The following is a 55,753-nucleotide window of genomic DNA, read 5'->3' as shown; positions in this document are numbered from 1 at the left end:
GAACAAGCGGCGGAAACGATTCGGAATTTTATCATCCGTCATACAGAAGATTTAATCACGGGTTGATCCAAAAAGCGCCGTTGATCCAACGGCGCTTAAGAATGGGAAAAGGTTGTTTGATTGGGCTTTTCATCGAGGAAGCGGGCTTACTACTTCGTCCAACCCGCAATTTTAAGGAGGGGGTATATCCTATATAAGTATATTCTAATAATCCTTTATTTCCTTAGCCAATACTTCTCCTGTATAAGGATCAAGGGTCAAATTATATGCTTTTGAGTGTTTGTCATCGAAAATAACCGTATCCCACACCTCTTTATCACCTCCATAATAATCCATTCCATGTATAGAAATATCCGTATAATCAAAGTCGCTTTCGTCTTTAAACGCTTCCTTTACGATGTTCATAATTCCAGTACTATCTACCTTCCACTTGTCAATATGAATGATTCCCGGTTCAATTTTAGAATCACTGGGCTGTTCGGTGATTGCAAGGATTTTATTCTTGCGGGTATCAATGGATACGGTTAGGATATTAGCAACTTCCCCTGTTCGCTTGCCTCGATCATCCTTATACCATATTTTTACTTCGCCCTCGTGATTTTTGTCTAACTCCATGGTTATTTTTCCAACATAATATTTTCGATCCTCCCAATAATCATCCACATAAGGCTTAGCAAGCTGAACTAATTCCTTAGCGCTGTTTTGTTCATCTGGAATTTGGACATTAAGAGTTTTGCCTCCACTCAACAGATAATAAGTGATTAACGAGGCCAAAATGCCAAAAATCACAACTGAAATAATCAACTCTTTTTTTTTCAAAGTCCATCCCAACCTTTATCATTTGAAAATCGTTATTTGAGAATTTCTTTAAGTGGATCGCGATATTCATAAACATAATCCGAGTACTTCTTTTGTTTGGCAGGGTCCTCGGCGTTATACTTACCAACAACTTTCTTCTGCTGCTCCTTGGTTAGATCAGAAAAATCCCTATGATACTCTTTTCCAGCATAATAATTTAAAACAACACCAATGGTTTGTATATTAAATTCGGGGTCATTTGCTAATTTCGACTGCATTTCATGCGGAAACTGTCGATGAAAATGGAACAGTATGAGAAAAAACCTATTTTCTACGTCACTTACGATACATATGAAACCTATGTGAAAGGCCATTTCAAGGAATATGATCTCTGGATTAGGGATATTTATAAACATCCAAACCTGGAAAACCGCAGCTGGTTGATCTGGCAATACAGTAACAGAGGAAGAATCAATGAAATAGATGGTTATGTAGACATAAACGCATTCCGGGGAAATCGGGAAGCTTTTAAACGGAAGTTTCTCGGTGATTAAGGACGTGTCATTTGGAAAAAATTTCGGATATAGGTCTGTTGATTATCCAGAAACTAGATAGTGAAAAGGGAGTCGTGTTCGGCCAAAGCGACTTTTGCTATCCTACCCATCCAAAATAACTACAACCCCCGCTCCCATCCGGAAGCGGGGTTGCAAACACGTATTCCTTATCTCTGGCCGCCTTTACCACGACACATTTCTCAAGCGATCAATCCAGCATTCCTGTTACAAAAGGATTGCTCGCTTGTTCGCGGTCGATAGTGGTGACGGGACCGTGGCCGGAGTAGACGACGGTCTCTTCCGGCAGTTCCATCATGTAGTCGTGGATGATTCGCATCAGGGTGGCATGATCCCCTCCGGGGAGATCGGTGCGACCGATGGAACCGGCAAACAAAACATCCCCGCTGAAGACCATGGAATCCAAGGCGTAAGAGACACTCCCCGGGGAGTGGCCGGGAGTATGGGTAACGCGGAACGTTTGTCCCAAAAAGGAAAGTATCTCCCCTCCTTCCAGCAGATGTTCCGCCCTGCCGCACCGGACGGGATCCAGGCCCGGAAAGAGTCCGGAACCGTTCAAGTCCGGACTCTCCAGCCAGTCGGCCTCTTCCCGGTGTACGTATACCGGCGCTCCCGTCTTCTCCCGGACGGATTCCAGTCCGCCGATGTGGTCGAAATGAGCGTGGGTGAGGAGAATGGCCTGAACATTCAATTCCAGTTCTTTGAGCCGATCCAGCACTTCTTCGGGACCGGTGCCCGGGTCCACCACCAGGGCCTCCCGGGTTTCTCCGTGATAGATCAGGTAACAATTGGTCATCACCGGGCCCAAGGTAAAACTCTCCACTTGCAACAAAGAAAGACGCCCCCTCTAATCGTGTTTTTCTCCTCCATTCTACACAAAGAAACCGCCCCGACCCAAGAAAATCCCCGTTCCACCGTTTGATCAACCATTTATACCTATTCATGGGAAAAGGTACTCGCATCCCATGCACCGCAGGCTTCATTCCTTCACCGGGAATACATGCTTTCTTTTCCTTCCGGTTACACTACGCTTAACCACCAACCTGGAAAGGAAGGAAGGCCATGATTCGCATTTTGACACTCATTTGTGCGGTTGGTCTCCTGTTCGGCTGTCAACCGGCCAACAAGCCTCCTGCCAACGAATCGGCGCCCCCGAAGAATCAGGATGTTCCCCGTACGGAACGGGTGAAGCAGACGGCCCCCAACCGGAAACAACCCGATAATCCCCCGGCGGTCGCCGACCGCCTGGTTAAAATCGCCACCGACATGCCTCAGGTGGAAAGAGCCACCGCTGTCACAGCCGGTGGATATACGGTTGTAGGAATCGATGTGGACCCCACTCTGGACCGCGGCCGTGTCGGAACAGTCAAGTACTCCGTGGCTCAGGCACTTAAGGAAGATCCCCAGGGGGCCAACGCTCTGGTGACTGCTGATGTCGATACGGTCCAACGGCTGCGTGAAATGGCGGATGATATCCGAAACGGTCAACCGATCGGGGGAGTGACGGATGAATTGGCCAATATCGCTTCCCGGATTGTTCCCCAGCCCTCCAAAGAAGTCCCGAAACAAGAAGAACCGCCTTCTCGCGTCGAGCAGGAAAAACAAAACCAAACGCGCAACCCCAAACCAGCGCGTTAAAATCCGGTATCCAAAAAAGGCGGCTGTGGTACAGCCGCCTTTACGAATGGTTTTTTCTAGATAGGAAAACGGTTAATGTCCCCCGTGGCCCTCTCCGTCCTTTGAGGTGATTTCCAGTAGTTGATCCACCTCTCCTTGGACCTTATCGGTAATCTGTTCGTCGGAGCCGATCAGATATGCATGGTTATAGGGACCGACTGTAGGGTCATCTTTGAATGTCGGCCGTAGACTCATCAAATATGTGTGAAGAGCGTCCGACAGAGACTCGTCTTCCATTAAAAGCATTGGAGCGTGCTTCCCCAGATGGGCGAAAGGGGCGCTGGCGATGGCCGATTCGGTATGGGATACCCGGTTTAAAGTGATTCCGTGCCCCGGTTCCGTCACCCCCCACCCGAAGGAAGTGTCCTCATCCTTATATTTCGCGAAAGCGATGGCGTTTTCTTCAGGGGTTGGCCCACTGATCCGCTTAACTTCACCGTACTGTTCCAAATCCTTTTCCACGGAAGCGGAAACCGATGATTCCGGCCCCAGGATATAGATATTGGCTTTGTTTTTCCGTTTTTTCAGCGCATCCGCTGTTTCTTCCGGTACCTCGTCTTTCTTCAGATATAGAAGAGGCTCCGGCATGTGGGCAATCCAGTTGGCGGCGGGAAGGGTAAATGCGGGAGATTCCACGGATCCAACGATGACACTTTGCGGGATCTCTCCGCTGGCTTCTGCATAATACGCATCCAATTTTTCAGCCATATCCGCAGGGTTGTCGCCTTTGACCGTATCCACTTTCAACCCTTTATCTTTCAACTGTTGCTCGACCGAATCCGAAAAACGACCAGTCAGGATCACCTGTACTCCATGGTTGGATCGGCTTCCTGTCGGTTTCAGACGTTGAATCTCCTCCATGGTTTCTTCGGGAATCCGATCTTTTTCGGCATAGAGCAAAGGACCGTTATTCGGATGATGGATCAGAGTAGCAGCCGCCAAATGGGTTTCCCAATCCCCCTTCACACCGAGGAGAACCGTTCCCGGACGATTTCCCTTGTGAGAGGAGGGCCAGACGGTTTGGGACGTTTCCACAGCGACTCGGATCGGGTCATCCTGTTCAATGCGGGTTACGTTTTTAGTGTCCGTCGTAAGCCGAGTGCCCTCGTTCTTCACCTCCGTACTCCCGGAGTTACTGCCGGCGAAACAGCTGGTTAAAAACGAAACAAACAGCAATGTCATCCCGGTTACCGTAAGGAAGGTCTTTTTCACTTGCATCGCCTCTCCATCTTTTTATGCCCCTTCAACTGGATTTCCTGATGGGGCATTCGATTAATCTCCAGGCTACCCTTCACTTATGAAGAAACGATGAAGAAATGAAACCATGCTACGAGCCAAAAGGCATTCCGTGTGGAACCCAACCCTTCCTCACAACGCTTCTAAACCTTTCTCATTTTACAGGAAGGTCGATATTTATCTCAGTTCCTTTTTCTTTGTCACTCTGGATACGAGTGACTCCACCGTGAGACTCGACGAGTTTCTTCACAATGGTGAGTCCGATCCCGCTTCCTCCCTGTTTCCGGTTTCGTGAAGGATCTACACGATAAAATCGTTCAAAGACACGGGAGGTTTCTTCTTCGGTCATCCCTTCTCCGGTATCCGCTACCTTTAGGATAGCTGTGCCGTTTTCCTGTTTCGTTTGAAGGGTGACCTGTCCGCCTGGAGGAGTAAATTTCAACGCGTTAGAAAGGAGATTAACCAGAATCTGGGTGATCCGATGCCGGTCGACCCAGACAATCACCGTTTGGTTCGCCTCGACACATAAGTCCACCCCTTTTTGCATGAAGGCGGAATCCACACTCTGAGCCCCTTGCCGGGCAATCTCGGACAAATCCTCTTCCTTCCGTTGCAATTCAAAATCCGGGGATTCCACAAGGGTCAACTGCTCCAGATCATCCACCAGTCCGATCAGACGTTCGATCTCCCCGGCAACGGATTGAAGCCGTTCCGGAGTGGGCTCCCAAATCCCGTCTTCAAAGGCTTCCATATGGCTTTTCAAGGTGGCCAACGGGGTTCGCAGCTCATGAGCGATATCAGAGGTCATTTTTTTGCGCAGATCTTCCTGCTGTTGCAGCTCATGTGTCAAGTGATTGAGAGCATCCCCCAATTGCGCCAGTTCATCCTGTCCCCGCACTGGAACGCGGACGCCGAAGGATCCGGCGGCAATCTTCTCTGCCGCTTTTTTCATGGTTTCCAGCGGTGACGTAATCCGACGGGCCACCGCCCAGCTGAGAAACCCCGCCAGCAACACCGCACCTAAGGCCGTCCAGAGCAACGACTGGATTAACGCCTGCTCAAAATGATCATCCAGGCCGGATTGGTTTCCACCCTCCGATTTCTCCGCCTGATACATGGAAAAATGGTAATGGGTTTCTGCAATCGAAACCATGCTGGCCAAGAGAACGATACCGACAGCAACACCGACAAAAGCGAAAGTCAGACGCCGGCGCAGTGTTTTTTTCATGATTTTTCTCCGTCAAACCGATATCCGAAGCCGAAGACGGTTTTAAGATAAACCGGATGTTTCGGATCGGCTTCAATCTTGTTGCGCAGGTTTTTCATATGTTGATCAATGGTTCGGGCTTCCCCTTCATAATCAAAACCGAAGACTTTTTCGATCAGATCTTCCCGGGAAAAAGAATACCCCGGATGACGGGCCAACATTTGTATCAACCGATATTCAACCGGCGTCAAGTGGATCGGTTGTCCCTTTTTAAAGACTGTGTGCGCCTTTGTATCCAGGATCAGATCGCCGTCGTAAAACGAGATCCGTTCGGCAAGCCACTCCTCCCCGACACGTCGCAGAATGGCGCGCCCCCTTGCGACAATCTCGCGGGGGCTGAAGGGTTTGATCACATAATCATCGGCTCCCATGGAAAGACCGTCAATCCGGTGCTGTTCCTCCACTTTGGCGGTGAGCATCAAAATCGGTACACCGGATCGGCGGCGAATCTCCCGACATACTTCTTCCCCGGAAAGATCCGGCAGCATCAAGTCTAAAACGACGAGATCGATCGATCGGTTTTTCAAAAGGTCGAGAGCATGGGTTCCCGTTTCCGCTTCCAAGGTTTGAAACCCGGCATTCACCAGATAAGAGGAGAGTACGTTACGGATCTTCTCCTCATCATCCACAATCAGGACCGTTTTCACTGGATCCTCACCCGCCTTGCCCGTATTTCATTGCCTACGACCGTACAGCATAAGAAAATCCGGGCAGGGAGAACCCCGCCCGGATTTTCAGTCATCCCTCGGTCGACGATTGCCGGATTAAATATTCCGCATGCACGCTGATCATGGACCATCGATCCACCCCATTCCAAAGGGGTACGAGGAACCGGTTATCCGCGCCGAAGCGCATCCATCACTTGGCGATCCAATTTGTCGGCGGCTTCCTTGTCGTACGTTTTTACATAGCGGGGTTCCTCAACGATTTTTGCACCGTAAAACATCACATCGCGAACAGATTCCACCTCAATCGTGATTCCCGCCAGTTTGATCTGAGCCCCTTCGAGAGGCTCATGGCTCACCCGGGCGTTTCCAGCGATTGAATAAGTCGAATGGGGACCGATCACCGTCACCGTCACCCGGGGATTGGCTTTCACATTACCGATCATTCGGGAGCGGTGTCCCACGGCGATCCGCAGATTCCGATCATCGGGGGCGTACACCCAGGAAACCGCATTCACCACCGGTGTGTTGGTTTCCGGATCGATGGTAGCCAGTAAAACGTACTGTTCCCCTTTCAATTTGTTTAATAACGGCTCGCTCAATGTCTCTGAAATTCGTTCAGCCATTGGATATCCTCCTGTCTCTACCTTATTCGCCTCCGAAACACCCTCAACATCCAACGCTTTTCCCCTCGAAAGGGTCTGCTTGAAATCGCATGTGTAGTATACTACTTATGGATCGGAGTTCATAGCTGTGTCAAAGGAGCCGGAACCAACGCACCGCCCCGCCTTTTGGAGAAAGCCTCGGTTGGAAAGCGGGATTAACCGACCGGCAGAAAAAGATGGGTGGGGGGGCTGTTTCCCCCATCCGGTATGCGGGAAAACATAAATATTCCCGGATCCTCTTCCGAAAGAATCAAGTTGAAGGAAAGAAGGCGTCCATATGAAAGCATCTTGTATCTTGTGCGATTGTACCTTTTCCCCCGACCCCAAACAGGCGAAAAAGCTCCGTAAACACCCGCACCGGATCTTTCTCTGTCCGGAATGCCATCAGCGCATCCGCGAACGCACCCTGGCCCGGAAAAGCGCCGAAAAACAGCCATCCATCCGTAAAGAGAGGCATTAATCCGTTTCCGGCCCGTCGTCGAAGGATTGATTGTATTTGGGTTCGGATTCAATACTTACTAACAGTTGGTCCACCTGTTCCCGGTCATACCGTTGGGTATGCTCCTCTCCGTCGTGCCTGTAGAAAACGGTATACGCCTCTTCCGCCTTTGACACCCGGATATCTTCCACATGGTGGTCCTTCACCAGGATCTCTTCAAAGAACCTCGTGGTTTCCTCTGCGGAACGATCTTTGGGCCTTTTCTCCCACACCACTTTAATCTGCAGCCAGTTGAAAAGAGCCTCCTGCAGCCTCATTGTCTCTTGTCCTCCCCCATCCGTAGAAAATCTCCCACAGCCGCCATTTTCCATTGGATGTCATTACGCATGCCTGTCCCTTCCGGGTTTGATCACTCCGGGGATTTTTGTTTCCGGTCGGTCATCCACATGCGAATGCGGGCAATCACAATCATGACGACCGTCACCAGCAAGATCTCAATGATGGGAAACCTCAGGATGAACAGAAACCAAAACAGCACGCAGCCGAATGCCAGAACCAGATAAACGATCAGGGATTTGAGGATCGGTAATTTACGGGCGAAAGCCACTTTATAAATCACCGCCGTCATCACCAAAATCGACAGATAGGCCGCCACAGGTGTCTGTCGCAACCAGTCGTTCAAGGCTTCCATCTCGCTCCTCCTTTCTCGGGGACGTCAGGCGCCCATTTTCTCTCCCTTTAACCGATGGAGGTAGCGAATCTCTTCCGCGTATTCCCCTTCATCGCTGACCGGCGTCTCCAGCGTAATCGGCAAACCTTCCAGTTGATCACATCGAAGAAACTTGGACAGAGCGGAAGCACCGATCTCCCCCTCGCCGATTTTCTCATGGCGATCCTTTCGGGAACCATAAGGGGCTTTGCTGTCATTGAAGTGGATGGCAACCAGATGCTTCAGATAACCTGTCTCCTCCATCTTCCCGATCAGTTCACCGAAGGTATCCTCCTTCCACGTTCCCGCCGCGAAGGCATGGCAGGTGTCGAAGCAGAAACCGATCTTTTCCGGATAATCTGTCGCTTCCCGAATCCGGACCAGGTCCTCGATATCCAGACCGAGTTCCGTTCCCTGTCCCGCCGTGTTTTCCAACAGAAGCAGCGTGTCCCCCTCGATATCCGTCAAAATTTCATTGAGGGTTTCCACCATGCGCCGGGTTCCTTCTTCCACCCCTTCTCCGACATGTTTGCCGCAATGGACGACCGCTCCGACCGCACCGTAGGTTTCTGCGATGTGCAGATCCTCTCGAATCGAGCGAACCGTCACCTCGTGTAAATCATCCTTGGGAGTGGACAAATTGGTGATATACGGGGTATGAGCCACCACCGAGAGATTGTGCTCACGGCAAAAACGGACTCCCTTCTCCGCATCCTTGTAATCCATCTTTTTCGGCCTCAACCCCCGGGGGTTTTTCGTGAAGACCTGAAAAGCATCCGCCCCCAGCTCCCGAGCGCGGCGCGATGCTTTATAAAATCCCTTAGCCACACTGATGTGACATCCCAACTGCATGCTGACCCCTCCTTCATGCAAAGAAGCGCCTCACCTGCCAGCGGGCGCTTATCAATCTTCTTTATCATACCATTTCAAGGAACCGGGCCGCAACTTGTCCGATGGCTTTCCAGAGGCGAACCGCCGGGCTTTCAGCCTTTCAGTTCCTGCTGCAGTCGTTCCACCTGATCAGATATCAAGGCATCGACTCCCCATTCAATCATTCTCCGCATCACACGGACTCGGTTGACCGTAAAGGCGCGGACCGGGAGCCCTTCCTTCCGGCAGGCTTCCACCATCCCCTTTTCCATTGTCGGCCAGTAGGAATGAATGGAGGAAACGCCGACCGCTTTCGCATAATTCCAGGGCTCGTACAGCGAGGCCATATACAAAATGGCTGTGTCCACTTCCGGATATCGCTCCTTGACCTCGCGCAGACTGTAATGGTTGAAGGAAGAGAGGACGGCCTTTCCGATCAGCCCGAAACGGTCCACCCTCTCCATCACGTCCTGTTCCATGCCGGGATACCGGAACTTGTTGTTTTTCAACTCGATATTGACTTTCATTCCCGTATCCGCCGCCAACCGGAGCACTTTTTCCAGAGTCGGAATTTTTTCTCCCCGGAAGTCGTCGGAAAACCAGCTTCCCGCGTCCAACCGGCGCAATTCATCCAAGGTCAGCTCCCGCACTTTTCCGCTTGCCCCGGTCGTCCGTTGGACCGTCTCATCGTGGATAACGACGAGCTGGCGATCCTTGGTCCGATGGACGTCGAACTCCAAACCTTCGGCCTGTACATCCGCCGCCCGTCGAAAAGCGGCCATTGTATTTTCCGGAGCCACGGCGGAATATCCTCGGTGCGCGTAAACTTCGATGGTTTTCAAAGTCCTATCTCCTTCTACAAACGAATATGAGACCGATAGATTTGGCTGTCGCTCTTCAGGGTAAAAGTCCCCCGCTCCTCGCAGTAATCCACCACCAGTTTCCGATCCAAATAAGATCGGCTGTGAGGGTCAATCAGGAAGGGGATTCCCTCCGCCTTTAACCATACATCATCAGGGCGGGGGTGATCCCGCTCCATCTCAAAAAGGAGGTCTTCTCCGCACCCGCAGCCTGCATGAACCGCCGCCAGACGCCATGCAACGGTTTCCGATCCCTGTTTGGAACGGAGTGCCTTGGCGGCAGGCCCGGTCACTTGTATCTCCATACTTGAACCTCCTTCTATAGAGCGTTGTCGTTGTGATTGTTTCTCGGTTGGTCGGGATTGGGCTCCACACTTTTCGTTGTTCTTACGCCCCCTCCTTGCACTCTTTCACAAGGAGAGAGAGGATCGCTCTCTATCGTATACACAGTTTCGGCGGACCGGGCATGTATCGCACAGCGGACGGCGTTTTCGGCAATGGTCTTTCCCCAGCTCCACCAACAAAGCGTGAAATAAACCCAACTCCTCCGTTTCCCGGATCGCTTCAAGCACTTCGGAACGCACCTGTTCATAGGACAGCTCGGGGGAGCCGAACAACCGGAGAGCAATCCGTCGGGTATAAGCATCCCCGATGAAAGTGGGGTGATCCAACACATACAGAAGGATCATATCCGCCGTCTCAGGACCGATCCCCTTGATCGCGAGCAAATCTTCGCGGAGGGTGTCCCCTTTCTGATTACGCACTTCCTCGAGGCCGCCCCGATCGGCAACCCAACGGGAGAGTCGGCGACAGGCGGCGGATTTGGCCCGATAAAAACCCGCCGGACGAACCGCCGCCTGCAGACGGGATTCCGTCGCGGCCAGGATCGCATCGGGAGTCATCAGACCCGCCTGCCGCATTGACTCCACTCCCCGATACGCGTTTTGCCATGATGTATTTTGTACCAAGATGCTCCCGACAGCCTTTTCAAAACGGTCAGTCAACCCCCACCAGTCGTCGACGGTCCATCGCGGTTTCCAGGATTGCAGCTTTTGCCGAAGTTCGATCCATCGGTTGCTCATCCCGTACAAAACCCCTTCACCCTTCAACCCGATGGGATAATGTTCCGATTCCTTCAATCTCCATCTCAACCTGATCCCCCGGAAACAGCCGTCCGACTCCAGCAGGGGTCCCGGTCAGAATCACATCTCCCCTCTCCAGGGGAAAAACATGAGAAATCGCCTCCACAAGGGCGGGAACCGAATGGACCATATCCGATGTTCTTCCGTCCTGACGAATCTCCCCATTCACCTTCAGTCGGATCCACCGGTCCGAGGAGTCCATATCCGTTTCGATCATCGGCCCCAGGGGTTTAAACGTATCAAAGGATTTGGCCCGGGTAAACTGTCCGTCCTTTTTCTGCAATACCCGGTTGGACACATCAATACCGCAGGTATAACCGAGGATATGTTCCGAAGCGCGCCCGGCGGGAATGTTTCGGCCTTCTTCGCCGATCACGACCGCCAATTCCGCCTCAAACTCGATTGAATCTATCCGGTTGGGAAGGTGAATCGCTTCACCGGAACCGATTACCGCCGTCGGAGAAACGAGAAACATCATCGGCTCCTCCGGTACCGCATTCCCCATCTCTTTAGCGTGATCGACGTAATTGCGGCCGATCGCGATCAACTTGTTGGGGCGAAGCGGGGACATATACTCCACCCGCGACGGCGACAAGACCTCCCCCTGTTCCTCCAGGGAGCCGAATAAGTCCCCTCTGACGGGTTGAATTCCCTCGTCCTTCCAGATGCCCCATTCCACTCGGTTACGATATCGGTAACGAAGGATTTTCATCGGATCTCTCCCTTCACAGGGTTATCATATCCTCTTCCCGGTTTCGGCTCAACCTTCTCCATCAAAAAGAGGCAGGAAGTCCTGCCTCCTCTTGCCACTGTAGAGGGATTCCCCGCATTTATTTGCCTCCGAACCGCAGGGCCAGTTGAGTCAGAGTCCGTACACCCGCTCCGGTCGCTCCCCGTAAATGAATGCCATCCTCCTTTTGTCCATCTGCCGTTCCGGCGATATCCAAATGGGTCCAGGGTGTCTCCTCCACAAACTGCTTCAGAAACATGCCCCCCTGAATCGTTCCGGCTGGACTCCCTCCCTCATTCTTCATATCGGCAACTTCACTCCGAATGTATTCCTCATACTCCTCGTACATAGGAAGCTCCCATACTTTCTCCCCGGCGTGCCGGGCCGCCTCTTTGACTTCGGCACTCCATTCGGAATCGTTGGCCATCACGCCTGTGGCGGTATGGCCCAGAGCGACAATCACAGCGCCAGTCAGCGTCGCCACATCGACGAGAGAAGTCGCACCCAGACGACGGGCGTAAGCGAGGCCGTCAGCCAAAATCAGACGCCCTTCCGCATCGGTATGATGGATTTCAATGGTTTTTCCGCTAAAGGATCGAATCACGTCTCCCGGACGAAATCCATTACCATTGATCATGTTTTCACAGGCGGGAATAACGGCGGTTACATTGCAGTGGGGACGCAGAGAACCGATGGCTTCCATAGCACCCAGCACTGCGGCGGCCCCTGCCATATCCCCCTTCATCTGCTCCATCCCCCGGGAAGGTTTTACCTGAATTCCCCCGCTGTCGAAAGTGACACCCTTTCCGACCAAACCGAGCACTTCCTGGCTTTCGGGAGCCCCTTCATAGGAGAGAACGATCATACGGGCCGGTTCTGCGCTGGCCTCGGATACCGCCAGCAGAGCACTCATATTCAACTCTTTCAAGCGTTCTTCTTCCAAGATCTCCACGTTCAGCCCCTGACGGTCGGCGATTTCCGAAGCGCGTTCTGCCAAGGTGGAAGGGGTCAGTATATTGGCCGGTTTATTGGCCAGATCCCGGGCGGTATTGGTAGCGGCGGCAAAAACACGCCCCCGTTCTACGCCCGCCTCGTAGGCCGGATTACTTACTTCCTCCAGACTGAGCCAAACCGTTTCCAAGGTTTTGGCGTCCGTTGTCTCATCCTGACTTTTCCATCCGCGGTAACGGTAAAGCCCCAGCTCGACACCCTCCACCAAAGCCTGGACGAAGTCCGCCGCGTTCCAACGCCGGTTTAAATGTTTTGCACAACCGAAAGTCAACTGCTTCACACCGGCGCCCCGCGCTTTACGGGCTGCAACGGCCACCGCGTTTCTGAACCGATCCAGGGTAAGCTTCTCTTCTTTACCCAAACCCAGCACCAAAAGCCGCTTCGCCGGAATCTTGCCCCAGTTGTGAACCAAAACCGCTTCTTTATATCGACCGGTGACTTCCCCCTCCGTCACCAACTGGGAAATGCGATGATCCAGGGCTTCATCCGCTTCCCGCGCACATCCTTTGAGAGATTCGCCCCCTTGTGTGTGCAAAACGACCAGACAATCTGTCGCCAATGTCATTAAAGGCTCTCTCGCCATTTTCCACTCCATCATACCCCTCCTATCCAGTCTCCGAATCCGGGCGATCTGGTGCCCCTGCAAGCAACCTTGTTCTGCTTGTGCAGCTGAGGGGGGAAAAGGCTGAGGCCGTCTCCGATCTCTTGCAAAAAACGCAAAGGATCTACAACGACCTCCCCCCTCCCCAACTTGGTTTCCAGATCGGGCACTAGCGGCTCCCCGCATTTCGCCTCTCATTCTTCCCCTTGAGGTGGCAACAAAAAAAGTGCATCTCATTCGAGATACACTCATGTAATTCGACACGATCTCTTTATTTCCTTTTTAAAAGCGAAGTCAAAGGGTGGTATTTCTTATAAAGCTCATAGAGCTTCAAGCATCAACATCTCTTGGCGAAGTTCCCGGAGGCGGGCTTTACATTGATCGATCCGGTGCGTATTTTTTTCGACCATCGCCTCATGCAGCAGGGCCAGCTCGTAATCCAGCTCCAGTCGCAAGACAGGAATCCGCTTTTCCGGCTCTCGACACCGAAATGCTTTGATCACATCTTCCACGGTTCCGCCGCACTCCTTTTCAACATGTTCAATCTTCATCGACGGTTCCCACCGCCCGGGCCGATGGAAACTTCACCGACAGACAACCAACTTTTGGCATTTCGCGAAACTCTGGCAACAGGATGCCCGCATCCCTCCGAAAATAAACCTGTTCTGAAAAAGAACGACGAATGAATATTTTTTCTATTTAAACTACGCAATTCTCCGATGATCGGTCACGGTGCCACCCTAAATGAAAATAAGGGTTCCCCGGTCTCCCCGGTTATCAGGTTTGAGGAATAAAACTTTGTGATATGATAGGGTGGAAAACTTGTTTATGGTGGTGAAAGAAAACCATGAGTTGGACAGGGTTTCAGGATAAAGATTTTGACGTCTTTTCCATCCCGGGATTGGAACCCCGGATGGAAGCCCTTAAAGAACAGATCCGACCCAAATTGGAAAGCCTGGGGGAAAACCTCCGCCCCGACCTGTCGGATCTCGCCGGTGAACAAATGTTTGTCCACGTCGCCAAACACGCCCGGCGTACAGTGAATCCCCCGGACGAAACCTGGGTGGCCTGGTCGACTCAGAAACGGGGATACAAAGCCCATCCCCACTTTCAGGTCGGTATGCGGAAACCCCATCTGTTCGCCATGTTCGCACTGATCTATGAAAGTCCGAACAAGCCCGACTTTGCCCGAAATTTTTTGGAGCAGATGGATGAGCTTCTCCCCTTCATCCCTTCCTCCTTCGTCGTCTCTCAGGATCATACCCGGCCGGAGGCAACACCTGTCGGAGAGCTGGGCCGAACCGGGATGGAAAAAGTGCTGAAACGCCTTCAAAATGTGAAAAAAGCGGAGTTTCTCTGCGGGATTCGATTGGATCGAAACCATCCGGCTGTTCAGGAAGCCGACCGGCTGGAATCAGAAATCAAACAAGCCTTTCAAACGCTGTCACCCCTCTATCGGTTGGCGGTCCTGTCCGGATAACCTTAACTTTCGGTTTCTTGAATGACCACCTTACCCTTCTTCCAAAGAAGGGTGTTTTTTGGTTTGGATGAATTATTGTATTATAACAAATCCATTATGACAATTCCTTTTATACGACAAATTGTCATCTCTTTTATGATCCTTCGGATCCTTTCATAGGTAGCCTATGAATCCCTGAAGGCGGCGTTCCCCATAAAAAATCCCCTTTGTGTCGACAGAAAGAGCTTGCTCTTGACTGTCGATCCAAAGAGGATCCTATATGGTCATCCGGGTTTTTTAACCGATCCATGGTTATCGGAAGGAGTGGAAAATCTCTCTCATATCCTCCCTTGGTATATTCAGATCCATCTTACTGGCGGCAACGGAATGGGCCCCGGTCATGACTTCGTGGTAAGCCGGCCGCTCCTCCCGGCAGAGAATCCCTGTCACCAGCCCATGGGTCTTCCTCATAACGCTCAACGCGGCATCTCGGTCTCCGGAATCGTACTCTTCCCGGTCTTTCAACCGGATAACATTCTCTCTAAACCAGTCATAGGTATTCACTTTATTAAAGGTAACACAAGGGCTGAAGCAGTTAATCAGGGAAAATCCCCGATGGCGGACCGCTTCCTCAAAGAGGACCGTCATCTGCTTGACATCTCCGGAAAATGCCTGAGCGACAAAGCTGGCCCCATTGACCAGGGCTGTCTCCACGGCTTTCACCGGCTCCTCCGCCGCTCCTTCAGGGGAAGTTTTGGATCGGAACCCCTTTTTGCTGGTGGGAGATGTCTGTCCGGTAGTCAGCCCGTAGATCTGGTTATCCATCACGATATAAGTCAGATCGATATTGCGCCGCACAGCATGAACCAGGTGACCCATACCGATACCGTATCCGTCCCCGTCCCCGCCGGCGGCGATTACGGTGAGGTCCTGATTGCCCAGCTTGACTCCGGTGGCTGTCGGGAGGGAGCGGCCGTGCAGGCTGTGGAATCCGTATCCGCCGAAATGTTGAGCGATTTTTCCGGAACAACCGATTCCGGATACGCAAACCACTTCCTCCGGCTCCAATCCCAAGGAGGCCACCGCCTTCTGCAACGCCGCCAACACAGCAAAATCGCCGCATCCGGGACACCATGTCGGTTTATTTTCCGTCCGAAAGTCCTTCATCGTCGCCATCCGTTTATCACCTCTTGCGACCGATTGCAATGATTGAGGATTTCCTGCACGGTAAAAGGATCCCCGTCAAACTTGAGACAGTGGGTAATCCGGTCGTGAAAGCCCACTCGGGCTCGGATCACTTCCGCCAGCTGTCCTGTGGAGTTGTTTTCCACAACGACGATACGGGAGGCTCCCGATAACAAACGGCACACCGAGGTCTCCGGGAAGGGTTTAACTGCTCTCAGCTGTAAATGGCCGGTTTTAACGCCTCTTTCCCTCAATCGCGCCGCCGCCTCGCCAATTTGGGCACGAGTGGATCCGAAACCGACCAGGGTGATCTCTGTCGATTCTTCCGGGCCATCATAAACATAGCCGAAGGCATCCACGTCCCACCCGTCCAACTTGCGCATCCGCTTGCTCATCTGTTCCACCCGGTTGCGGCTATCTTCAATCTCCTCCGTCGCCCCTTCGTCGTGTTCATTACTCATCGCCACGAACCGTCCGTTTTTCTGGCCGGGGATCGACCGGGGGGAAATACCGGATTCCGTCACCCGATACCGGCGGTATTCCCCATTTCCCATCGCCGCCAAATCCGCGTCCCCGATTCTCGACGCCCGTTCGATCCTCACCTGCACCCCGTCGATTTCCTCAAACGGGACGGATTGCTTTGACATTCCCAGGAACAGATCGGTCGCCAGAATCACCGGACATTGGTAAGTCTCGGCCAGGTTGAAAGCCTCCGCCGCGTACCGGAAACACTCCGTCACTGTCGTCGGTGTCAGGACAATACGGGGGATTTCCCCGTGGGTACCATACAACATCTCATTCAGGTCCGACTGCTCCGTCTTGGTCGGCAAGCCCGTACCGGGACCGCTTCTCATCACATTTACAATGACCATCGGCGTTTCCGTCACTCCCGACAGACCGATCGATTCCTGCATCAGCGTAAAGCCCGGACCCGAAGTGGAAGTCATCGCCCGGGTTCCGGCATAGTTGGCCCCGATCGCCATGATGCAGGCGGCAATCTCATCCTCTGCCTGTACCACTTTTCCCCCGTATTGGGGAAAATGGTTGAGAGCGGTATACATAATCTCTGTCGCAGGAGTGATCGGATAAGCCGCCAAAAAGCGGCATCCGGCAGCCAGAGCCCCCAAGGCCACTGCCTCGTTTCCCGACAGAAAGAGATGACCGCCTCCGTCTTCCTCCGGCTGCGGTTGCGGAAGCTCTTTCCGCTGGCCGAACCGTTTCAAAGCGAAATCGTATCCCGCCTGAATCGCCACTTTATTACTGGCGACCACCTTCTCCCCTTTTTTGCCGAACCGCTCCACAATCAGCGGATCAAAAGCATGGCGGGGCAGTCCCACCATGGCCGCCGTCACTCCGGAAGCGACCATATTGCGCATAATCGAACTCCCTGCTTCTTTGGCCATCTCCGTAATCGGTACAGGGCAGAGCAAAAAGTTTTTGTCGCCGGGAAAATCCGGAGAGGAAATCCGGCTGGAATCATAGATGAGAACGCCGCCTTCGCTTAATTCCTTCCAGTTTTCGTCGATGGTCGACTGATCGAAAGCGATCAACAGATCCAGTTCATCTCCGTGATAACCTGATTGGGACGGGGTGACCCGCACCTTATAGTTGGTATGTCCCCCCTTGATCAAGGACATAAAATGACGGTAGGAAAAGACATAAAACCCAAGGCGGTTCAGGGTGGTAGCGAAGATTTCGCCGGTGCTGTCGATCCCCTCTCCCTGGGCTCCTCCCACCTTCCAAGTCAACTGGGGCATCCGCTTCACCTCTTTCAGCCAAAGTGGATCAAAAATGTCGGCCGCTATACCTCCTCTGCAAAGGTCCCGCCAGTAACCCTTCCTATTTGACCCTCAATTGCAAATTTTAAAAACATATATTTTATTTTTCGGTCGTCCCTTCTGTAATTCCTTCCTCTCTCCTCCCCTTAATCGCAGAAAATCGATCCATCTGTGCGGGAATGGAAATATCCGACACGCATCACTGCTTATTCTATTCCTGTTCGCCGGGAGAAATGATCCTCTGGATGATCGATCCATACTAACTATTTTTGGAAATTACCCTTTACAAACTTGTAATCCTTGGTTAAACTACAGGAGTTGTTTTTGAAAAGAAGATAGCCTCGGATGATGCAAGCCAGCTGGCTTGCATCATCCGAGGCGATGCGTCAGCTGAGTGAACCGGATGAATTTTCCTGCAATGGCCCGTTCAAAAACGTTCGATGGTGTATAACAATCACCCTTTCCGCCGGTCGGCGGTCTTTTTTACATGAAAAAGCAATAAACAACATCACTCGAGTAGAAGGTGAATCACGTTGCAGCAACGGCTATGGACCCGAGATTTTTTACTCATCACTACATGTAATCTATTGATTTTCCTCGGATTTCAGGCCCTTACCCCCACTTTGCCCGTATACATCAAACAACTGGGAGGCAACGATTTCTCGGCGGGGTTGACCATCAGCCTATTCACTCTGTCCGCTGTCCTGATCCGCCCGTTGATCGGAAAATGGCTGGATACCAAGAGTCGAAAGGCCATCGCTCTGATCAGTGTGGGAATCCTCGCCCTGTCCACGGCGGGGTTTTACGGGTTGGGGGCGGTTTGGCTCATTCTCCTGATGCGCGTGCTTCACGGGCTGGGTTGGGGAGCCGCCACCACTTCCTATACCACCATCGTTTCGGATATCATTCCGAAGAATCGCATCGGGGAAGGGATGGGCTATTTCGGCCTGTCCCAGACCCTGGCGATGGCCGTTGCCCCCATCGCAGGTGCCTGGCTGTTGACAGAACACGGGTTTCAACCACTGGTGCTCACAGCGGCCGTGTTCACCGCCATGGTTCTCCCCTTCACCCTGATGACGGCGACTCCCTCGAAAAAGATGAAAGACGGGGGAGCAACGGCCCCGAAGACGACTTGGTTTGAAAAACGGGCCGCTCTCCCCTCCTTTCTCAACCTGTTCTGCGGCATCACTTACGGAGGAATCGCCAGTTTTATCCTGCTATTCGGTAAAGAAGCCGGCATTGCCGGGATCGAATGGTTTTTCATCAGCAACGCCGCCGCCGTGGTGTTATCCCGACCGATGGCCGGAAAAATATTCGATCAAAAAGGACCTGCCTGGGTACTATTTCCGAGCGCCCTTTTGATGATATCCGGATTGCTCTCACTCTCCTACGCCACCACCCTTTTCTCTCTGAATCTCGCCGCCTTTCTCTACGGCTTGGGCTATGGTTCCACCCTGTCCACCCTGTTGGCCTGGACAGTCGCCCGGGTAGAACCCCGGCGGCGGGGAACAGCCACAGGGATGTTCATCTCATCCATCGATCTGGGGATCGGAATCGGGGGAATGCTGCTGGGATATATCGCCGCCCATTCCAGCTACAGCGCGATGTACCGGTTTTCTTCCGCTTTTCCGGTTCTCCTCCTGTTCCTATTCAGTTACCATTTGTGGAAGGAGAAGCGAATCACTTGCCCCAAAGTGGAAACCAAGGACATTCACCATATATCATAACGAAACCCGGGCGGATCCATCCGCCCGGGTCTTTCTCGGAAATCGCCGGACGGGTATCCTTCCCCACCCGCGCCCAATTTGCTATACTGAGCCTCATGAATATCGACAGAAAGGTAGAGCGGCTTGATATCCAAACAACATCGAACCCCCCTGTTCACCCGATTGAAGGAACACGCGGCGAAAAACCCGCGTCAATTTCACATCCCCGGACATAAGAAAGGAAAAGGGATGGATCCGGAATTCCGGTCTTTTATGGGGGATCATGCCTTATCCATCGACCTGATCAATATCGAGCCCCTGGATGACCTGCATCATCCCCACGGTGTGATTCGGGAGGCCCAGGAATTGGCGGCGGAAGCTTTCGGTGCCGACCATACGTTTTTCTCGGTTCAGGGAACGAGCGGAGCCATCATGACGATGGTGATGTCCGTCATCGGCCCCGGGGAAAAGATCATCATTCCCCGCAACGTCCACAAATCCGTTTTGTCCGCCGTCATCCTGGCGGGAGGTCATCCGGTCTTCGTCCACCCTGTCATGGACGAAACCTTGGGCATCGCCCACGGGGTTACCCGGCGGGAAGTGGAACGGGTTCTCCGCCTTCACCCTGATGCCAAAGCGGTCCTGCTGATCAATCCCACTTACTACGGAGTCGCCGGCCGCTTGCAAGAGATCGTGGAGTGCGTCCATCGATGGGACATTCCAGTGCTGGTCGACGAAGCGCACGGGGTGCACACCCATTTCCACGATCGCCTTCCTTCATCCGCCATGCAGGCAGGTGCGGATATGGCCGCCACCAGTATGCACAAACTGGGCGGCTCCCTCACCCAAAGTTCCGTACTCAACCTGCTCGGTCCCAGGGTTCACCCACAGCGGGTCCAATCCATCATCAGCATGTTGACCACCACATCCACTTCTTATCTACTGCTGGCTTCTCTGGATACAGCCCGGCGCTACCTGGCCACCCGGGGAAGAGAGATGTTGGAACGGACCCTGGACCTGGCGGAACACGCCCGCCGCGAGATCAATAAAATCCCCGGCCTGTACTGCATCGGACGGGAGATGATCGGCTCCGAGGCCGCTTACGACATGGACGAGACGAAGCTGATCATTCGGTTGAACGGCTTGGGAATCACCGGTTACGACGCGGAAAAATGGCTGCGGGAAACCCAGGGGCTCGAAGTGGAGCTGAGTGATCTATATAATATCCTCTGTCTGGTCACCCCCGGTGACGACCGGGAAAGTATCCGTGCACTGATCGGAGCATTCCGGGATCTGTCCGATCAATTCTATACCCCGCAACAGCGGAGAAGCGATCCTGCCCGGATCCCGGAGATCCCTTATCTGGCCATCTCCCCCCGGGACGCTTTCTATGCGGATACGGAAACCGTTCCCTTCCGTGAGTCCGCCGGATTCATCATGGCGGAATTCATCATGATCTACCCCCCGGGGATCCCCGTCCTTTTGCCCGGAGAGCGAATCACCCAGGAAAACATCGATTACATCCTGGAGCACCTGGAAGCGGGATTACCTGTTCAGGGAACAGAAGATCCAAACATCCGGATGGTCCAGGTCATCAAGGAAAGGAAATAAATGCTCCAAAAGCCCGTCACGGGCCTTTTTTCGTGTAAGACTCGGGATTTTACGGAGTAAACAGGAAAAGCCACCGCGAGGGTGGCTTTTTTATGTTTATGGAGGATGAACAGAACCGGGACATTTGAAGGCTAACCGGATGTTCCAAGTTTCTACACGACAAACCGGGAGGGCCAGTGGCCGGCGGAAATCCTTTATGACAAGTCAAGGAGCTCGGTGATGTCGTTTAAGATATATTGAGGTCGCAGGCTCCCCTCGGACGCTTCCGCCTCCATTCTAGAAGTGATCCCTGTCAGCACCAGGGCTGACTGCATCCCCGTCTCGTTTCCCATTCGGATGTCCGTCTCCAATCGATCTCCTACCATCAAGCAGGAGGGATAGTCCAACCCCAATTGCTCCACCGCAGCCGCGGCCATCATCGGGGAAGGTTTCCCGGCCACCCAATCAATCGGCTTTCCGGTCACTCCTTCCAAAGCTCCGATCAGCCCCCCTGTATCCGGCAGCGGCCCCTGTTCCGTCGGGCAGGTACGGTCGGGATTAGAAGCAATAACAATGGCTCCCCTCAGACAGGCCCGGAAAGCCCGGTCCAGCTTCTCATAGGTAAAATGGCGATCCCAAGAAAGCAAAACGTATTGAGCTTCCTCAGGACATTCCGTTATGGCGACCCCGTGGTCGGCCAGTTCCTCCCGAATCGGAACTTCCCCGATCACCAACACCCGGTCGTCCCCCGGCACACAGACCCGCCGGAGATAGCGAGCCGCTACCAGGGACGAGTTGATCACCTCCTTCAGCTCCGCCGCAATCCCCATCCGGTTCAACTTTTCGACATAGGAATGTCGGGTGGCGATCGGTTTATTGGATAAAAAAACGACTCTGTCCCCCCGGCTTCGCAAGGTATCGATCGTTTCCGCCGCCCCGGGAATCGGACGCTCTCCCAGGTAGACCGTACCATCCAGGTCAAAGATATATCCTCTCATAAGCTCGGCCCTTTCCTCATTCAATACAATGGGTCCCGGGTAATTTTCCGGGCGATCGATTGCAACGCGACAACGATGGCGATGATCAGGATCGACATCGCCGAAGCGGTGTAAAATTCACCCCGCAGGAGGTTTTGGAACACCGCCAAACTCATCGGAGCCCAGTCAGTGGGCGCCATCAGAATGGAGATACTGGTCTCTTTGACCACCGTCACAAAAACCAGAATCGCTCCCGCTGAAATCCCCGGTACCATCAGGGGGGCCACCACCGTCAGCGCCGCCACCAAATTGGAAGCTCCCAGATTGACCGCCGCCTCTTCAATCTCTTTTCGAATGGCCATCATCGTCCCCATCGTCGAGCGGATCATATACGGCATGCGCCGGATCGTATAAGCGATGATCAGAATCGCCGCTGTCCCCGTCAACTGTAAGGGAGGTGTGTTAAAGGTCTGGATCAAGGCGATCCCCAGCGCAATGCCCGGAATCACCAAGGGGATGGAGGAAAAGAAATCAAGCCCCGAGGAGCCGCGTCGAATGACAAAATAGGAAACAAAAGTAGCGATCACCACACTCAATATCAAGGCACCGGAAGCTAAGATCAGACTGTTGAGGATATTCTGGGAAGAACGGCTGAAAATCGTCACATAATGATCCAGGGTGTAACCGTTGGGTAACGCCTGATAACCCCAAGTGGTAGCGATCGAGGAGAGAAAGATGGAGCCCACCGCCAAGATCGGCACCATCATGACGAAAAGGGTATACAAGGTGAGTCCGGTTCGAACTCCCCGGTTCGCCACCGGCTTCACTCGGCTCGGCTTGCCGGATATGGTACCGTACTCCTTGCCCCGGACCACCAAGCGCTGCATCCAGAAAAAGAAAGCGGCCACCAGCACCATGACGACCGTCAGTATGGCTGAACCCGACCAGTTGAAAAAACCGGCGATCTCCCGATAGGCTTCCACCACAATCAGGTTCAGGTTTTTGGGAGCCATCATGATCGGTGTTCCGAAATCGGAAAAGCTGATGGTAAAGACGAGAAGCATACTGGACACAATCCCCGGTCCCGCCAGGGGGAGGGTCACCCGCGCAAAGGTGAACCACCCTTTCGCTCCCAGGTTTTGCGAAGCCTCCTCCAGGTTGGAATTGCTCGTCTTGAAAGCGGCTACCATCGGCCAAAGCGCATAAGGAAAAAAGAAAAAAATCTGCACCAGGACAATCCCCAGCATCGATTGAATTTCAAACAGAACGCCCTCTCCCCCGAAGGCCCTCCAGATATGGTTCACCCACCCCGTTTGACCGAACATCAAGGTAAATGCATAGGACGAAATAAAGGTAGGCATCACCAGAGGAACCGTCGCCAAGGCGGCAAATGTTTTTTTCAAAGGCATATCGGTCCGGGCGAAGGCGTAAGCCATAGGCAGACAAACAAGCGTCACCAGGATCGCAACACCCATCGACAGCTTCAAGCTGTTCCATAGGGCGGTTAAATAGCGGGAACCTCCGAATAGGGACTGATACCCCTCCAAGGATGCATGGGACAATTTTTCCACTGTCGTTGAAAAAATTCGGGAATCGATCAGACTGCCCGGCAAGTTGATCGGTTCACCAGTAAAGCTGACCAGAAAGATGGACAAAAGGGGAATGACCAAAAAAACCAGAAAAAAGAGAAAAATTGTCCACTGAAGAATGGTAAGTCCATCAAACCTCGGCAGGCGTTTCTTCATAAAACCACCACCTGGTTCGGCTCCACCGTGAGCATTACCGCATCCCCTTCCTGAAGCAGAGGCTCTCCACTCCGGTAAACGGTATCCACTTGAAGAGCGAAAGGCCCGAGGTCCACCCCGTATCTTACTTTAGCACCGAAATATGCAGCCCACCGGATGCTCCCGGAGAGCCGGTTTTCACCTTGCCCCGCCGCTTCAGCAGAGGAAAGAAGAGTGAGGCTTTCAGGGCGAATCAGCACCATCGCCTCCCCCTTCTCCCTCCGAGAATCGGATCGAAGGCGAACTTCCCCAGGAATAATAATCCAGCTCCCTTCTCCCTCATCCGCCGGGAAAACTTCCCCGCGCAAAATATTGGAGGAACCCACAAAATCAGCCACAAAGGAATGGGCCGGATGGCTGTATAACCCCGAAGGAGTATCCACCTGAATCACCTTTCCTTCAGACATCACAGCCACCCGATCCGCCATGCTCATCGCTTCCTCCTGATCATGAGTGACAAACAGGGTGGTAATCCCCACTTTCTTCTGGATATCCCGAATCATCACCCGCATACTGTTTCTCAGCTTCTTATCCAAATTGGACAACGGTTCATCCATCAACAGAACCGCCGGCTCCATGATCAACGCCCGAGCCAAAGCCACCCGCTGCTGTTGCCCGCCGGAGAGCTGCCCCGGAAGACGGTCTCCCAGATGGGACAGTTCCACCAGTTTTAAGTAGTTCTGCACCTTTTCCTCCGTCTCCCGATTCACCCGCCCCAACTTTCGGTTCAACATACCAGCCAGAACGGAAACCCTGTCGCTCAAACCTCCCCGGTAAAACCGGCGGATATTGAGGCTGTAGGCAACATTTTCAAAGACCGTCATATGAGGAAACAACGCATAACTTTGAGACACCATTCCGCAGCTTCGGCGATTGGCGGGGATGCGGCTGACGTCCTCCCCACCGATTTCGATGGTTCCGGAAGTGGGGGATTCAAAGCCGGCGATACAGCGCATTGTCGTCGTTTTTCCACATCCGGAGGGACCCAGTAAGGCAAAAAATTCCCCCTCTTCGATCTCGAGGTGAACATTCTCCAGTGCCGGAATCCCGTCAAATTCTTTATACAAATGTCGGATTGCTACAAAGGCCATGATCCGGACTCCTTATTCGTAATTTTCTCTCCATTCCTTACGGATTCGGTCATAGTTCTCCACCGCCCAGTCCACATCCAGCTCTTGGGCGTGAGGCATCACTTTTTCCAATGTCAACGGTGTCTTCGACTCCACGTCCTGCCGGATCGGAATGTGATACCATTTGGCCAGCAGCTCCTGGCCCTCCTTGGACAGCATAAAATCGATAAAAGCTTTCCCGCCTTCCGGATTGGGACCATCTTTCACCAAGGAGACCGGATTTACCAAAATCGGTGTCTTTTCCGGCACAATGAAGTCCACCTTTTCTCCTCGGGCCTGCATTTCATAAGCCATAAAATCAAAGGCGACACCGACTTCCGCTTCTCCCTTGGCCACCGCCTGGGAGGGCGCGGATCCGGAATCCGGCATGGCATTGGATTGCCTGACCAATCGGTTAAAGTATTTCCATCCTTTCTCTCCCCCCCGCTCCATCAACTGGCTCATCACCGTTAAAGTAGCGGTTCCCGATGCGGCGGGGTTGGACATCTGAAACTTTCCCTTCCACCGGGGATTCAACAGATCGTCCCAGGTTTTCGGAGCCTCATCCTTCTCGACCTTATCGGTGTTATAGATAAATCCCAACACAAACACTTCGGCACCGACCCAATTCCAGTTTTCATCACGGATCTTGATCCCGTTTCTTTTCACGGGCCAATCCTCGGTCCCTTTCGGTGTGTACGGAGTGATGATCCCTTTATCTTCAGCCGTTTCAAAGGGCAGAATACCCCCTCCTCCATACCAGAGATCCCCCATCGGACGGCCCTTTTCCGCAATCAAACGGTTGACGATGACATTCGTCCCCCCGTATTGAACATCCACATTGGAGCCGGGATTGGCCTGTTCATACGCCCGGCCGATCTCCTTCGTCATATCGGGAGTTTCCGGGGAGTAAAAGCTGATCTTTCCATCGGCACCCCCCTGTGGGGTATCACCGCCAGCCGAACATCCCGCCATTACAAGGGCGGAACATACCATAATCGTCCATACTGCACCAACCCACCTTCTTCTCCTCATTCGTTAACCCCCTCTACATCTTCAAACTTCTGCTTTGATCCCTTGCTGGATGTGTAACAAACACAAAGGATCTCCGAACGACCTACCACCCTGCTAAACTTTGTCGCCAGATGGGGCATTCGTTCATAAAAAAACAGCTTGCCACTAACATTAGATGTCATGTTTACATCATTTATTCTTAAAGAGACCGTCCTCACCGGTGACAAACATTTTTTCAGCCAAAATAAACCCTGCAGCTGAGCTGCAGGGTGTCTGTATCGCGTTTGATGAATGGTATCATTTCTTTTCAGGAGAGCGCTCCTTGTCGCACCCGGAACACTTGCCGTAGAGGATCCCGGACTTGTCACCTTCGACATAGGTGATGATTTCATCGCACGTTTGACAAACGATGACTTCCATCTCGTACCCCCTCCGCGCGAACTTTGTTGAAAGCGCTTCATTTATTATGTATCATTGATTATAATATGACATACTAATTATGTCAACGCATCGGATTTGGATTCCACACTTTGGGACCGCCCTTTTTATGACATCATAAAAAAACAACGGGTTGAACCTGGCAAAGTTCCCCGTTGCTTTGACAATGGATATTTCCCGTTTAACCGGATTCCGCCTCCGCCTCCAACGTGAGGGCCGGCAGATTGTTCCGGAGGAACACGGACACTTCCTCCGCCTCTGTCAACGATCGCAGATTGTAGAGGCGCTGGAGATCATCCAGGTTTTCCAAATCATCCAAGGCGAGGAGGGAGGAACGTCCGGTCTGCATACAAACGACCAGCGGTTTCCCAAAAAACATCCGGGTGTAAACAATTCCGAAATCATACCGGCCGTGCTCGGAAATAAAACCGATAAAGCGGACATTGGCCTGCTCCGACTCGTCGTACAGCCGTTCATATAGACTCATACCAGATCCCCTCCTTATTTCAGGATATGTCCGTTCGGGGAATTCGGACTTCTTCAAGACAATCCCGCCGATTTCAGGCTCCCTTAGGGGTTGCACTCCTCCACTTTGCTTTCAAAGAGGGAGGCCAGCTCGCAAAAGAGGGCGATGTCTTCCTCATCGATGCTGTTCGCCGGCTCTCCGATGATTACCAACTCCCCGATCAGATGGTGCCCCCTATAAAAAGGAACGTACACTTCCGTCCGATTGCCCGTTTGCTCCCTGACCACTCCGCCTCTGACGGCGGCCAAGCTATGCAATCCTTGACCGAAGGGAACAACGGAAGAAAGAATGCTATGGCCCGCCCGACACAGACAATGAAACTGCCCGTTCGACGCGAGATAAACACCGGCGTAGCGGTAGTCCGGAACCTGTTCGAATAAGGATCGGATGGAAAAATCATATAACTTCTCGATATCCCCATCCAATTTGTCTGACACGACGCCGATTTCAGCGCGGAGATCATCCAACAAATCCGCTTTTCGCATCAGATCCATCCCCCATCGCACTCTGCGGAGTAAATAATAGTTTATCACAGGCGTTCTTCCAACACAACGTATAATTCATAATATTTTACCTTTTTTACCTCACCTTTAAACTGTCCACGGCTATATCGGGGTTGATACCCTTTCCATTCAACGGACAGGTGTTTATTCCCTTTATTTAATTTTTATTTTTTGAAATAGATGGGTTGATCAACCATTTACGAACAAACATCCGCTGTCTGTAAAAACTTTCGCTAAAGTGCTAAGATAAAAGGTGTATGCGATTTCACGTTGTGCGATCTCTTTTCATAACCGGGGGTGAACTGCAGGTGGCTAAAAGTGCCTATATCAAGCTGGTGAAAGGTTCAAGGCAACAGGATTTATCCTTGGAAGATGTGCGCAAGGAATTTCAACGCTATATCGAAATGACCTCCCACACCGGGGAACAGCTGGGTTGGAAATATGCCGATGCCGCCTTCCCCTATACGATGGAGGAACAATCCCGGGAAAGCACCCGCTGGCTTTTATTAAAAGGAAAAGAGGGGAAGCTTTACAAATATCTGATCGCAGGTGTCGGTTCGGAAAAAAACGACGATGAAGAGGGTCTCAATTACATCCAGTTGGTGGTCCCGGACGGAGCCACTCACGGGGATACCGCCAAAGCGAACGAATTTTGCCGGTACCTGGCCAAAGCTTTTCAGGCCGAACTCCATCTATTCAACGGACGAATCATGTATTTCAACCCGCGAAAGCCATAATCCGCTCCTCCATCAAAGCCGGCCTTTGTCAGGGCCGGCTTTTCGCATCCCTTCATTTTCCTCTTTTCAACTTCCTCCCAACTGGGTATCCTTGAAATGAGAACAAACGTTCCTGATCCGAAGGTCAAGGAGGGAGAAATATGAAGGGAGGACGACGGACCGTATTGTTGGCGGATATGAATGCCTTTTATGCCAGCATCGAACAGATGCTGTGCCCGGATCTGCGGGGAAAACCCGTCATCGTCTGCGGAGATCCCGCCCGGAGACACGGCATTGTGCTGGCTGCCTCCTACGAAGCCAAAGCCTGCGGGGTTGAAACCGCCATGTCCGTTTCCCAGGCGAAAGAAGTCTGTCCTTCAGCGCGACTGATTCCGCCCCGCATGGCCACTTATGTACAAATGTCCGTCCGCATCGTCCATCTGTTAAAAGAGTATTCCCCTTTAGTGGAACCCTTCTCTATCGACGAAGCCTTCGTCGAATTGACGGGATGTGAAACCCTGTTCGGCGATGGAAAAACCGCCGCCCGGACCATCCAACGGCGTATCCATGATGAAACAGGCATCCATTGTTCGATCGGAGTCGGGCCCAATAAGCTTCTCGCAAAAATGGCCGCCGGCTGGGAAAAACCCCGGGGGCTGACGGTATGGACGAACGCAGACGTTCCCCGTAAGCTGTGGCCCCTGCCGGTGGCCAAACTGTTCGGGGTCGGCAGACGAATGGAACACCATTTTCACCGGATGGGGATCCGTACCATCGGTGATCTGGCCCACACCGATCCCGACCTTTTGCATCACCGGTTCGGCGTGATCGGCCGGGTGCTCTTCGAATCAGCCCACGGCCGAGACCCGAGCCCCGTGGATCCCTGCTCCCTCGACGGAAGCAAATCCATCGGTCACCAATTCACTCTGCCCCGGGATTACGAACGAGAACCGGAGATCCGCCTCGTTCTGCGGGAGTTGGCGGAGGAAGTGGCCGGACGGGCCCGGAAAACGGGCTATACAGGAAAGACCGTCTCTCTGACCCTGAAGGGGACGGCGTTCGATTCCCTCCACCGATCCCTGACCATGCCGGAACCCTCCAATATCGGCCGTGCTCTGTTTCAAACGGCCATGCGATTGCTTCACCGCCATTGGAATTACCGACCCATCCGCCTGGTCGGGATTACCTTAAGCAATCTGAAACCCGATCACGGAACCCAGCTCAATCTCTTTCAACCCATCGACAAAGAACGGCGGCTGGCAGACGCTGTCGACGCGATCCGCGACAAGTACGGAACCCGGAGCATCTTCCTCGCTCAGTCCCTCTCCGACGCCAGCGTATTCTCGGATCGGGCGGGAAAAATCGGCGGGCACCATCGATAAAAGGAGTCATGACAGCACACCCAAACCATAATGGGTCATCGCGGCGAACAGAAAACCCAGCCAAGCCCCGACAGCCACATCCGTCGGGTAGTGAAGCCCGAGGTAGATGCGGGATAAACCCACTCCCACCGCAAAAGGTAAAATCAACGGTAATGTCCAGGAAGCGTTCAGGATAAAAATCGTCCCGAGAGAAAAGGCGGCCGTCGTATGACCCGAGGGAAAGGAATAGTCCTTGAGCGGACCGGAAAATGTATGCAGATGGGTCAGTTGCAGATAAGGACGAACCCGGTGCCACAAATGCTTGCAAAGGCGAACGACCAGATGGCTGGATACCAACGCGATCAAACCCTCCAATGCCCAGCCGCGGATGGGAGATGCCGCCAACAACCCCCACAGGAGAAGGAATATCAGAGCAAAACCCGCTGAACCCAGATGAGTTAGCCGAAGCATCAACCAGTCCATTTCCCTGCACTTCCAATGTCGGTTCACATAACAGATCCAACGATCATCATAACTTTGGAGCCTTGCCGCCAGACGCTTCATCACTCATCCCCTCTTCAGGATCATCCGTTATTTCCTATCTTAGCCGAAGAGCGATCAAAAAAGGGTAAAGGGGATCTAAACAAAATATGAAATTCTCCGAAGAAGGGAAATTCAGTCGTTAAGGACTTGCTCCAGAATTCCCCTCCGTTCCTGCGGCGTATACCGTTTCCAGAACCAGTCCTTGTAGATCAACAGGTCAAAATGGAGATGAAGCCCCATCTCGTTATGCTTGACTCCCGAACGAGTCCCCGAATTTCCGATATAGCCGAGTACATCCCCCTGCCGTACCCGGGTTCCGACTTCAATATCATCAGATACGGCACTCAGGTGAACATATCGGGTCAAAACCCCTTTCTCATGCTGGATCCAGACAGAACGCCCCCGCATTTTATCCAGAATGTATTCAGGAGTTTGCCCGTTATTGTCGGCTGTCTTTTCCAACAGTCGGTTCCGTTCTTTCTCGGACATCTCCTCGTAATCGTTATCCGCGCGAACCACCACTCCTTCGGCGGCAGCAGTCACCGGAGTCTTTGAATCGATGGAAATACCCGAAGTCCAACTGTAGTAATCCAATCCTTCATGGACGCCATTCCGATATTCCCGCGGCGCTCCGGGCAGGTGGGAATCCTGAGTGCTCACCGTCGCCCCCTGAACCGGACTCTGAAGAAAGGAAAGATACTCCCTCATCCCTTCCGCGTCCAGCGAGCGATACTCTTTCGGAGCAGACCGGACAGCGGCCGCCGGGAGATCCGCTTCTGCTACATAAGCGGTTCCACGGTGAATACGAACGGATCGCCCCAGCCCTTCCTTCAATGCCGCCAGGGGAATCCAAACGTCCCCTTTTCGGATGATCGGAGGGGATTCCACCGGGAGGTAGACGCGGTTCCGACTCAATACCGTCGTTCCCCGAAGCAGATGCAAAGTTGTACTCCCTTGATGCAGGGAAATCGTTCCTTCCTTCTCATCGTATTTCGTATCCATTCCCAGTTTCTCTTCCAAGTCACTTAAACGAAAGTAAACTTTCCCTTTTTCCTTTTGAAAGGGAACCTCAACGCCGGAAGGAGGACGCTCCTCCTGTTCCTCTTTCTTCTCCTCCGAAAAAAAGGAGGCGCCCACCTCCCAAGACCGATACCACGTGGGATCTTGCAAATAAAAAATCAACAACATCGTTAACAGTCCTGCAACGATCAATGTAACCGGTTTTCCCATCTTTCTCCCCTCGTCCATCCCTGATTGTTGATGCTTATTTTACCATGAGCGAATCTCTGAATCAGCTGATTCAACAAAGTCATACAAAGTTTTCATCTCATTTTTAATCGGGAAAGAAAAAAACCCGCATTCCTCTAGACAGAATGCGGGGTGGTTTAATGGCCCCTACGCCCCATACCGGGCAGGTTCTCGGTTACCGTCAGATCCTGTTATATACATCGTCCATCGTTTTGTATATTGTAAATGCCGTTCCGTATCATCCTGCCAGCGTATGATATTTTCGATAAAGGGTTTATAAGCCGCAGGAGCGGCATCCCTCATCACCGATAAACCGGATCGCACCTGACGGTCTCTTTGTTCGGCGTTTTGCAGGCAGGAAATCAAGGTTTCCACGATGGACGCCGCACGTTCTCCGTTCCATAACCTCTGTGCAGATCCGGCCGCCGTTACACGGTGATAGGAGGCCGGAACCAGGTGCGTATGCATTTCCTCATTGCCTTTTAAATCTTCGGTTTCGGGGATATGAAACAACTGCGTGCTCATGGAACAAACCATCTGTTCACCGTAAAGACTTCGACTGATCTCAGCCACAACAGGGTACCACAGGCTGTTTTGTCTCAAACAAACACCTGCCTTTAAAAATGGATTCAAAACCATTCTATGCCCATTGTATGTCGAAAGATCAGCTTGCTACCATCATTCCGTTTTTTAATACCAATCGGAGGGATGGCCCTTCTGCTCAGCTTCCCGGGTCGCTTCATGTGCTTCAGTGGCACCGATAGGCCCTCCTCGCTCATGGACTTTTTCGCTTCCGCCGGCTCCCTCGGCAAGTCCCAGGCCTTGTGCCACTCGTTGACCATAATCCGTGTCACACTTGGCAAACATCTCGACCATGCGCATTTGAATGGATTTGCGGCATGTCTTGAGCGAGTTGACCAGGTTTGTGATCAATTCATCCCGCTCCTGATCATCAAACGCCCGGTAAGTTTCTCCAGCCTGCTTAAAGTCATTGGTGCGATCAATGCTCTGATGAACCAAGTTGCCCAAAACAAAGGGCGTATAGTCCTTTCCCGATTTTGGCGCCTCTCTGAGTCCGCCCAATGAGGACGGCTCGTAATTGACATGGGGATTCTGCCCCGGGGCTCGATCCGCATAATAAGTCATTTGTCCGCCGTGGAAGTTGGTGGCAGCGTGTTTTTTCGGTGCGTTGATCGGCAGTTGCAAATAATTGGGACCTACGCGATAGCGCTGTGTATCCGAATAGGAAAATGTACGTCCCTGCAACATCTTGTCATCGGAGAAATCTAATCCGTCCACGAGTACACCCGTCCCGAAAGCGGCCTGTTCAACTTCAGCAAAGTAGTCATCCGGATTTTTATTCAGGACCATTCGTCCGACAGGTAAAAACGGAAATTGATCTTTGGGCCACAACTTCGTATCGTCCAAGGGATCAAAATCGAGTTCCGGATGTTCATCATCGTTCATGATCTGAACATACAATTCCCATTCGGGATGATCGCCCCGCTCAATAGCTTCATATAAATCCTGAGTGGCATGGTTGAAATTTTTACCTTGAATATCCTGCGCCTCTTTTTGAGTCAAGTTTTTAATCCCTTGGACCGGTTCCCAGTGATACTTGACAAGAACGGCTTCCCCTTCCGCATTGACCCACTTGTATGTGTTGACACCGGATCCTTGCATTTGCCGGTAGTTGGCCGGAATCCCCCACGTCGAAAACAAAAAGGTAATCATGTGCATGGATTCGGGTGTATTGCTGATGAAATCGAAAATGCGTTCATTATCCTGCAGATTGGTTACCGGATCGGGCTTAAAAGCATGAATCAAATCGGGAAATTTCATCGCATCCCGAATAAAAAACACTTTCAAGTTGTTGCCCACCAGATCCCAGTTACCGTCCTCGGTATAAAACTTAACCGCAAAACCCCGCGGATCGCGCAGTGTCTCCGGTGAGTGCGTACCGTGTGTCACACTGGAAAAGCGGACAAAAACCGGGGTTCGCTTTCCCTGTTCCTGAAACAATTTTGCGCGCGTATACTTGGCAATTGGCTCATTACCCACGGTTCCGTAAGCTTCAAAGTATCCGTGGGCTCCTGCTCCCCGAGCGTGAACGACGCGCTCGGGAACCCGTTCCCGGTCGAAGTGAGAAATCTTTTCGATAAAATGATAATTCTCCATCGTTGCCGGGCCACGATGACCCACCGTTCGAATATTTTGGTTATAAGAAATTGGATGTCCTTGACGGTTTGTCAGCGTAAGTTCCGACTCTCCCTCTGCCATGCGACCATCCGTCGAACCGCCGACACCGCTGACCGAAGTACCATTACGGTTGGTTTTCGGGGTCTTTTCATTTTCCATCGAATCCTTCTCCTTCCTCCATTCCGTTTATGAGTATTATGTTTCCTTTAAAATTGATTTATACAGCAGGATGAAGCTTGGAAACGCCCGTCCATATAAAAAGCGTGATATCCATCCAAATTCCGTTCTTTTTAGACATATACCCTGTTCAAGCTTCCAGAACCAAGCATATGATGTCTTGAAACTTGAAAGGAGGAATGCATCATGTCTGGTTTCGGCGGATACGGTGGCGGTGTTGGCGGGTTTGGCCTTCGTCGTTTGCTGATCTTCCTGTTGGTCATTGCCACCATCTTTGCCACTGTAGGGTTTATCGGATTTTATTAAGGACCCCAAAACAAAGGTAAAGGGAACCTGTTTTTAGCCCGGTGATCCACCGGGCTCATGTTTTTTAATGCTTTAGAAGCCGAAGTAGAAGCAGTATATAAACCGAGAATCAACTCTCTTGTTCGATGAGCCCTTGAATCCGATCTGTCCACTCTCCTTGCTTTTCCGGAGACACCCCGGCGTATTCAATCCCGGTCGTCACCGATAAGAAAGGATCTACCGTACATAGATCGGATTTATTGAAGTCCGTTAAAGCTGTCTTGCCCAGGGAGGCCGCCACCAGGTCCATTTCATGGACACAAGCGTTCAAATAACGAACGAGATTCATCACAGCCCGCTGAATATCCAGCTGATCCGTGATTTTACCCGTATAAATCGCTAAACCGGTCGGGGCTTCAAAAGGAAGAGATTTTACCATCTGATCCCCGATCAGAGCCAGTACTGCAGTCGTCCCGATATAGACGGCATCACTTCCCAAAGCAAGCGCCTTTAACATATGTCCCGGAGTCACCAATCCCCCTGTAGAGATTAAGCTGACATTACCAATCGCTTTTTTACGAGCGAGAAAATCGCGTGCCCGCGTGATGGCAAAAAGAGTCGGCAATCCCAAATCATCTTGGAGAATCGGGGCCCCTCCGTGGGTTCCGCCTTCGGCACCGTCCAAGGTGACAAAGTCGACTTCCGATTGCAGAGCGATGTCCAACTCCTTTTCTAAATGGTGGGTAGCGGCGATTTTTAACCCAACGGGCACACCGGTTTCCTCCCGAAGGCGTCTGACGAGCTGTATGAAATCCTCTTTCGTATGAACACCGGGCAATCGGGAATGGATCTGGGCGTCTTCACCTTCCTTTAATTCAAAGACCTCCCGGTATTCGGGACCGATATTTTTGGCGGCACTCCGTTGAGGTGAAGAACCCTGCGCTCCTTGGCCCAATTGAATTTCGATGGCATCCAGCCGATGGTATTTATCCGGTGTATTCATCCAACCACCCCGGTTGTATTGACCGATAAACAATTGAGCCGACTCTCTTTCCTCTTCGAGCAGCCCCGCTTCCCCTGAGTTTGTCGCTGTCCCCATTTTCGTCGCCGCTTTCGACAGAGCGACTTTAACAGACTTGCTTAAGGCCCCTCCGTAGGACATGCCGGCGATCATAATCGGGATGGAAATGGTAAGCGGTTTTCGAGCCCGATGACCGATGGTAACAGAACTAGAGATCCCTACCTCTTCCGGTGTGGGGAATCGATCAAGATGGGCAGGATTGAACAGGATTTTTTCCCAGGGGGAAAAATGGATCGGACTCCCCAACGGCCTGGGAACCGTCGTACCCTGGGCGGAACGCATGACGGTTTCCATCAAGTTGATCGGCCCCACCTTTTTGGATACCGGTACCATTTCGAACAGGTTTTCAATGTATTGATCTTTGACCATTCGGTGAAGAGCCTTATCGACCGTTTCATTCATGGCGGATCGGATCCATTTATTAATCAACCTAAACACCTTCCGTGTCCTCCTCCACCCTGGAATCCGTGGTGTCATTTTGGATTCTCTTCACTTCTTGGGCGAGAGATAAACACATCTCCTTGATCGTTCCCAATTGCCGCGCCGCGCTCTGTTCTTCCACAGCAATGTCCATCAGTTTGTCATGGTCGAATTGGGTTAATTTCCGGTAATGATCCCGCTCCAAGCTGGATAAAGTTCCAGCCATTGTTTCGATCCGGAGAAGTTCGGAATGCAGGTACGAAAGAGTATTTTTCAATGACTGAGATTCCATGGGTACAACCACCTTATCGTTTTCCAGTAGTCTGCCCCATCAAAAAGAGCCCATTCGTAAATAAGCTCCGTCTTCTTATCAGGCCAGTTACACAGACATCAAACAAAAAACCCTTGATATAGATCAAGGGTTTGGGTGATGGGCAGTACCGGGTTATTTGGAGACGACGACGTCATCCCCCTCGATTGCCACTTTGAAACCCGGAAGCCGACGGTTCGGATCGGACAACATGCGCCCTTCGTTTTTAATGTCGTATTCCCGGCCGTGCCAAGGACAACGAAGGATTTCACCTTCTTTTACATAGCGGTACTCTCCCGGTTGGTCTGTGGGGGCGGAAGCGCCGCACACAACCCCTTCCGACATCGGTGCACCTTGATGGATACACTGGTTTGAAAAGGCGTAAAAGCCGCCGTCGAGGGTACGGCACACCACAATCGGCATACGGCCCAAAGTCGCCTTCATCATGCCGCCGGGGCGGAGGTCATTTTTTTTACACACTGCTTGTTTCACGGTTCCCCCCACCTCCATGGACTTCCGGCAGTTTGGGATAAAAAGCTTTCGCATTATCAAAGAAAATCTTTTGACGCAACGGTTCACCAAGAGCCGGTAACGCGCGAGCAGGCGAATCATAGTCCCAATGCGGATAATCCGTTGAAAAACAGATTATATCCTCCGACCCCATTTGATCGACGAACTGCAAAAAATCATGCTTGCTCATCTCCTCCATGGGCTGCGTTGTAAAACGGACATGTTCCCGCACAATCCGGCTGGGCATCCGTTTAACCCAAGGTACTTCGTGACGGAGATCCGTGTACTGTTGATCCATTTTCCGCATCAGATGAGGAACATACGTAAAACCGCCCTCAATCATCATCAATTTTAGTTGCGGATATTTTTCGAAAACGCCGTTGTACACCATATTGCTCACTTGAATCATGTGAGACGTCGGAATCAGAGTGTGCCACTCGATAAAATAGCGCGGCCACCTTCCGAAATGCGTCGGCGGTTCATTATGATGCATACCGATCATTAAATCATGGTGCTCCGCTGCCTCGTAAATCGGATGGTAATACGGGTCGCCCCACAAATTGTCATCGATTGGAAGCAAAATTTGAACCATTTTGGGGTGCGGACCCACTCGTTCAATTTCGCGCACGGCTCCCTGAGGGTCCTGTGCCGCGATGTGAACCGAACCGTAAAGGCGTTCGTCTTTTTCCAACCAGTTTTCAATCTGCCAATCGTTATAGGCGGAAGCGAGAGCCGTCGCCATTTCATACCAACCGTGCATCGAAGACGGGGAAGGATCCAATGCGCCCGTGAGCACACCGAAACTGTGCTGGTTGGCATCCAATAACTGTTGTTGCATAAACGCCAGATCCGTCCCCGCCGGACGCCCGTCCGGAACCCGGGCATCCGCCCGGTCTACTCCGGCGACGGCAGGCTGGGTATAAGGCATATGTTTTTCCTGAAGCCAATGGCAATCCGTAATGTATCTTTTCCACGGATTTTCCAGATAGGTAATCAAATCTTCATAAAGCACTCTTTCGTGAATATCCGTATCTATCAAGCGACGTGCCACCCATGAACCTCCTCTATACCCCATTGGATGCCAATGCGCATTGACGGAACAGATTATACTTGAGGCATGCTTCGGCTGACAAACCTCCTGATCACAGCTGAGCGGACACCGTATTCGCCAGTGACGCTCAGTGAAAGCCAGTGAAAGTCAGTGGCCGAATTTCAACCCGGTGGTTGAGCTTGTTGTGAGTGGATGGAACTCTCTTCGGGGCAAATGAAGAATGGCCCGTGCTATGGTGAACATGAGCCATCCTGATAAAACGCAACATGATGCGTCGGTGATTCTTTTCTCTTTTTCCTGAGTACAACTTCCGCTTAAGTGTTTTGAAAAGCAATGCCCCCCCCATCAGCAGGATAGGAGGGAGAACAGCATACCGGGTGATCGGAACATTCCGAAATCACGAGTGCCACCGAAGTAGATCAGAATGATGGTAGCCATTGTCGACAACGTAACCCCCCAATTGGAGTTGTTATGTGTTTTTCCATATTCATATTGGGAGGGTTGTGGTCAACGACCACAAGCACACAAAACAAAAAAACCTTGGTATACCAAGGTTTTGGGTGGTGGGCAGTACTGGGATCGAACCAGTGACCTCTACCGTGTCAAGGTAGCGCTCTCCCCCTGAGCTAACTGCCCAAACATAATTTCTCTGGGGTAGTGGTGGGCCCAACAGGACTCGAACCTGTGACCAATCGGTTATGAGCCGACTGCTCTACCAGCTGAGCTATAGGCCCAAAAAATGGCGGAGCTGACGGGACTCGAACCCGCGACCTCCGGCGTGACAGGCCGGCGTGAACTCCAACTTCACCACAGCTCCATATTTGGTTGCGGGGGCAGGACTCGAACCTGCGACCTTCGGGTTATGAGCCCGACGAGCTACCGACTGCTCCACCCCGCGGCAGCGACAATTAATAATATACAACATTTCTTTGATAGAAGCAAGGGGTTACCGAAATTTTTTTTGGTTTTTTTTATTGGACTGCAATAAAGCAGGTGATTCCCAAATGTAGCGCACACCGTATCGCCCCCGTTTGGATTGGAAAACTTCAACTTCCGCTGGGCTTTCGTAACCGTAAATCCACCAGTCCTCCTGCATACGGGCGGCCAAACAGCGGGCCTGAAAACGAGTATTGTACAATTTGGCCCAGTAGATCCAGCAAGGCATTGACGACTCTCCTTTTCCTCCGTAGTCCCGCGCTAAACACCTTCTGCTTCAACGATCATATCCATGGATCTTCCTTTCAATATGGTGCCAAACGAAACCGGGTTTCATGCCCACGGGCAAACGTACATTTTTGGAGGAACCGTGCCCTCCCCTCCCCTCTTCAACATAAGATATATCAGCAACCGGATCCAATGTTTGATTGACCACCTATCTTCCATTGGACGGATGTTCCCTCCTCATACGGCCGAGCCTGACGGCCCGGCTTTTCTCTTTTTGAAAAAAAGCCTGCCGCCCTCTGTATTCCCCAAGGCGACAGGCTCTTTTTACGTTGTTTAACCCGCATGGCTGTCCGGCACTTCACCTTTTCGCTCTTCTTCATCCCGAATGCGGTGAGCGAGACGGCTGGATGCAGCAGAGGCGATACTGGCCACCAAATCATCCAGGAAGGTATGAATCGGACCATCCGTTTTCGTATCCAATTTCTCAATCATACCGATCTTATGCTTATCCAGGTAACCGAAGGTGGTTACCGCGATACTGCCATAACCGAAGACCGAACCCAGCGCAAGGGTTTCATCACACCCGAATAAACCTTCATCGGATTCAATAAGGGACTGAAGCGGTTCGGAGAGTTGTTTTCGATCCGCCAGCCGGTCCAACTCGATACCGACGAGAATGGCATGTTGGATCTCCCGTTTTTCCAATACAGCAATCACGCTTTCTACACAAAGGTCCATGGTGAGACCTTCACAATAGGGGGATTGCATGCGGTGCACAATTTCCGCAATTCCGTCAATGGTAACTCCGCGCTCCCGCAGTCGTTCCATGGCGGCAGCCTTTACTTCCCGGCTGTGAACACGCCTGTTCATCCTTTTTCCTCCCTTCGGCCCCGAAAAGGGCCATAGCCCCATCTTATCATAAATCCTCCCGAATGATGCAGAGCCACCGGGAAAGATAAAGCTGAGATACGGAAACTTTAACGAAAGCGGCTGAAAAGGTATAATGGAATCAGACATGTTCAAGTTTTTTTATCTTCGTTTCATCGTGGATTGAGGGGGTTTTTGCAACCGATCCATCCGAGGGAGGGAATGTGATGAAATACGGTATCGCCTTTTTTCCGGATAAAAAGATCCAAGATATTGCTAACTCCTATCGAAAGCGATACGATCCCCATTATGCGTTAATCCCGCCGCACGTCACACTGAAGGAAGCCTTCGAGATGGATGACGAGGGGCTTTCCCAAGCCAACAGCCATCTGGAGAAGGTCTCCCGCGAAATTGCCCCGTTTCTCATCCATTTTCCGAAATTAAGCACCTTTCACCCGACCAACAACGTTATCTATATCGCTGTGGAGGAAACCGAAGCGATTAAGTCATTGCACGAAAAGATCAATTCCGGCGTCCTCTTCCATGAACGCAGATACGCCTACATCCCCCACTTGACGATTGGACAAGAGATGCCGGAGGATGAACTTCATGACGTTTACGGCAGTCTGCGGATGAAACGGTTTGAACTGAGCACATGGGTCGACCGGTTCCATCTGATGTACCAACTTGAAAACAAGTCTTGGACGATTTATCAAACCTATTTATTACGGGGATCCAGCGAATAAAAGGAGGCAGGAACCCCCTTGGAGCCAACCATAACCGTCATCGATCATTCCGCCGATTTAAAACAGGCTTTCGACATCCGCAAACGCGTATTTGTGGAAGAACAAGGGGTCCCGCTATCCGAGGAAATCGACGAGTGGGATCAAAGCGCCATTCATTTTTTAGCCGTGGATCGGGAACAAGCCGTCGGTACCGCCCGTCTTCGCTTGCCGACAAAATCAACGGGAAAAGTAGAGCGGGTAGCCGTACTCAAAAGTTCCCGGGGAAGCGGACTTGGCCACTCCTTGATGGTGGCGATCGAGGATTATGCCCGAAAACAGAACGTTGAGGAATTAATCCTGAACGCCCAGGTCCAAGCACTCGATTTTTATCGAAAGCTGGGTTACCGGCAGCAAGGTCCGATCTTTATGGATGCAGGTATTGAACACATGGAAATGAGAAAACCTCTGTAACAGCAAACAGCTCCGCCGCTTATCTCGGCTGAGCTGTTTTTCGTTGAGGTACAGGAGGTACGGTCACCCCCACCGATGATGTCATCAGACCGACTCAGACACGCTCCTTTTTGAGGAGAGTTCATCATACCCGTTCCCAGACGATCATAACATGAAAATATCCTTTGTTTTCTGAACCCTGCCTGAAGAACCCCATTTGTGATGAGGAGGCTCCAAACTTGAACCTGAAGATCAAACCGATCGCAGGTCTGATTCGAACCCGCGATCACATCGATCGTACACTCAGGTCCCAGGGATTCGCTTGTCGTGCCAGCCACCCTCCCGTCTACGACATACGAATTCAAGACAGCGCTTCGGGTGTTGCATACCGGTTACGCATTCCCATACAGGCCCATTCACTCACCAACAGTGGAAAAAAAGGATCCATGGTTCGTCTGGGTACACCTCGTATCAGCCGAAACAACGGAGGCTCCCAACTCAATCAAGAGGTTCCCAGCGCCATCATGGAAGCCGCCAACCATAAAATCGCTGAGATCGCATCCTATCTTAACAATCCTACCATTCAAAAATAAAGACCCCTCAAAAAACAGCACCCTGTGAAGGGTGCTGCTACACTCAATTTTACTTCGAGGTACGCTGTTTGATCTCCTCTTTGGTGCGATCGGCCAACTGGTTCGCCTTTTCCCGGGACATCGGTTCCCGGGTGTTTTTATTCACTCCCAGTTCCTGTCCCACTTCGTTCATCATTTCGTCGATCCTGCGATCATCGTTGGTCCGACCACCTTGTCGGCGCTGGTTCGGCTTCAAGAAATCAAACAAACAAAACGCCCTCCTTTTGGTTTCATTGAGTGCTTCCTTAGTATCGCACGGTCTCCCTCTCATTATGATCCCCTGTTTATGGTGACGATCGCTTGATCCACATCCTCTTCTCCCAGGACATAAATCCGATCGAATCCTTCCTTGTATACATCCGTTTTTGCTTTATGCAGTAAAATGTAAAAGGATCGGATCACGTCCTCCGACACCTTTCTCTTTCGACTTTTATTTCGGGACAAGCAGGTGGAAAGACGGACATCCAACACAATCACCCCTGTCCGAAATCCATAATCCCCGGCCAAACGCATCATTGAGCGTCTCATTCCCCTTCTCAGCGCTGTCGCGTCGATCACGGTCAGACGGCCAAGGCTCATACGAAGCCGGGCGATATGGCGAACCAAAGAAAAGGTTTCCCGGTGGACTTTCATATTGTATACATTGTCGCAAACCCTTCGACGACAATCATCGGAAGAAACGATTTCCGTAGGGGCAAAATGGCGGCGGGCGAAAGTGGACTTCCCACATCCCGGTGCACCGCACAACAGGATTAAGCTGTTCGAGGGAAAGGAAAGAACCCGGGACAAACGAACCACCCCGTCCATGGCAAGATTCCCCATAGGATCCCTTATATTTTTCACGATTATACTGTGTTACACTGAATTATTAATATCCTTAACGACAGGGAGGTCGACATCCGATTGGCTCACTCATCCAAATCTTCTCGTGAACAATGGTCTGGCAAGCTCGGGTTTATCCTGGCTTCCATCGGTTCCGCCGTCGGCCTCGGCAGTATATGGCGATTCCCCTTCATCGCAGGGGAAAACGGCGGCGGAGCCTTTGTCCTCATCTATCTGGTTTGCATTCTGCTTTTAGGCTTGCCGGTGCTTCTGTCGGAAATCGTTCTGGGTCGGACTGCCCTTCGCAATCCGGTCGGAACCTATCGAAAACTGGCACCGGGCACTCCTTGGTTTTTAACGGGTTTTATCGGGATGGCCGCGACCATTCTGATCTTATCTTTTTACAGTACAGTCGGAGGGTGGACACTGGCTTACGCCCAAAAAGCTCTTACCGGATCTTTCAGCCAGATCGGAATCAACCAGGCGGAAGCCGGATTCGGCTCATTGATCGGCAGCCCTCTTCAGCCGATCTTATGGCAGGCTGCTTTCCTGATTCTTACTGCCGGAATCTGCATCTTCGGATTGCAGAAAGGGATTGAACGAACCACCAAATTTTTGATGCCTTTGTTGGGCGTCCTTCTGATTATTCTGGTGGTGCGATCCGTCACCCTCCCCGGAGCGATGGAAGGTATCAAGTTCATCTTATATCCGGACTGGTCCCATGTGACCCTGACCACCTTTTTTGAGGCATTGGGAATGGCCTTTTTCTCCCTTAGTGTGGGAGCGGGGGTCATGTTAACCTATGGCAGTTATCTGTCCAGAAAAGAGAGCATTCCCAGCGCCACAGGGAATATCGTCGTTTTTTCCACCCTGGTCTCACTGGCGGCGGGCCTAGCCATCTTTCCCGCCGTTTTTTCTCTAGGGTACGAACCGAATACCGGACCTCCACTGGTATTTATCACATTACCCGCGGTTTTTGCCCAGCTGCCGATGGGAGGAGTCTTCGCCATCCTCTTCTTCCTACTCTTGGCGGTCGCCGCCCTTACATCGGCGATCTCCCTGTTAGAAGTTCCCCTTCGCTATTTGGAGGACGAGCACAGCTGGTCCCGGAAAAAAAGCACCTTCATCGTCGGCGGAATCATCTTCTTTCTGGGGATCTTTTCGACCCTGTCCTTCAATACGCTATCAGGGGTTCAACTGATTCCCGGATTGCCTGTCTTTGATTCGATGGACTTTATCGCTTCCAATGTCTTGCTTCCTACCAGCGGTCTCCTCACCATCTTATTTGCCGGTTGGAAATGGGGAGTAGCCAAACTCTTGCGGGAGTCTCGGGGAGATCACGAAGCCGGGTTCCCTCTGGAAACAGCATGGGGCTTTATCATTCGCTGGATCGCTCCGGTCTTGATTTTGGCGGTTTTTGCATTTCAAGTGATATCCAGTTTTATATAGAAAGGCGGAAGAACCCCGGTGGCCATTTTTCTTTGGCACAATGGGGTTTTTTCTTTAGACAAACGAATGACCCAGCATCCGTCCCCGGATCAGGCTGGGTCATGTCTTCCCGTAAGCGGCTTGATGAATCGGTTTCGATTCCTTAAACGGACTTCGCTTGAGGCAACTCAAAAAAGGGATACACTCCTTCGATTCGCGTCAAAGTACTTTCCTGATCCTGTACGGCAACCGCTCCCCGCACCCAAAACCGATTTTCCATCCAAGCGGGAGGAAGCGCCCTTAAATTGATCTGTACAGGCAACCATTTGTCTCCCAGATTCAGAGTCGCTCCTGCGGCGGAAATAGCCAATTGGTACGTACCCGCAAGCCCGGAAGGTTTGTTCTCCGAGCGGGAAACTCCGTTCTCCTCCAGCCACCGCCGTGCTTCAAAGGCCACGGGCAACTGATGAGTCAACCGCTGATATACCGGCACGAAGGAGGTGTAGATATCTGTGATCGCTTCTTCCTGAAGCCAGAAAAAGAACTTTTTCATGGTGTTCATAAAGATTTTGGCCTTGACTGGATTTCCTTGTCCCTGATCCATATACCAGATGGCAAAGAAATGGGAAAGTACTTCCTCCGTCAACATCGTCCAGTTAAAAGACTTCCCGAAATGCTCCGACACATATTGACGAAAGAGTTTGAGGGAGTTTTGATACAGCAACTGGGTACGTTGTTGTAAGTCGCTGACAAACCGGGTTGTAAACTGGTCCAACTGCTGGTCCACAATCTCCGGCACTCCGGGTTCCCCAGAGATCAAGAGGGGAGCCGCCGGCGGCCGATCTCCTTCTACGGTTTCCGTTTCTCCGACAGGCCGAGAGGAAGGACTCTCCACAGGAGAAACCGTTCGATGAACATCAGGAACCCCTTTTTCAACAGCAGAGGCGGATTCTTCAACAGCGGGGGCCGTTTCTTCGAGAGCGGGGGCGGCTTCGTCCATCATCTTCTGAGCCATTACCTTATCCACCTTTTCCATATCCCGCGCCCGCTGCATCAGCCAACCAAGGACCTGCAACCCGTTATGCTGCCAATACTCACGCTTTATTTCTCCTTCTTTTCGTGCTTGATTTTTTAAGTACATCATCATCTCTCCCCTCATCTCATCCCCGAAAGATGTGTAAGGGCCAAACAGCTCATAACGGCTACCTAAACGGGAGAGGCGGGCAAACAAGAACATCCCTTCCCGAAGGGGTTCCGTCATCCACACACGGTATCGCCGATCTTCGCCCAGCGCCTGGAGACGGACCTCTGAATCCCTCTTTTCGACAACTTCGTAACCGGCCAGACAGATTTCGCACAACTCCTCAAGGACGCGCTTCACTTCCGGCTTTGGATGAAGAGTCTCCCTCCATGCATCGACCGCCCGGCGGCCGTCGATACAAGGGGCGTCGAAAAGTAACCAAAAACGCAATGAATAGACATGATTGGAAGGGACGGGTTGATCTGGAGGAAGATTTAAATGTTGTTTAAATTTTTGAGCCCACTTCCATTTGTCTTCCCTCGTCAACCGTTGTTCAAACCAGTGGTCCAATTCCTTCAACAGGCGGGTTTTCACCCTTAACTCCCTTTCCTCCCTGACCTGTTCCGCCGAACGGAACGCTACCACACGTTCACAACATTTTTTGTATTTTTTTCCACTTCCGCAGGGACAAGGATCGTTGCGACCGACCATCTCGACACATCCCATTGAAAAGTCCTTTTCTGTAGTATATATGAAATCCGTCCCCCAATACAAAAATATTTGGAAAAGCCTGATGCAATTCCCACTTGTGATACCATCATAAAAAGAAAAGTCCTGCGGCGTAAAGACCGCAGAACCCCTAACCGAAAATTATTCCAGAATATAAATCGTCACATTTCGTCGACCCCATTGAACCGCTTCCTCTCTGCTTTCAAAAAACAGGTCGATCGTATTTCCGTTAACCGCTCCACCGGTATCCTCCGCTACCCCTTCACCGTAACCCGGTATGTAAAGGCGGGTCCCCAAAGGGATAACGTTGGGATCCACGGCGATGGTTCCCCGAGAAGGCGTCGTTCCTGTCGCGGTTTTATTGCCAGTCGCCGTATAACCTGTCGCTTCTCCCTCCATCGACTTCTTATACTTCAAACCGGCGATCCGGGAACCTCCGGAGGCGACTTCGGTATCCTTTTTCTCTTCGGGCTCCTCTTCGACTTCACCCGAGCCGACAGTGACAATTTTGGTAACAGGATCCACTTTATCGATCAGTTTTTTATCGGTCACCATCGATTTACCGTTTTTATAGAGGGCCGTAACCTGATAAATTTCCTTCCCCTTTTTTCCTTCTTGAGTGACTTTCTTTTCACCCTTCGGCAGGTCCGGATCCTCTTTTTTCTTAGTTTTGTAGTCGATTTGCTCTACTTTTTTATCGACCCGCTTTTCGATTTTGTCAATGATAATGGCCAAACCATTGGTAATCTTCTGATCCAGGGCGGCGTTCAACTGATCATTTTTCCCCACTTCGATCTTTTCCGCTTTGAGAAAATCACCGACAGTCGTCTCCGTCGTCTTCAACTTTTTAGGTTTCTCGCCGCCCACCTTGAGAGAGACGGAACAATTGCAAGTCAGATGAACCTTTGTATCCTTTTGGAAAGGTTGATCCCACTTCACGCTGGATTTGTACTGTTTTTTAAGTTTTTTCGGATCATACCCTTCCTCCGCTAAAGCTTCCGACAGTGTACCGTTAAGGACATCGGTTGTGATGGTTTTATCTTTATCGCTAAATGTGATTGTTACCTCTTTCTTCATCATGGCGTAACCGACGACGGTACCGGACAAAAGCAGGATGGTCGCAACCCCTAACACGATAATCAGGGTTTTCTTCATCCAATACCTCCTTCTTTTCCGACTGCTCAAAATAACGGTTAATATTATAGCAGAGTCAACGGATACGATCTACGAAAATTTTTCATTCATTCCGCCCTTTTCATCACCTCCTTCGAAAATCGATTCCAGGTAAATATCAGAAAAGCGCGGGAAGTCTCCATGAAAAAAGAAGCGGGCGAATCCGCCCGCTCGCTGTCCGATTCCGCCGTATCAGGTGTTTCTGAAGGAGGAAGGGGATCCCTTTTGTACTCCCTGGCCCGTTCGTTGATCGGCTGTCGTTCCTCGGGACGGGGAACCGTCTCTGTTTCCGGATCGCCGGATGGGGCGTCGGGGGTTGATTTCGGTTGATACTCAATCTCGTCGGATGCGTAGATCTCCACCGTCAACAGCCCGTGTTTCGCTTGGGCCGTTATCAGAATGGGGCGATTCAGCTGGTTCTGGAAACGAAAGTCCGGACCTCCCCAGGAAACCGTGGCATCCTTCCCGGCCGGTACGTAAGTCACTTCCTTACTGTGGCTGACCCGCTGTAAGATACGGAGTCCCGTCCGTTCCACACTGTTGAATAAGGTGGAGGATGTTTGGCAAATGCCTCCGCCGATCCCTTCCGTGTACTCGCCGCGGACAATGACTGTGGCCGGACGATAACCCCGGCTTCGGGTCCGCTTTCCCACCACCTGATTGAAAGAGAAGGTCTCCCCCACTCCGACGACATGATGATCAAGTGCCTCCGTGGAAAGTAGGAGATTATGGGTTCGATTCCGGTTTCCGGGATTGTAACGGGTCGTATAGGCGGCCAACCGCTTTTCCCGGATCCGTTTCAACATCTCTGTGGTTAAGGGAGGGCTCCAGGTCTGAGTGGGAGCGTGCAAAGGACGGTTGGTATAGGAATGAATATCATCCAGCCACCCTTCGACAACAGCCCGGTCCAGTTTTCTGCCGTTTTGATGGGGTTGAATCTCCCGATCCCGAAAGGAGGCGGATTGCGGCGACCGGTTGACCTCCTCTTCCACTCGGGATAACCATCGAAAAAACGCTCCCCGGTCCAACGTGGTCGGATCAATGCCATCGAAACCGACTTCTTTCAAATCCAGACTCCATTCCTTCCCATCATCATCCCGGAGGGTAAAGGTGGCGGGACCGACGTCTGATTCGCCCAATCGGACCAGGTTGTCCCGTTGAGGTTCCGACTGTCTCGCATCCTCTGCAGGTGGTCGCTGGGAGGTACATCCACAGAAAAAAAGCAGTACACACAGGTGAACGGATAAAATTCTCAAGCTCTCACCCCCTCTCTTGCCACCATAGTTTGTGTTAAAAGAGAGGGGGATACACCCATCCGGTATGGTTCAACCGTTTCCAGATCAACCCGTGCGGATATTCCTCGGACTCTCCCGGACACCGGGCTCGGCTTCCGTTTTCCTTGCATTCAGGGTAATACAATCCCCTTTATTTGACCATAGAACTTTTTTCGGATTTACATGTGAAGTTTTGCACAAATCGTGACAAGTTGATGAGCATTTTTTGAATGGATCTTGATGATTTGATGAATCCTCACTTTGTGTACTTTATCACAAACTAAAAGAAGGTATGATGAAATTGTACAGAGAGAACCCATCGGGAGGGGAAACCTATGGACCCGGCGACACTCAGTCGAATATTAACTGCGGAAACACTGGCCTTCCATATCATCTGGGCAACCATCGGTGTAGGTGTTCCCATATTCATCTGCATCGCGGAAGGCTGGGGAATCTATAAAAAAGACCCTCATTATATCCTGATGGCCCGCCGCTGGACCCGGGGCTTCGTCATTACCGTGGCTGTCGGTGTGGTGACGGGAACTTCCATCGGGTTGATGCTCAGCCTGTTATGGCCCCAGTTCATGCAACTAGTCGGCCATTTGATCAGCCTACCTCTGTTTTTGGAGACCTTCGCTTTCTTCTTCGAGGCCATTTTTTTAGGGATCTATCTCTATACGTGGGACCGTTTTAAAAAGCCGGTGTACCACTGGCTCACGTCGATTCCGATCATCATCGGTTCCTCCTTGTCCGCCGTGTTTATCACGACCGTCAATGCCTTTATGAACACACCGGCCGGATTTGAGATGACGAAAGAGGGCGAACTGACCAATCTCCGCCCGCTGGAAGCCATGTTCAACCCGGCGGCTCCTTCCAAGATCGCCCATGTCCTTTCCTCGGCCTATGTCACTTGCGCCTTCTTATTGGCGGCAATCGCGGCTTATCACCTTTTGAAGGGAAAGCGGAACGTTTATTTCAAAAAAGCGATCAAACTGACCATGGTCTCCGGATTGGTCATGGCCTTGCTGACAGCTGTAGCCGGCGACCTTTCCGGAAAGTTCTTGGCCGAACATGTACCGGAAAAATTGGCTGCCGCGGAATGGCATTTTGAAACGCAGAAGGAGGCCCCGCTCATTCTTGGAGGGTATCTAGATGAGAACCAGGAAGTGCAAGGGGCGATCAAGATCCCCTTCGCTTTAAGTATTTTGGGTAAGGGCCACCCCAATGCCGAAATCACCGGATTAAACGAATTTCCCGAGGACGAGCGGCCACCCCTGTACATCCACTACCTCTTTGACGGGATGGTGGCGATCGGCACTTACTTGATCCTCATCTCGGCTCTCTTTTTGATCCTGTTATGGCGAAAGAAAAAAGCCGCCTGGAATCCTTGGATATTGCGGGGAATCCTCATCGGTGCCCCCCTTTCCTTTGCAGCCATTGAGATGGGATGGATTTATGCGGAGGTGGGTCGGCAACCCTGGATTATCCGGGGAATCATGAAAGTGGAACATGCCGCCACCACCGCAGATCATGTGGGAGTATTGCTGTTTCTCTTTTCGCTCCTGTATATCGCCTTGGCTGTGATCGCCACGTCTGTGTTGATCCGCCTTTTCCGCAATAACAGTCCCGAACAGGAACTGGAAGAACGCGGCATCATCCTCTGAAGGAGGCGGAGTTCCTTGCAACTGGAATTAATCGGAATCACGATCCTGTGGACCTTTCTCTACGGTTATCTCATTGTCGCCTCCATTGACTTTGGAGCCGGTTTTTTCTCTTATTACAGCTTGTTGACCCGGCAGGAACACATTATCAACGGGGTGATCAACCGATACTTGTCCCCTGTCTGGGAAGTGACCAATGTCTTCCTTGTTTTCTTTTTCGTCGGGATCGTCGGTTTCTTCCCGGATACCGCCTACTATTACGGAACGGCTCTTCTCCTTCCCGGTGGAATTGCCCTTTTGCTTTTGTCTATCCGGGGTTCCTTTTACGCCTTTGCCAATTACGGTGCCCGAAAAAGCCGGACGTACCTGTTTCTCTACGGAATGACCGGGCTGTTCATTCCGGCTTCCCTGTCTACCGTCCTTACGATTTCCGAGGGCGGGTTCATCGAAAAAAGAGGGGAGGAAGTTCATTTCCTCCCCTGGGAGCTGTTGACCAGCCCCTATTCCTGGGCAGTGGTGCTATTAGCCATCGTCAGTGTGTTGTTTATCAGCGCCAGCTTTCTAACCTATTACGCCTTCAAGGCGGGGGACAAGAAAGCCATGGAAGTTCTGCGCACATACGCGCTTTCCTGGAGCGGGCCGACGATCTTATCCAGTCTGTTCGTCTTTGCCGCTCTGTCCCAGCATAACATGCAGCATTTTGAAAATATGTTCGGCCTGGCCTGGATGTTTTTGCTTTCCCTAGTCTGCTTCCTGGGAGCGATTATCCTGATTTGGCGGCGGCGGGCATTAGGTTGGTCCTTCGTTCTGGTCATGCTTCAGTTCGCTTTCGCCTTTTATGGATACGGAATCTCCCACATGCCTTATCTTTTGTATCCCTATGTAACGGTACAGTCCGCCCTGACCCATTCCACGATGGGGTGGGCGCTGGTCATCTCTTTTATCGCCGGGTTACTGCTCCTGATTCCTTCCCTGTTCCTTCTGATGCGCCTGTTTCTTTTCAGCGCCAAATATGTCCGGGGGGAACCAAAATGAAAAGGCCGGGTTCCGTTCAAAGCACTGCGGAGGTATCCCCGCAGTGCTTTTTACTGTCGGCAGGCGGCTACCAATGAGGTGAACAACTGACGGGCGACGGAATCGGAGGGCATATTCTCCGGGTGCCACTGAACCCCCATCACAAAGGGATGATGCAAGCTCTCGAAGGCTTCGATCACCCCGTCGGAAGCGGTAGCGGAAACCATGAACCCGTCAGCCAGGCGCCTCACTGCCTGATGATGAAAACTGTTCACCCGGTATTCGGATCCGCCCACCATGGCATGAAGACGTGTATCCTCCTTGACGTGCACGGAATGGGAAGGATGGGAACGGGGGGCTTTTTGGGCATGTTGCAACCCTTTTTCCCGTTGGGCGTTCAAATCCTGGTACATATCGCCTCCCGCCGCGATATTGAGAATCTGACATCCCCGGCAAACAGCCAGGATCGGTTTTCCTGCCTCCATCATTTTCCGGGATAGAGCGATCTCCATCCGATCCCGCTCCGGCTCCACCGGTCCCAACCCCGGAATGGGCTCTTCACCGAACAGGCCGGGATCGATATCATCCCCTCCAGTCAACAATAAACCGTCGATCCGGTCCGCAGTCGCTTGCAGTTGTTCCGGCACCAGAGTATACGGCAGCATCAACGGTATACCCCCGGCGCGAAAAACTGCGTCGGTATGGTCCCGATTGAGAGCCATCACGCTTTCTTCCCGGGTGGAAACCGTAACACCGATAGCAGGAAACATCCCCTCTCCCCCTTTTTATCAACGTTCTTTTTTTTATATTCAGAATGAAGTGCTGGGTTGAGTTTACCACACGGCGGTAAACAAAAACACCGGGAAGTCCCGGTGTCATGAACGAATCACTCAGCATTTTCAGCAGGGGTTCGGTTTTCAAACAAGAACCTGATGGAGTAGAGACCCGCCAAGCCGACCAAGGCATAGATGAGTCGACTCAGTCCGGAAGATTCGCGGATCGTCTCCCCGCCGAACAGGGATGCTACCAGATCCCACTGAAACAGCCCGATCAACAACCAGTTCAATGCGCCGACAATAACCAAAATCAAAGCTACTCGAGACAATCTAAACCCTCCTTTTTCCGTTCGATCAACCATAGTATGCAAGTCCGCAGTCCCGTCTATCCATGTTCCAAACAAAAACCCGTGTTTCAACAACAAAGAGGACGACCGAATCGATTCGATCGCCCTCCGTAAAAGATATTGTGGAAAATCATGCCTCTTGCTTTTCCAGTTCTTCTTTCCGTTTATATTCCTCAGCCAATTTATCGATCTCTTTTTTCAGTTCCTCCACCATCTTATCTTCCGGAACCTTGCGGATGGTTTTTCCGTGGCGGAACAACAAACCTTCTCCCCGGCCGCCAGCGATTCCGATATCGGCTTCCTTGGCTTCGCCGGGGCCGTTAACGGCGCATCCGAGTACGGATACCTTAATCGGCGCATTGATGTTGGAGATGTACTCCTCCACCTCATTGGCGATGCTGATCAGATCGATTTCAATTCGTCCGCAAGTAGGACAGGATACCAGGGTTGCCGCATTGGCCGCCAACCCGAAACTCTTCAGCAGTTCCCGACCCACTTTGACCTCTTCCACCGGGTCGGCGCTCAAGGAGATGCGCATCGTGGAGCCGATCCCCCGGGACAGGATGGCACCCATTCCTGCGGAGCTTTTCACCGTACCGGAAAACAGGGTCCCGGACTCGGTAATCCCCAAATGGAGGGGATACGGGATCACTTCCGCCGCTTTGGTGTAGGCTTCAATCGCCAAGGACACGTCAGAGGCCTTCAGTGAGACAATGATATCGTGAAAGTCCAGATCTTCCAGAATTCCGATGTGGTACAGGGCGCTTTCCACCATGCCTTCAGCGGTGGGGTAACCGTACTTTTCCAAAATCCGTTTTTCCAGGGATCCGGCGTTCACACCGATTCGCATGGGAATGCCCCGTTCCTTGGCCGCTTTAACGACTTCCTCCACCTTTTCCCTTTTGCCGATGTTTCCGGGATTGATCCGAATCTTGTCGATACCGCCTTCGATAGCCTTTAAAGCCAACCGGTGATCGAAGTGAATGTCGGCAACCAGCGGCACATTGATTTCCTTTTTAATGTGCGGGATCGCTTCCGCCGCCCGCATGTCGGGACAGGCGACACGGACGATCTGGCAACCCGCTTCCTCCAACCGGTTGATCTCTTCCACTGTCGCTTTTATATCATGGGTCTTCGTCGTGGTCATACTCTGGATGACGACTTGGTCATTACCGCCGATTTGGATATTTCCTACCCTCACCGGACGGGTTTGAGTGCGATGATACATCTATATCGCCCCTTAATCGCATAAAGGTACTTCTGCACGTATGTGGTCTATTATATAACATTTTGATGGCGTAAAAAAGGAGCCTTTTCGAAGCCAGGCTCCTTAACCGTAAAATTTAACACTCTCTTCACTGAATGTTAACACGTTGCCGCACAGCTCGGTGCACTTCTTCCGGACTCATCCCGTCCGCGTTAATCACTGAAATGTCCGCAGCGATATCCGCCATCCCCATGACGTCCTTGTCCCCCCCGGAAATGACACAGCAGCCGCAGTTTTGCAGCTGATCAGCTGCCAAATCGACCACTTCATACCCTTGGCCCTCCAAATAATGGCGCACGGGTTGTAAACCTTCTTCGACGGCAATACGCTGTTTTGACAATGTGAACCCTCCTGTGTTCGATTCCAAAGGCTACGGATCATCAACAGTCCTGACCCTCAGTTGTCTTCGTCTTCCTGCACATATGCGATGAGAGCGACCCGCCCCTTCAGCAGGCGGTTCAGCTCTTGTTCCGTTTGGGTGATTCTCTCCATGACATCAGACCGATTCTTCAGGTTAACCAATTCAAACGACTCTCCATGGTGTTTTTCCATGGCTACGGCTGGCTCCTTAAGAAACGGTTTTTCTGACGTTTAGCGAACATCTTCATACCGAAGGGAACCATTCCGAACCAGCGGTGAGACCAGCGCGGGCGTTGTTCCTTTCGCAATTCCCGCACTTCCTTTCTCTTCTCCTTGGGCATATCCATATACTTGACCATCTGTTGTACCAAATATTTAATGTAATCCTGAGAAGACATCGGGACCACCTCCCTGTCTCTAGGATAACCAGCCGGAAATGCTTTAAACCCCCTTATCCCCTGGAAAGACGACGCCATTGCAGGATGATGCGGGATGCTGTTTCCTGAGGCGATTCTCCAGTCGTATCCAGCTTCACGTCAGCGAAATCATACAGGGATTCCCGTTCACGCTTGAGATGAACAATCCGGCGGCGAAGGTCGCCTTGAAGCAGAGGCCGGGACTGATCCCCTTGAAGCCGTTGATACAGTTCTTCTGCCGAAGCCTCTAAAGCCGCAACCCAACCCGCTTGAGCCATAAGTCGCCGATTTTCTTCACGCAAGACGATTCCGCCTCCGGTCGTTACGATTCGGGGCGAATATTGCAATACGTCCCTCAGGACGCGAGTTTCTCGATTCCGAAACCCGGCTTCCCCCTCCTCACGAAACAATGTTGGAATGGATTGCTTCGCCATTCGCTCCACGGCTTCATCTGTATCTGTGAGCGGCCGTTTTAACTCTTCGGCGAGAATACGCCCCACCGTTGTCTTCCCGGTACCCATCAACCCGATTAACAGGATGTGCTTTCCGATCCGATCATGATTCATCGCTTCAGCCCTCCATGGAAGTGCAATGCCGGATGAAACAGGTGTATGGAGCCTCCACACCCGTCGTCCCGGTTGAACGTGTGAAAAGAAACCGTTTGGGGTACGTTCATCATAGCACGTTGAAAAGGAGGATGTTTATGTCCAAAGTCGGGCAACCCATGATGTCTTTTGACCTTCCGGACTTGCAAGGAAACCGCATAACTGGGGAAAGATACAAGGGAAAGAAAGTATTCCTTTTTATGTGGGCTTCCTGGTGACAATGCCGGGAACAACTGCCAGGTTGGCAGAAATTTTGGGAACAAGTCGGAACGGATCATTTCGAAATTATTTCCATTGCTGTCGATGTCAAGGGGGCGGAAGCTGTTCGTCCCTTCGCTCAAAATCATTCCTTTACCACCCTCATCGACTCCGAAAATGTCATCGCCGGATGGTTCGGCTTTAAAATGGTACCCAACGGCATCTTTATCGACGAAGACGGAATCATTCGGATGGCGGAAGAACGGTTTCGTGTCGATCATCCCGATCACACCGAAGCGGTTCGGGCATTGGCCCTGGGGGACAAGAGGAGCCGAATCCTCGACGAGAGAGCTTCCGAAACACCGGATGAATCTGCTCTCTTAAAACAACTGTTGGCAGACACCAAGATGAAGCTGGCACAAAAGTATGTCGACGAGCAGAAAACAGAAAAGGCGTTGCAGGAGCTGGATGAAGCGCTCCGGCTCGACCCGGATAATTTTGTGATCCGAAAGCAGCGCTGGTATCTCCGCTATCCAGAAAGGTTTAACCCGACGATCGATTTCGAATGGCAACGGGAACAATTGAACCGGGAAAAGAAAGCGGAAGCCGCCCTTTCCCAAGATTCCGTCTGCGGGCCGGACGATTGTATCATTCCGGCCTCCACCATGAATCAAGAGAGGGATGAACAGGGATGACGACGCAAAAAATCATCGTTTATTCGGACTATCTGTGACCCTTTTGCATGATCGGGAAAGCCCCTCTCGACCAGTTGGTTGAGCAATCGAAGTGGAATGGAAAGCATTTGAATTAAAACCGGAGGGGGTGAAATGCCCCCGAAACCCCTAAAATACATGGAACAGGTGAAAGCTCACGTTAAAGCCCTATCCCGTCAGTACGGAATCCCGATGGAGTGGAACACCAAGACTCAACATTCCCGGCGGGCCCATGAAGGGGCCAAATTCCCCATTGTACGGATTCCCTTACATTTTTGAAAACTTAATATTGGTACATCTATAAATATCCTTTTTATTGTGGAAACATCACAGCGCTTCTACAAACCTCTTTCCGTCCGGCAAAGGGATCGGGACCGTTTTAGTCGAAATGGTATATGATGGACGCAAAAACAAGCTTTGATGGTGGCCAAAAACCATTCAAAGGGGCTTCACCCTTTTTCGACTTCCATGGGAAGGAGTGGCATCCGATGAACGAAACCCTGCTAAACCAAGAAATCGCGGATCTGCAGGACCAGGTGATCTCCTGGCGCAGGCACCTGCACCAACACCCGGAACTCTCTTTTCAAGAGGTACAAACCGCCCAATTTGTCTACGACACACTGAGTACCTTCGGCGGATTGGGGCTTTCCCGTCCGACGCGGACCAGTGTAGTCGCCCGACTCCGGGGAAACCATCCGGGACGGGTCATCGCCCTTCGAGCGGATATGGACGCCCTCCCGATTCAGGAAGAAAACACCTTCGACTTTGCTTCTCAAAACTCGGGGGTTATGCACGCTTGCGGCCATGATGGACATACGTCGATGTTGTTGGCTGTAGCGAAGCTGTTGGCGAGTCGCAAGGATGAACTCTGTGGGGAGATCCGGTTTATCTTTCAACAC

General features: G+C 51.8%; 65 protein-coding genes and 4 tRNA genes (2 of these 69 only partly in view). 18 read left to right on the top strand and 51 right to left on the bottom strand.

The features are described from left to right. Window positions 1-66, top strand: the final stretch of a protein-coding gene (locus CHM34_RS10285; RefSeq protein WP_094264501.1) for a sporulation protein. It extends 711 nt beyond the left edge of the window; only the last 66 of its 777 coding nucleotides appear in the window; its start codon lies off the left edge, out of view; its stop codon occupies window positions 64-66. A 138-nt stretch (window positions 67-204) separates the two neighbouring features. Here CHM34_RS10285 and CHM34_RS10280 read toward each other — a convergent pair whose 3' ends face one another. Beyond that, on the bottom strand, window positions 205-819 hold the full coding sequence (locus CHM34_RS10280; RefSeq protein ID WP_094264500.1) for a hypothetical protein: 615 nt from the start codon (window positions 817-819) through the stop codon (window positions 205-207). A 260-nt stretch (window positions 820-1,079) separates the two neighbouring features. Between CHM34_RS10280 and CHM34_RS10270 the strand changes: the two genes are divergently transcribed. Continuing rightward, window positions 1,080-1,352: a GH25 family lysozyme gene (locus CHM34_RS10270; RefSeq protein WP_094264498.1), complete on the top strand. Its 273-nt coding sequence runs from the start codon at window positions 1,080-1,082 to the stop codon at window positions 1,350-1,352. 208 nt (window positions 1,353-1,560) lie between these two features. Here the strand turns inward: CHM34_RS10270 and CHM34_RS10265 are convergent, their stop codons facing one another. After that, on the bottom strand, window positions 1,561-2,202 hold the full coding sequence (locus CHM34_RS10265; RefSeq protein WP_240511962.1) for an MBL fold metallo-hydrolase: 642 nt from the start codon (window positions 2,200-2,202) through the stop codon (window positions 1,561-1,563). Window positions 2,203-2,432: 230 nt separating this feature from the next. Between CHM34_RS10265 and CHM34_RS10260 the strand changes: the two genes are divergently transcribed. Continuing rightward, window positions 2,433-3,008, top strand: coding sequence for a YhcN/YlaJ family sporulation lipoprotein (locus CHM34_RS10260; protein WP_094264497.1), 576 nt, complete (start codon window positions 2,433-2,435; stop codon window positions 3,006-3,008). Between the two features lie 72 nt (window positions 3,009-3,080). Here CHM34_RS10260 and CHM34_RS10255 read toward each other — a convergent pair whose 3' ends face one another. The 4 genes from CHM34_RS10255 to CHM34_RS10240 all read right to left on the bottom strand — a co-directional run bounded on the left by CHM34_RS10255 (window position 3,081) and on the right by CHM34_RS10240 (window position 6,841). Beyond that, entirely contained in the window at window positions 3,081-4,265 is a 1,185-nt protein-coding gene (locus CHM34_RS10255) for a cell wall-binding repeat-containing protein (protein WP_240511961.1), read from the bottom strand. A 172-nt stretch (window positions 4,266-4,437) separates the two neighbouring features. Then, the gene (locus tag CHM34_RS10250) at window positions 4,438-5,511 is read right to left on the bottom strand and encodes a sensor histidine kinase (RefSeq protein WP_094264496.1); all 1,074 of its coding nucleotides are present in this window, start codon (window positions 5,509-5,511) and stop codon (window positions 4,438-4,440) included. Next, window positions 5,508-6,197 carry a response regulator transcription factor gene (locus CHM34_RS10245; protein ID WP_206093788.1) on the bottom strand — a complete coding sequence of 230 codons (690 nt, stop codon included), beginning with the start codon at window positions 6,195-6,197 and terminating at the stop codon, window positions 5,508-5,510. Before CHM34_RS10245 ends, CHM34_RS10250 begins: the two co-directional genes overlap by 4 nt. 188 nt (window positions 6,198-6,385) lie before the next feature. After that, complete coding sequence (locus CHM34_RS10240; protein ID WP_094264495.1) at window positions 6,386-6,841, bottom strand: pyridoxamine 5'-phosphate oxidase family protein; 456 nt, start codon at window positions 6,839-6,841, stop codon at window positions 6,386-6,388. Window positions 6,842-7,157: 316 nt separating this feature from the next. Here CHM34_RS10240 and CHM34_RS10235 point away from each other — a divergent pair, with 316 nt between their 5' ends. Further along, on the top strand, window positions 7,158-7,340 hold the full coding sequence (locus CHM34_RS10235) for a DUF2197 domain-containing protein (protein WP_094264494.1): 183 nt from the start codon (window positions 7,158-7,160) through the stop codon (window positions 7,338-7,340). Here CHM34_RS10235 and CHM34_RS10230 read toward each other — a convergent pair. From CHM34_RS10230 to CHM34_RS10190, 9 genes are all read right to left on the bottom strand, one after another. After that, window positions 7,337-7,636 (bottom strand): hypothetical protein, encoded by a 300-nt coding sequence (locus CHM34_RS10230; protein WP_094264493.1) that lies wholly within the window; start codon window positions 7,634-7,636, stop codon window positions 7,337-7,339. The two genes, CHM34_RS10235 and CHM34_RS10230, sit on opposite strands and share 4 nt — an antisense overlap. Before the next feature lie 92 nt (window positions 7,637-7,728). Further along, complete coding sequence (locus CHM34_RS10225; protein WP_094264492.1) at window positions 7,729-8,010, bottom strand: YlaH-like family protein; 282 nt, start codon at window positions 8,008-8,010, stop codon at window positions 7,729-7,731. A gap of 24 nt (window positions 8,011-8,034) precedes the next feature. Further along, window positions 8,035-8,880: a deoxyribonuclease IV gene (locus CHM34_RS10220; protein WP_094264491.1), complete on the bottom strand. Its 846-nt coding sequence runs from the start codon at window positions 8,878-8,880 to the stop codon at window positions 8,035-8,037. 131 nt (window positions 8,881-9,011) lie between these two features. Then, on the bottom strand, window positions 9,012-9,740 hold the full coding sequence (locus tag CHM34_RS10215; protein WP_240511960.1) for a glycerophosphodiester phosphodiesterase: 729 nt from the start codon (window positions 9,738-9,740) through the stop codon (window positions 9,012-9,014). 14 nt (window positions 9,741-9,754) lie between these two features. Then, complete coding sequence (locus tag CHM34_RS10210) at window positions 9,755-10,063, bottom strand: iron-sulfur cluster biosynthesis family protein (protein ID WP_094264490.1); 309 nt, start codon at window positions 10,061-10,063, stop codon at window positions 9,755-9,757. Window positions 10,064-10,168: 105 nt separating this feature from the next. Beyond that, a complete protein-coding gene (locus CHM34_RS10205) occupies window positions 10,169-10,909 on the bottom strand; it encodes an endonuclease III domain-containing protein (protein WP_141201682.1) in 741 nt (246 codons plus the stop codon). Further along, window positions 10,857-11,612, bottom strand: coding sequence for a fumarylacetoacetate hydrolase family protein (locus CHM34_RS10200; RefSeq protein ID WP_094264488.1), 756 nt, complete (start codon window positions 11,610-11,612; stop codon window positions 10,857-10,859). The genes CHM34_RS10205 and CHM34_RS10200 overlap by 53 nt, the downstream gene beginning before the upstream one ends. 118 nt (window positions 11,613-11,730) lie before the next feature. Next, window positions 11,731-13,236 carry a leucyl aminopeptidase gene (locus tag CHM34_RS10195; RefSeq protein WP_169713688.1) on the bottom strand — a complete coding sequence of 502 codons (1,506 nt, stop codon included), beginning with the start codon at window positions 13,234-13,236 and terminating at the stop codon, window positions 11,731-11,733. 326 nt (window positions 13,237-13,562) lie between these two features. Further along, window positions 13,563-13,793, bottom strand: a complete 231-nt coding sequence (locus CHM34_RS10190) for a YkzI domain-containing protein (protein ID WP_240511959.1) — start codon at window positions 13,791-13,793, stop codon at window positions 13,563-13,565. A 296-nt stretch (window positions 13,794-14,089) separates the two neighbouring features. Here CHM34_RS10190 and CHM34_RS10185 point away from each other — a divergent pair, with 296 nt between their 5' ends. Then, window positions 14,090-14,722: a YktB family protein gene (locus CHM34_RS10185; RefSeq protein WP_094264486.1), complete on the top strand. Its 633-nt coding sequence runs from the start codon at window positions 14,090-14,092 to the stop codon at window positions 14,720-14,722. A 291-nt stretch (window positions 14,723-15,013) separates the two neighbouring features. Here the strand turns inward: CHM34_RS10185 and CHM34_RS10180 are convergent, their stop codons facing one another. Both CHM34_RS10180 and CHM34_RS10175 read right to left on the bottom strand, forming a co-directional pair. After that, a complete protein-coding gene (locus CHM34_RS10180) occupies window positions 15,014-15,877 on the bottom strand; it encodes a 2-oxoacid:ferredoxin oxidoreductase subunit beta (protein ID WP_094264485.1) in 864 nt (287 codons plus the stop codon). Continuing rightward, a complete protein-coding gene (locus CHM34_RS10175) occupies window positions 15,865-17,643 on the bottom strand; it encodes a 2-oxoacid:acceptor oxidoreductase subunit alpha (protein WP_094264484.1) in 1,779 nt (592 codons plus the stop codon). Before CHM34_RS10175 ends, CHM34_RS10180 begins: the two co-directional genes overlap by 13 nt. 554 nt (window positions 17,644-18,197) lie before the next feature. Here CHM34_RS10175 and CHM34_RS10170 point away from each other — a divergent pair. Together CHM34_RS10170 and CHM34_RS10165 are read left to right on the top strand one after the other, a co-directional pair. Further along, a complete protein-coding gene (locus CHM34_RS10170; RefSeq protein ID WP_169713687.1) occupies window positions 18,198-19,391 on the top strand; it encodes an MFS transporter in 1,194 nt (397 codons plus the stop codon). Between the two features lie 126 nt (window positions 19,392-19,517). Continuing rightward, complete coding sequence (locus CHM34_RS10165; protein ID WP_094264541.1) at window positions 19,518-20,981, top strand: aminotransferase class I/II-fold pyridoxal phosphate-dependent enzyme; 1,464 nt, start codon at window positions 19,518-19,520, stop codon at window positions 20,979-20,981. A gap of 194 nt (window positions 20,982-21,175) precedes the next feature. On the opposite strand, the gene CHM34_RS10160 is transcribed toward CHM34_RS10165, so the two are convergent. The 7 genes from CHM34_RS10160 to CHM34_RS10130 form a co-directional block, all read right to left on the bottom strand. Continuing rightward, window positions 21,176-21,958: an HAD-IIA family hydrolase gene (locus CHM34_RS10160; RefSeq protein ID WP_094264482.1), complete on the bottom strand. Its 783-nt coding sequence runs from the start codon at window positions 21,956-21,958 to the stop codon at window positions 21,176-21,178. 20 nt (window positions 21,959-21,978) lie between these two features. Continuing rightward, entirely contained in the window at window positions 21,979-23,682 is a 1,704-nt protein-coding gene (locus CHM34_RS10155) for an ABC transporter permease (RefSeq protein WP_094264481.1), read from the bottom strand. Then, complete coding sequence (locus CHM34_RS10150) at window positions 23,679-24,812, bottom strand: ABC transporter ATP-binding protein (protein ID WP_094264480.1); 1,134 nt, start codon at window positions 24,810-24,812, stop codon at window positions 23,679-23,681. Before CHM34_RS10150 ends, CHM34_RS10155 begins: the two co-directional genes overlap by 4 nt. 12 nt (window positions 24,813-24,824) lie before the next feature. After that, the gene (locus CHM34_RS10145; RefSeq protein WP_094264479.1) at window positions 24,825-25,865 is read right to left on the bottom strand and encodes an extracellular solute-binding protein; all 1,041 of its coding nucleotides are present in this window, start codon (window positions 25,863-25,865) and stop codon (window positions 24,825-24,827) included. A gap of 276 nt (window positions 25,866-26,141) precedes the next feature. Further along, entirely contained in the window at window positions 26,142-26,264 is a 123-nt protein-coding gene (locus CHM34_RS10140; RefSeq protein ID WP_094264478.1) for a GapA-binding peptide SR1P, read from the bottom strand. A gap of 199 nt (window positions 26,265-26,463) precedes the next feature. Continuing rightward, a complete protein-coding gene (locus CHM34_RS10135; RefSeq protein ID WP_094264477.1) occupies window positions 26,464-26,769 on the bottom strand; it encodes a DUF3055 domain-containing protein in 306 nt (101 codons plus the stop codon). 83 nt (window positions 26,770-26,852) lie between these two features. After that, entirely contained in the window at window positions 26,853-27,293 is a 441-nt protein-coding gene (locus CHM34_RS10130; protein ID WP_094264476.1) for a hypothetical protein, read from the bottom strand. A 275-nt stretch (window positions 27,294-27,568) separates the two neighbouring features. On the opposite strand from CHM34_RS10130, the gene CHM34_RS10125 reads away from it, so the two are divergent. Then, entirely contained in the window at window positions 27,569-28,048 is a 480-nt protein-coding gene (locus CHM34_RS10125; protein WP_094264475.1) for a DUF1885 family protein, read from the top strand. A gap of 140 nt (window positions 28,049-28,188) precedes the next feature. Then, on the top strand, window positions 28,189-29,409 hold the full coding sequence (dinB, locus tag CHM34_RS10120) for a DNA polymerase IV (RefSeq protein ID WP_094264474.1): 1,221 nt from the start codon (window positions 28,189-28,191) through the stop codon (window positions 29,407-29,409). Window positions 29,410-29,415: 6 nt separating this feature from the next. On the opposite strand, the gene CHM34_RS10115 is transcribed toward dinB, so the two are convergent. From CHM34_RS10115 to CHM34_RS10050, 14 genes are all read right to left on the bottom strand, one after another. Beyond that, entirely contained in the window at window positions 29,416-29,952 is a 537-nt protein-coding gene (locus CHM34_RS10115; protein WP_094264473.1) for a phosphatase PAP2 family protein, read from the bottom strand. A gap of 111 nt (window positions 29,953-30,063) precedes the next feature. After that, window positions 30,064-31,161, bottom strand: coding sequence for a peptidoglycan DD-metalloendopeptidase family protein (locus tag CHM34_RS10110; RefSeq protein WP_169713686.1), 1,098 nt, complete (start codon window positions 31,159-31,161; stop codon window positions 30,064-30,066). A gap of 165 nt (window positions 31,162-31,326) precedes the next feature. Next, complete coding sequence (locus CHM34_RS10105) at window positions 31,327-31,782, bottom strand: hypothetical protein (protein ID WP_094264471.1); 456 nt, start codon at window positions 31,780-31,782, stop codon at window positions 31,327-31,329. An 87-nt stretch (window positions 31,783-31,869) separates the two neighbouring features. Beyond that, the gene (locus tag CHM34_RS10100) at window positions 31,870-33,537 is read right to left on the bottom strand and encodes a catalase (RefSeq protein WP_094264470.1); all 1,668 of its coding nucleotides are present in this window, start codon (window positions 33,535-33,537) and stop codon (window positions 31,870-31,872) included. Between the two features lie 433 nt (window positions 33,538-33,970). Then, window positions 33,971-35,359, bottom strand: coding sequence for an FMN-binding glutamate synthase family protein (locus CHM34_RS10095; protein ID WP_094264469.1), 1,389 nt, complete (start codon window positions 35,357-35,359; stop codon window positions 33,971-33,973). Then, entirely contained in the window at window positions 35,352-35,633 is a 282-nt protein-coding gene (locus CHM34_RS10090; RefSeq protein ID WP_094264468.1) for a hypothetical protein, read from the bottom strand. Before CHM34_RS10090 ends, CHM34_RS10095 begins: the two co-directional genes overlap by 8 nt. 153 nt (window positions 35,634-35,786) lie before the next feature. After that, window positions 35,787-36,143, bottom strand: a complete 357-nt coding sequence (locus CHM34_RS10085) for a Rieske (2Fe-2S) protein (RefSeq protein ID WP_240511958.1) — start codon at window positions 36,141-36,143, stop codon at window positions 35,787-35,789. Further along, a complete protein-coding gene (locus tag CHM34_RS10080; protein WP_240511957.1) occupies window positions 36,124-37,212 on the bottom strand; it encodes an amidohydrolase family protein in 1,089 nt (362 codons plus the stop codon). The genes CHM34_RS10085 and CHM34_RS10080 overlap by 20 nt, the downstream gene beginning before the upstream one ends. Before the next feature lie 561 nt (window positions 37,213-37,773). After that, a tRNA-Val gene (locus tag CHM34_RS10075) sits at window positions 37,774-37,848 on the bottom strand. A 22-nt stretch (window positions 37,849-37,870) separates the two neighbouring features. Beyond that, window positions 37,871-37,946, bottom strand: a tRNA-Ile gene (locus CHM34_RS10070). Between the two features lie 6 nt (window positions 37,947-37,952). Continuing rightward, a tRNA-Asp gene (locus CHM34_RS10065) sits at window positions 37,953-38,029 on the bottom strand. A gap of 5 nt (window positions 38,030-38,034) precedes the next feature. Next, window positions 38,035-38,110, bottom strand: a tRNA-Met gene (locus CHM34_RS10060). Between the two features lie 48 nt (window positions 38,111-38,158). Continuing rightward, entirely contained in the window at window positions 38,159-38,377 is a 219-nt protein-coding gene (locus tag CHM34_RS10055; protein ID WP_094264465.1) for a hypothetical protein, read from the bottom strand. A 332-nt stretch (window positions 38,378-38,709) separates the two neighbouring features. Further along, window positions 38,710-39,246 (bottom strand): phosphatidylglycerophosphatase A family protein, encoded by a 537-nt coding sequence (locus CHM34_RS10050; RefSeq protein ID WP_094264464.1) that lies wholly within the window; start codon window positions 39,244-39,246, stop codon window positions 38,710-38,712. A gap of 224 nt (window positions 39,247-39,470) precedes the next feature. Between CHM34_RS10050 and CHM34_RS10045 the strand changes: the two genes are divergently transcribed. The 3 genes from CHM34_RS10045 (at window position 39,471) to CHM34_RS10035 (ending at window position 41,011) form a co-directional block, all read left to right on the top strand. Then, the gene (locus tag CHM34_RS10045) at window positions 39,471-39,989 is read left to right on the top strand and encodes a 2'-5' RNA ligase family protein (RefSeq protein ID WP_094264463.1); all 519 of its coding nucleotides are present in this window, start codon (window positions 39,471-39,473) and stop codon (window positions 39,987-39,989) included. Between the two features lie 18 nt (window positions 39,990-40,007). Beyond that, window positions 40,008-40,439 carry a GNAT family N-acetyltransferase gene (locus tag CHM34_RS10040; protein WP_240511956.1) on the top strand — a complete coding sequence of 144 codons (432 nt, stop codon included), beginning with the start codon at window positions 40,008-40,010 and terminating at the stop codon, window positions 40,437-40,439. A 218-nt stretch (window positions 40,440-40,657) separates the two neighbouring features. Continuing rightward, entirely contained in the window at window positions 40,658-41,011 is a 354-nt protein-coding gene (locus tag CHM34_RS10035) for a hypothetical protein (protein WP_094264462.1), read from the top strand. Between the two features lie 49 nt (window positions 41,012-41,060). Here the strand turns inward: CHM34_RS10035 and CHM34_RS10030 are convergent, their stop codons facing one another. Beyond that, window positions 41,061-41,258 (bottom strand): hypothetical protein, encoded by a 198-nt coding sequence (locus tag CHM34_RS10030; protein WP_094264461.1) that lies wholly within the window; start codon window positions 41,256-41,258, stop codon window positions 41,061-41,063. A 62-nt stretch (window positions 41,259-41,320) separates the two neighbouring features. Then, window positions 41,321-41,857, bottom strand: coding sequence for an AAA family ATPase (locus tag CHM34_RS10025; protein ID WP_169713685.1), 537 nt, complete (start codon window positions 41,855-41,857; stop codon window positions 41,321-41,323). Between the two features lie 96 nt (window positions 41,858-41,953). On the opposite strand from CHM34_RS10025, the gene CHM34_RS10020 reads away from it, so the two are divergent. After that, complete coding sequence (locus CHM34_RS10020) at window positions 41,954-43,321, top strand: sodium-dependent transporter (protein ID WP_169713684.1); 1,368 nt, start codon at window positions 41,954-41,956, stop codon at window positions 43,319-43,321. A 142-nt stretch (window positions 43,322-43,463) separates the two neighbouring features. Here the strand turns inward: CHM34_RS10020 and CHM34_RS10015 are convergent, their stop codons facing one another. The 3 genes from CHM34_RS10015 to CHM34_RS19830 all read right to left on the bottom strand — a co-directional run bounded on the left by CHM34_RS10015 (window position 43,464) and on the right by CHM34_RS19830 (window position 47,479). Next, a complete protein-coding gene (locus tag CHM34_RS10015; protein ID WP_169713683.1) occupies window positions 43,464-45,032 on the bottom strand; it encodes a YecA family protein in 1,569 nt (522 codons plus the stop codon). A gap of 159 nt (window positions 45,033-45,191) precedes the next feature. After that, complete coding sequence (locus CHM34_RS10010) at window positions 45,192-46,205, bottom strand: resuscitation-promoting factor (protein WP_094264457.1); 1,014 nt, start codon at window positions 46,203-46,205, stop codon at window positions 45,192-45,194. A gap of 86 nt (window positions 46,206-46,291) precedes the next feature. Then, entirely contained in the window at window positions 46,292-47,479 is a 1,188-nt protein-coding gene (locus CHM34_RS19830; protein WP_240511955.1) for a VanW family protein, read from the bottom strand. Window positions 47,480-47,832: 353 nt separating this feature from the next. Here CHM34_RS19830 and CHM34_RS10000 point away from each other — a divergent pair, with 353 nt between their 5' ends. Together CHM34_RS10000 and CHM34_RS09995 are read left to right on the top strand one after the other, a co-directional pair. Further along, complete coding sequence (locus tag CHM34_RS10000; protein WP_094264456.1) at window positions 47,833-49,161, top strand: cytochrome ubiquinol oxidase subunit I; 1,329 nt, start codon at window positions 47,833-47,835, stop codon at window positions 49,159-49,161. A gap of 15 nt (window positions 49,162-49,176) precedes the next feature. Continuing rightward, window positions 49,177-50,193 (top strand): cytochrome d ubiquinol oxidase subunit II, encoded by a 1,017-nt coding sequence (locus tag CHM34_RS09995; RefSeq protein ID WP_094264455.1) that lies wholly within the window; start codon window positions 49,177-49,179, stop codon window positions 50,191-50,193. 50 nt (window positions 50,194-50,243) lie between these two features. Here CHM34_RS09995 and CHM34_RS09990 read toward each other — a convergent pair whose 3' ends face one another. From CHM34_RS09990 to CHM34_RS18970, 8 genes are all read right to left on the bottom strand, one after another. Further along, complete coding sequence (locus CHM34_RS09990) at window positions 50,244-50,942, bottom strand: gamma-glutamyl-gamma-aminobutyrate hydrolase family protein (RefSeq protein ID WP_094264454.1); 699 nt, start codon at window positions 50,940-50,942, stop codon at window positions 50,244-50,246. A gap of 116 nt (window positions 50,943-51,058) precedes the next feature. Then, window positions 51,059-51,277 (bottom strand): DUF378 domain-containing protein, encoded by a 219-nt coding sequence (locus CHM34_RS09985; RefSeq protein WP_206093787.1) that lies wholly within the window; start codon window positions 51,275-51,277, stop codon window positions 51,059-51,061. A gap of 148 nt (window positions 51,278-51,425) precedes the next feature. Then, on the bottom strand, window positions 51,426-52,523 hold the full coding sequence (ispG, locus tag CHM34_RS09980) for a flavodoxin-dependent (E)-4-hydroxy-3-methylbut-2-enyl-diphosphate synthase (RefSeq protein ID WP_094264453.1): 1,098 nt from the start codon (window positions 52,521-52,523) through the stop codon (window positions 51,426-51,428). 127 nt (window positions 52,524-52,650) lie between these two features. Continuing rightward, window positions 52,651-52,902 (bottom strand): YkuS family protein, encoded by a 252-nt coding sequence (locus CHM34_RS09975; RefSeq protein ID WP_094264452.1) that lies wholly within the window; start codon window positions 52,900-52,902, stop codon window positions 52,651-52,653. A gap of 56 nt (window positions 52,903-52,958) precedes the next feature. Continuing rightward, the gene (locus tag CHM34_RS19325; RefSeq protein ID WP_169713682.1) at window positions 52,959-53,114 is read right to left on the bottom strand and encodes a hypothetical protein; all 156 of its coding nucleotides are present in this window, start codon (window positions 53,112-53,114) and stop codon (window positions 52,959-52,961) included. A gap of 2 nt (window positions 53,115-53,116) precedes the next feature. Next, window positions 53,117-53,320: a YqzE family protein gene (locus CHM34_RS09970; protein WP_094264451.1), complete on the bottom strand. Its 204-nt coding sequence runs from the start codon at window positions 53,318-53,320 to the stop codon at window positions 53,117-53,119. Window positions 53,321-53,373: 53 nt separating this feature from the next. Beyond that, window positions 53,374-53,904, bottom strand: coding sequence for a shikimate kinase (locus tag CHM34_RS09965; protein WP_094264450.1), 531 nt, complete (start codon window positions 53,902-53,904; stop codon window positions 53,374-53,376). Beyond that, entirely contained in the window at window positions 53,901-54,290 is a 390-nt protein-coding gene (locus tag CHM34_RS18970) for a hypothetical protein (protein WP_141201680.1), read from the bottom strand. Before CHM34_RS18970 ends, CHM34_RS09965 begins: the two co-directional genes overlap by 4 nt. Window positions 54,291-54,347: 57 nt before the next feature. Between CHM34_RS18970 and CHM34_RS19825 the strand changes: the two genes are divergently transcribed. The 3 genes from CHM34_RS19825 to CHM34_RS09955 all read left to right on the top strand — a co-directional run. Further along, entirely contained in the window at window positions 54,348-54,836 is a 489-nt protein-coding gene (locus tag CHM34_RS19825; RefSeq protein WP_141201679.1) for a tetratricopeptide repeat protein, read from the top strand. Window positions 54,837-54,968: 132 nt separating this feature from the next. Beyond that, window positions 54,969-55,133: a hypothetical protein gene (locus CHM34_RS19315; protein ID WP_169713681.1), complete on the top strand. Its 165-nt coding sequence runs from the start codon at window positions 54,969-54,971 to the stop codon at window positions 55,131-55,133. Between the two features lie 209 nt (window positions 55,134-55,342). Next, a protein-coding gene (locus tag CHM34_RS09955) for a M20 family metallopeptidase (protein WP_094264449.1) crosses the window boundary here: on the top strand, window positions 55,343-55,753 show its 5' portion. The gene runs 804 nt beyond the window's last position; the window shows 411 of its 1,215 coding nt (coding positions 1-411); it begins with the start codon at window positions 55,343-55,345; the stop codon falls past the right edge of the window.

This window comes from Paludifilum halophilum (genome assembly GCF_002245355.1).
In the GTDB taxonomy this organism is placed as follows: Bacteria; Bacillota; Bacilli; order Thermoactinomycetales; family DSM-45169; genus Paludifilum; species Paludifilum halophilum.
This window is presented reverse-complemented; position numbering and strand designations above follow the sequence as displayed.

What these genes read in the sequence shown, in the direction of transcription:
- CHM34_RS10270 (WP_094264498.1), top strand. Translation starts at nt 1,080, where the DNA reads ATGCGGAAACTGTCGATGAAAATGGAACAGTATGAGAAAAAACCTATT.
- CHM34_RS10260 (WP_094264497.1), top strand. Translation starts at nt 2,433, where the DNA reads ATGATTCGCATTTTGACACTCATTTGTGCGGTTGGTCTCCTGTTCGGC.
- CHM34_RS10255 (WP_240511961.1), bottom strand. Translation starts at nt 4,265, where the DNA reads ATGCAAGTGAAAAAGACCTTCCTTACGGTAACCGGGATGACATTGCTG.
- CHM34_RS10250 (WP_094264496.1), bottom strand. Translation starts at nt 5,511, where the DNA reads ATGAAAAAAACACTGCGCCGGCGTCTGACTTTCGCTTTTGTCGGTGTT.
- CHM34_RS10240 (WP_094264495.1), bottom strand. Translation starts at nt 6,841, where the DNA reads ATGGCTGAACGAATTTCAGAGACATTGAGCGAGCCGTTATTAAACAAA.
- CHM34_RS10235 (WP_094264494.1), top strand. Translation starts at nt 7,158, where the DNA reads ATGAAAGCATCTTGTATCTTGTGCGATTGTACCTTTTCCCCCGACCCC.
- CHM34_RS10230 (WP_094264493.1), bottom strand. Translation starts at nt 7,636, where the DNA reads ATGAGGCTGCAGGAGGCTCTTTTCAACTGGCTGCAGATTAAAGTGGTG.
- CHM34_RS10225 (WP_094264492.1), bottom strand. Translation starts at nt 8,010, where the DNA reads ATGGAAGCCTTGAACGACTGGTTGCGACAGACACCTGTGGCGGCCTAT.
- CHM34_RS10220 (WP_094264491.1), bottom strand. Translation starts at nt 8,880, where the DNA reads ATGCAGTTGGGATGTCACATCAGTGTGGCTAAGGGATTTTATAAAGCA.
- CHM34_RS10210 (WP_094264490.1), bottom strand. Translation starts at nt 10,063, where the DNA reads ATGGAGATACAAGTGACCGGGCCTGCCGCCAAGGCACTCCGTTCCAAA.
- CHM34_RS10200 (WP_094264488.1), bottom strand. Translation starts at nt 11,612, where the DNA reads ATGAAAATCCTTCGTTACCGATATCGTAACCGAGTGGAATGGGGCATC.
- CHM34_RS10195 (WP_169713688.1), bottom strand. Translation starts at nt 13,236, where the DNA reads ATGGAGTGGAAAATGGCGAGAGAGCCTTTAATGACATTGGCGACAGAT.
- CHM34_RS10190 (WP_240511959.1), bottom strand. Translation starts at nt 13,793, where the DNA reads ATGAAGATTGAACATGTTGAAAAGGAGTGCGGCGGAACCGTGGAAGAT.
- CHM34_RS10185 (WP_094264486.1), top strand. Translation starts at nt 14,090, where the DNA reads ATGAGTTGGACAGGGTTTCAGGATAAAGATTTTGACGTCTTTTCCATC.
- CHM34_RS10180 (WP_094264485.1), bottom strand. Translation starts at nt 15,877, where the DNA reads ATGGCGACGATGAAGGACTTTCGGACGGAAAATAAACCGACATGGTGT.
- CHM34_RS10175 (WP_094264484.1), bottom strand. Translation starts at nt 17,643, where the DNA reads ATGCCCCAGTTGACTTGGAAGGTGGGAGGAGCCCAGGGAGAGGGGATC.
- CHM34_RS10160 (WP_094264482.1), bottom strand. Translation starts at nt 21,958, where the DNA reads ATGAGAGGATATATCTTTGACCTGGATGGTACGGTCTACCTGGGAGAG.
- CHM34_RS10155 (WP_094264481.1), bottom strand. Translation starts at nt 23,682, where the DNA reads ATGAAGAAACGCCTGCCGAGGTTTGATGGACTTACCATTCTTCAGTGG.
- CHM34_RS10150 (WP_094264480.1), bottom strand. Translation starts at nt 24,812, where the DNA reads ATGGCCTTTGTAGCAATCCGACATTTGTATAAAGAATTTGACGGGATT.
- CHM34_RS10145 (WP_094264479.1), bottom strand. Translation starts at nt 25,865, where the DNA reads ATGAGGAGAAGAAGGTGGGTTGGTGCAGTATGGACGATTATGGTATGT.
- CHM34_RS10140 (WP_094264478.1), bottom strand. Translation starts at nt 26,264, where the DNA reads ATGGAAGTCATCGTTTGTCAAACGTGCGATGAAATCATCACCTATGTC.
- CHM34_RS10135 (WP_094264477.1), bottom strand. Translation starts at nt 26,769, where the DNA reads ATGAGTCTATATGAACGGCTGTACGACGAGTCGGAGCAGGCCAATGTC.
- CHM34_RS10130 (WP_094264476.1), bottom strand. Translation starts at nt 27,293, where the DNA reads ATGCGAAAAGCGGATTTGTTGGATGATCTCCGCGCTGAAATCGGCGTC.
- CHM34_RS10125 (WP_094264475.1), top strand. Translation starts at nt 27,569, where the DNA reads ATGCGATTTCACGTTGTGCGATCTCTTTTCATAACCGGGGGTGAACTG.
- dinB (WP_094264474.1), top strand. Translation starts at nt 28,189, where the DNA reads ATGAAGGGAGGACGACGGACCGTATTGTTGGCGGATATGAATGCCTTT.
- CHM34_RS10115 (WP_094264473.1), bottom strand. Translation starts at nt 29,952, where the DNA reads ATGAAGCGTCTGGCGGCAAGGCTCCAAAGTTATGATGATCGTTGGATC.
- CHM34_RS10110 (WP_169713686.1), bottom strand. Translation starts at nt 31,161, where the DNA reads ATGGGAAAACCGGTTACATTGATCGTTGCAGGACTGTTAACGATGTTG.
- CHM34_RS10100 (WP_094264470.1), bottom strand. Translation starts at nt 33,537, where the DNA reads ATGGAAAATGAAAAGACCCCGAAAACCAACCGTAATGGTACTTCGGTC.
- CHM34_RS10090 (WP_094264468.1), bottom strand. Translation starts at nt 35,633, where the DNA reads ATGGAATCTCAGTCATTGAAAAATACTCTTTCGTACCTGCATTCCGAA.
- CHM34_RS10055 (WP_094264465.1), bottom strand. Translation starts at nt 38,377, where the DNA reads ATGCCTTGCTGGATCTACTGGGCCAAATTGTACAATACTCGTTTTCAG.
- CHM34_RS10050 (WP_094264464.1), bottom strand. Translation starts at nt 39,246, where the DNA reads ATGAACAGGCGTGTTCACAGCCGGGAAGTAAAGGCTGCCGCCATGGAA.
- CHM34_RS10045 (WP_094264463.1), top strand. Translation starts at nt 39,471, where the DNA reads ATGAAATACGGTATCGCCTTTTTTCCGGATAAAAAGATCCAAGATATT.
- CHM34_RS10025 (WP_169713685.1), bottom strand. Translation starts at nt 41,857, where the DNA reads ATGGACGGGGTGGTTCGTTTGTCCCGGGTTCTTTCCTTTCCCTCGAAC.
- CHM34_RS10015 (WP_169713683.1), bottom strand. Translation starts at nt 45,032, where the DNA reads ATGGTCGGTCGCAACGATCCTTGTCCCTGCGGAAGTGGAAAAAAATAC.
- CHM34_RS10010 (WP_094264457.1), bottom strand. Translation starts at nt 46,205, where the DNA reads ATGAAGAAAACCCTGATTATCGTGTTAGGGGTTGCGACCATCCTGCTT.
- CHM34_RS10000 (WP_094264456.1), top strand. Translation starts at nt 47,833, where the DNA reads ATGGACCCGGCGACACTCAGTCGAATATTAACTGCGGAAACACTGGCC.
- CHM34_RS09990 (WP_094264454.1), bottom strand. Translation starts at nt 50,942, where the DNA reads ATGTTTCCTGCTATCGGTGTTACGGTTTCCACCCGGGAAGAAAGCGTG.
- ispG (WP_094264453.1), bottom strand. Translation starts at nt 52,523, where the DNA reads ATGTATCATCGCACTCAAACCCGTCCGGTGAGGGTAGGAAATATCCAA.
- CHM34_RS19325 (WP_169713682.1), bottom strand. Translation starts at nt 53,114, where the DNA reads ATGGAAAAACACCATGGAGAGTCGTTTGAATTGGTTAACCTGAAGAAT.
- CHM34_RS09970 (WP_094264451.1), bottom strand. Translation starts at nt 53,320, where the DNA reads ATGTCTTCTCAGGATTACATTAAATATTTGGTACAACAGATGGTCAAG.
- CHM34_RS09965 (WP_094264450.1), bottom strand. Translation starts at nt 53,904, where the DNA reads ATGAATCATGATCGGATCGGAAAGCACATCCTGTTAATCGGGTTGATG.
- CHM34_RS18970 (WP_141201680.1), bottom strand. Translation starts at nt 54,290, where the DNA reads ATGATTTTGAGCGAAGGGACGAACAGCTTCCGCCCCCTTGACATCGAC.
- CHM34_RS19825 (WP_141201679.1), top strand. Translation starts at nt 54,348, where the DNA reads ATGGTACCCAACGGCATCTTTATCGACGAAGACGGAATCATTCGGATG.
- CHM34_RS19315 (WP_169713681.1), top strand. Translation starts at nt 54,969, where the DNA reads ATGCCCCCGAAACCCCTAAAATACATGGAACAGGTGAAAGCTCACGTT.